This is a genomic window from Brevibacterium casei CIP 102111, assembly GCF_900169275.1.
GTDB lineage: Bacteria > Actinomycetota > Actinomycetes > Actinomycetales > Brevibacteriaceae > Brevibacterium > Brevibacterium casei.
This window is the reverse complement of sequence record NZ_FXZC01000005.1, coordinates 228,290-284,702: the sequence shown is the minus strand read 5'-3', so window position 1 is coordinate 284,702 and position 56,413 is coordinate 228,290. Positions and strand designations below refer to the sequence as shown.

The 56,413-nt window shown below is 68.0% G+C and carries 50 protein-coding genes (2 of these 50 cut by a window edge); 22 read left to right on the top strand and 28 right to left on the bottom strand.

Annotated elements, in window-relative coordinates; genetic code table 11:
• The 6 genes from BC102111_RS13485 to ychF all read right to left on the bottom strand — a co-directional run.
• Positions 1-825: the 5' portion of a hypothetical protein gene (locus BC102111_RS13485; RefSeq protein ID WP_101624588.1), read on the bottom strand. It extends 396 nt beyond the left edge of the window; the window shows 825 of its 1,221 coding nt (coding positions 1-825); its start codon is at positions 823-825; the stop codon falls past the left edge of the window.
• Positions 822-1,631: a TIGR02391 family protein gene (locus BC102111_RS13480; RefSeq protein ID WP_101624587.1), complete on the bottom strand. Its 810-nt coding sequence runs from the start codon at positions 1,629-1,631 to the stop codon at positions 822-824. The genes BC102111_RS13485 and BC102111_RS13480 overlap by 4 nt, the downstream gene beginning before the upstream one ends.
• Before the next feature lie 52 nt (positions 1,632-1,683).
• Complete coding sequence (locus tag BC102111_RS13475) at positions 1,684-4,272, bottom strand: DEAD/DEAH box helicase (protein WP_101624586.1); 2,589 nt, start codon at positions 4,270-4,272, stop codon at positions 1,684-1,686.
• Positions 4,273-6,426 (bottom strand): site-specific DNA-methyltransferase, encoded by a 2,154-nt coding sequence (locus BC102111_RS13470; protein WP_101624585.1) that lies wholly within the window; start codon positions 6,424-6,426, stop codon positions 4,273-4,275.
• Between the two features lie 52 nt (positions 6,427-6,478).
• Positions 6,479-6,694: a hypothetical protein gene (locus BC102111_RS18045; protein WP_223289847.1), complete on the bottom strand. Its 216-nt coding sequence runs from the start codon at positions 6,692-6,694 to the stop codon at positions 6,479-6,481.
• 299 nt (positions 6,695-6,993) lie between these two features.
• Entirely contained in the window at positions 6,994-8,097 is a 1,104-nt protein-coding gene (gene ychF / locus BC102111_RS13460; RefSeq protein ID WP_101624584.1) for a redox-regulated ATPase YchF, read from the bottom strand.
• Between the two features lie 73 nt (positions 8,098-8,170).
• Here ychF and BC102111_RS13455 point away from each other — a divergent pair, with 73 nt between their 5' ends.
• Entirely contained in the window at positions 8,171-9,343 is a 1,173-nt protein-coding gene (locus BC102111_RS13455; RefSeq protein WP_063249399.1) for a DNA recombination protein RmuC, read from the top strand.
• 102 nt (positions 9,344-9,445) lie between these two features.
• Here BC102111_RS13455 and BC102111_RS13450 read toward each other — a convergent pair whose 3' ends face one another.
• Positions 9,446-10,504: a 4-hydroxy-3-methylbut-2-enyl diphosphate reductase gene (locus BC102111_RS13450; RefSeq protein ID WP_063249401.1), complete on the bottom strand. Its 1,059-nt coding sequence runs from the start codon at positions 10,502-10,504 to the stop codon at positions 9,446-9,448.
• Between the two features lie 154 nt (positions 10,505-10,658).
• Between BC102111_RS13450 and xseA the strand changes: the two genes are divergently transcribed.
• Positions 10,659-11,960 (top strand): exodeoxyribonuclease VII large subunit, encoded by a 1,302-nt coding sequence (gene xseA, locus BC102111_RS13445; protein WP_101624583.1) that lies wholly within the window; start codon positions 10,659-10,661, stop codon positions 11,958-11,960.
• A 2-nt stretch (positions 11,961-11,962) separates the two neighbouring features.
• Positions 11,963-12,199: an exodeoxyribonuclease VII small subunit gene (locus BC102111_RS13440; RefSeq protein WP_063249403.1), complete on the top strand. Its 237-nt coding sequence runs from the start codon at positions 11,963-11,965 to the stop codon at positions 12,197-12,199.
• A gap of 7 nt (positions 12,200-12,206) precedes the next feature.
• On the opposite strand, the gene BC102111_RS13435 is transcribed toward BC102111_RS13440, so the two are convergent.
• Positions 12,207-12,776, bottom strand: coding sequence for a DUF4245 domain-containing protein (locus BC102111_RS13435; RefSeq protein WP_063249404.1), 570 nt, complete (start codon positions 12,774-12,776; stop codon positions 12,207-12,209).
• A 201-nt stretch (positions 12,777-12,977) separates the two neighbouring features.
• Here BC102111_RS13435 and glpX point away from each other — a divergent pair, with 201 nt between their 5' ends.
• The 3 genes from glpX (at position 12,978) to BC102111_RS13420 (ending at position 16,249) form a co-directional block, all read left to right on the top strand.
• On the top strand, positions 12,978-14,102 hold the full coding sequence (gene glpX, locus BC102111_RS13430; RefSeq protein WP_063249405.1) for a class II fructose-bisphosphatase: 1,125 nt from the start codon (positions 12,978-12,980) through the stop codon (positions 14,100-14,102).
• A 41-nt stretch (positions 14,103-14,143) separates the two neighbouring features.
• Positions 14,144-14,770 (top strand): carbonic anhydrase, encoded by a 627-nt coding sequence (locus BC102111_RS13425; protein WP_095375732.1) that lies wholly within the window; start codon positions 14,144-14,146, stop codon positions 14,768-14,770.
• A gap of 75 nt (positions 14,771-14,845) precedes the next feature.
• Positions 14,846-16,249, top strand: coding sequence for a class II fumarate hydratase (locus tag BC102111_RS13420; protein ID WP_095375731.1), 1,404 nt, complete (start codon positions 14,846-14,848; stop codon positions 16,247-16,249).
• 197 nt (positions 16,250-16,446) lie between these two features.
• Here the strand turns inward: BC102111_RS13420 and phoH2 are convergent, their stop codons facing one another.
• Positions 16,447-17,754 carry an RNA 5'-3' helicase PhoH2 gene (phoH2, locus tag BC102111_RS13415; RefSeq protein WP_063249410.1) on the bottom strand — a complete coding sequence of 436 codons (1,308 nt, stop codon included), beginning with the start codon at positions 17,752-17,754 and terminating at the stop codon, positions 16,447-16,449.
• A gap of 201 nt (positions 17,755-17,955) precedes the next feature.
• Here phoH2 and BC102111_RS13410 point away from each other — a divergent pair, with 201 nt between their 5' ends.
• Entirely contained in the window at positions 17,956-18,684 is a 729-nt protein-coding gene (locus tag BC102111_RS13410) for a class I SAM-dependent methyltransferase (RefSeq protein WP_101624582.1), read from the top strand.
• A 73-nt stretch (positions 18,685-18,757) separates the two neighbouring features.
• Here the strand turns inward: BC102111_RS13410 and BC102111_RS13405 are convergent, their stop codons facing one another.
• Complete coding sequence (locus BC102111_RS13405; protein WP_009374889.1) at positions 18,758-19,519, bottom strand: isoprenyl transferase; 762 nt, start codon at positions 19,517-19,519, stop codon at positions 18,758-18,760.
• A 163-nt stretch (positions 19,520-19,682) separates the two neighbouring features.
• On the opposite strand from BC102111_RS13405, the gene trhA reads away from it, so the two are divergent.
• Entirely contained in the window at positions 19,683-20,444 is a 762-nt protein-coding gene (gene trhA, locus BC102111_RS13400; protein WP_009374888.1) for a PAQR family membrane homeostasis protein TrhA, read from the top strand.
• Between the two features lie 107 nt (positions 20,445-20,551).
• Here trhA and BC102111_RS13395 read toward each other — a convergent pair whose 3' ends face one another.
• Together BC102111_RS13395 and mca are read right to left on the bottom strand one after the other, a co-directional pair.
• Positions 20,552-20,977 (bottom strand): hypothetical protein, encoded by a 426-nt coding sequence (locus tag BC102111_RS13395; RefSeq protein ID WP_101624581.1) that lies wholly within the window; start codon positions 20,975-20,977, stop codon positions 20,552-20,554.
• Entirely contained in the window at positions 20,974-21,957 is a 984-nt protein-coding gene (gene mca / locus BC102111_RS13390) for a mycothiol conjugate amidase Mca (protein WP_095375728.1), read from the bottom strand. Before mca ends, BC102111_RS13395 begins: the two co-directional genes overlap by 4 nt.
• 125 nt (positions 21,958-22,082) lie before the next feature.
• Between mca and BC102111_RS13385 the strand changes: the two genes are divergently transcribed.
• Both BC102111_RS13385 and greA read left to right on the top strand, forming a co-directional pair.
• On the top strand, positions 22,083-22,505 hold the full coding sequence (locus BC102111_RS13385; protein WP_095375727.1) for a DUF4307 domain-containing protein: 423 nt from the start codon (positions 22,083-22,085) through the stop codon (positions 22,503-22,505).
• Between the two features lie 326 nt (positions 22,506-22,831).
• Positions 22,832-23,326: a transcription elongation factor GreA gene (gene greA, locus BC102111_RS13380; protein WP_009374884.1), complete on the top strand. Its 495-nt coding sequence runs from the start codon at positions 22,832-22,834 to the stop codon at positions 23,324-23,326.
• 222 nt (positions 23,327-23,548) lie between these two features.
• On the opposite strand, the gene BC102111_RS13375 is transcribed toward greA, so the two are convergent.
• On the bottom strand, positions 23,549-24,982 hold the full coding sequence (locus BC102111_RS13375; RefSeq protein WP_101624580.1) for an AI-2E family transporter: 1,434 nt from the start codon (positions 24,980-24,982) through the stop codon (positions 23,549-23,551).
• Positions 24,983-25,049: 67 nt separating this feature from the next.
• On the opposite strand from BC102111_RS13375, the gene BC102111_RS13370 reads away from it, so the two are divergent.
• The 3 genes from BC102111_RS13370 (at position 25,050) to BC102111_RS13360 (ending at position 28,652) form a co-directional block, all read left to right on the top strand.
• Positions 25,050-26,045: an SGNH/GDSL hydrolase family protein gene (locus BC102111_RS13370; protein ID WP_101624579.1), complete on the top strand. Its 996-nt coding sequence runs from the start codon at positions 25,050-25,052 to the stop codon at positions 26,043-26,045.
• Positions 26,042-26,719, top strand: a complete 678-nt coding sequence (locus BC102111_RS13365) for a Maf family protein (RefSeq protein ID WP_009374881.1) — start codon at positions 26,042-26,044, stop codon at positions 26,717-26,719. Before BC102111_RS13370 ends, BC102111_RS13365 begins: the two co-directional genes overlap by 4 nt.
• A 124-nt stretch (positions 26,720-26,843) precedes the next feature.
• Positions 26,844-28,652, top strand: a complete 1,809-nt coding sequence (locus BC102111_RS13360) for an acetyl/propionyl/methylcrotonyl-CoA carboxylase subunit alpha (RefSeq protein WP_009374880.1) — start codon at positions 26,844-26,846, stop codon at positions 28,650-28,652.
• Positions 28,653-28,679: 27 nt separating this feature from the next.
• On the opposite strand, the gene BC102111_RS13355 is transcribed toward BC102111_RS13360, so the two are convergent.
• The 4 genes from BC102111_RS13355 to BC102111_RS13340 form a co-directional block, all read right to left on the bottom strand.
• On the bottom strand, positions 28,680-29,957 hold the full coding sequence (locus BC102111_RS13355; RefSeq protein WP_009374879.1) for an RNA polymerase sigma factor: 1,278 nt from the start codon (positions 29,955-29,957) through the stop codon (positions 28,680-28,682).
• Positions 29,957-30,286, bottom strand: coding sequence for a YciI family protein (locus BC102111_RS13350; RefSeq protein ID WP_009374878.1), 330 nt, complete (start codon positions 30,284-30,286; stop codon positions 29,957-29,959). The genes BC102111_RS13355 and BC102111_RS13350 overlap by 1 nt, the downstream gene beginning before the upstream one ends.
• Positions 30,287-30,404: 118 nt before the next feature.
• Positions 30,405-31,838, bottom strand: coding sequence for an NAD(P)H-quinone dehydrogenase (locus BC102111_RS13345; protein WP_009374877.1), 1,434 nt, complete (start codon positions 31,836-31,838; stop codon positions 30,405-30,407).
• An 89-nt stretch (positions 31,839-31,927) separates the two neighbouring features.
• Positions 31,928-32,536 (bottom strand): gamma carbonic anhydrase family protein, encoded by a 609-nt coding sequence (locus tag BC102111_RS13340; protein WP_063249416.1) that lies wholly within the window; start codon positions 32,534-32,536, stop codon positions 31,928-31,930.
• Between the two features lie 471 nt (positions 32,537-33,007).
• Here BC102111_RS13340 and BC102111_RS13335 point away from each other — a divergent pair, with 471 nt between their 5' ends.
• A complete protein-coding gene (locus BC102111_RS13335; protein ID WP_009374875.1) occupies positions 33,008-33,256 on the top strand; it encodes a WhiB family transcriptional regulator in 249 nt (82 codons plus the stop codon).
• Between the two features lie 345 nt (positions 33,257-33,601).
• Here the strand turns inward: BC102111_RS13335 and BC102111_RS13330 are convergent, their stop codons facing one another.
• Both BC102111_RS13330 and BC102111_RS13325 read right to left on the bottom strand, forming a co-directional pair.
• Positions 33,602-35,116 carry a sensor histidine kinase gene (locus tag BC102111_RS13330; RefSeq protein ID WP_009374874.1) on the bottom strand — a complete coding sequence of 505 codons (1,515 nt, stop codon included), beginning with the start codon at positions 35,114-35,116 and terminating at the stop codon, positions 33,602-33,604.
• A 91-nt stretch (positions 35,117-35,207) separates the two neighbouring features.
• Entirely contained in the window at positions 35,208-40,094 is a 4,887-nt protein-coding gene (locus BC102111_RS13325) for an NAD-glutamate dehydrogenase (protein WP_101624578.1), read from the bottom strand.
• 143 nt (positions 40,095-40,237) lie between these two features.
• Here BC102111_RS13325 and BC102111_RS13320 point away from each other — a divergent pair, with 143 nt between their 5' ends.
• Complete coding sequence (locus tag BC102111_RS13320) at positions 40,238-40,702, top strand: DUF2505 domain-containing protein (RefSeq protein ID WP_009374872.1); 465 nt, start codon at positions 40,238-40,240, stop codon at positions 40,700-40,702.
• A gap of 26 nt (positions 40,703-40,728) precedes the next feature.
• Here the strand turns inward: BC102111_RS13320 and BC102111_RS13315 are convergent, their stop codons facing one another.
• From BC102111_RS13315 to BC102111_RS13305, 3 genes are read right to left on the bottom strand one after another with little or no spacing between them, the layout of a single operon-like run.
• Positions 40,729-41,172, bottom strand: coding sequence for a DUF6912 family protein (locus tag BC102111_RS13315; protein ID WP_101624577.1), 444 nt, complete (start codon positions 41,170-41,172; stop codon positions 40,729-40,731).
• A 10-nt stretch (positions 41,173-41,182) separates the two neighbouring features.
• Positions 41,183-42,394, bottom strand: coding sequence for a CpaE/TadZ family protein (locus BC102111_RS13310; protein WP_101624576.1), 1,212 nt, complete (start codon positions 42,392-42,394; stop codon positions 41,183-41,185).
• Positions 42,391-43,029 carry a hypothetical protein gene (locus BC102111_RS13305; RefSeq protein WP_009374869.1) on the bottom strand — a complete coding sequence of 213 codons (639 nt, stop codon included), beginning with the start codon at positions 43,027-43,029 and terminating at the stop codon, positions 42,391-42,393. The genes BC102111_RS13310 and BC102111_RS13305 overlap by 4 nt, the downstream gene beginning before the upstream one ends.
• A 128-nt stretch (positions 43,030-43,157) precedes the next feature.
• On the opposite strand from BC102111_RS13305, the gene BC102111_RS13300 reads away from it, so the two are divergent.
• Positions 43,158-43,379 (top strand): helix-turn-helix domain-containing protein, encoded by a 222-nt coding sequence (locus tag BC102111_RS13300; protein WP_009374868.1) that lies wholly within the window; start codon positions 43,158-43,160, stop codon positions 43,377-43,379.
• Positions 43,380-43,500: 121 nt separating this feature from the next.
• Here the strand turns inward: BC102111_RS13300 and BC102111_RS13295 are convergent, their stop codons facing one another.
• Positions 43,501-44,016 carry a hypothetical protein gene (locus BC102111_RS13295; protein WP_009374867.1) on the bottom strand — a complete coding sequence of 172 codons (516 nt, stop codon included), beginning with the start codon at positions 44,014-44,016 and terminating at the stop codon, positions 43,501-43,503.
• Between the two features lie 140 nt (positions 44,017-44,156).
• Between BC102111_RS13295 and BC102111_RS13290 the strand changes: the two genes are divergently transcribed.
• Both BC102111_RS13290 and BC102111_RS13285 read left to right on the top strand, forming a co-directional pair.
• Positions 44,157-44,903 carry a LysM peptidoglycan-binding domain-containing protein gene (locus BC102111_RS13290; RefSeq protein WP_180960648.1) on the top strand — a complete coding sequence of 249 codons (747 nt, stop codon included), beginning with the start codon at positions 44,157-44,159 and terminating at the stop codon, positions 44,901-44,903.
• Positions 44,900-45,343: an Rv3235 family protein gene (locus BC102111_RS13285; RefSeq protein ID WP_009374865.1), complete on the top strand. Its 444-nt coding sequence runs from the start codon at positions 44,900-44,902 to the stop codon at positions 45,341-45,343. Before BC102111_RS13290 ends, BC102111_RS13285 begins: the two co-directional genes overlap by 4 nt.
• Positions 45,344-45,392: 49 nt before the next feature.
• Here the strand turns inward: BC102111_RS13285 and secA are convergent, their stop codons facing one another.
• A complete protein-coding gene (secA, locus tag BC102111_RS13280) occupies positions 45,393-48,089 on the bottom strand; it encodes a preprotein translocase subunit SecA (protein ID WP_101624574.1) in 2,697 nt (898 codons plus the stop codon).
• A 55-nt stretch (positions 48,090-48,144) separates the two neighbouring features.
• Positions 48,145-49,389, bottom strand: coding sequence for a winged helix-turn-helix domain-containing protein (locus tag BC102111_RS13275; protein WP_257957741.1), 1,245 nt, complete (start codon positions 49,387-49,389; stop codon positions 48,145-48,147).
• 198 nt (positions 49,390-49,587) lie between these two features.
• Between BC102111_RS13275 and BC102111_RS13270 the strand changes: the two genes are divergently transcribed.
• The 4 genes from BC102111_RS13270 to BC102111_RS13255 are packed head-to-tail and all read left to right on the top strand — an operon-like array spanning position 49,588 to position 53,101.
• Positions 49,588-50,145 (top strand): hypothetical protein, encoded by a 558-nt coding sequence (locus BC102111_RS13270; protein ID WP_009374862.1) that lies wholly within the window; start codon positions 49,588-49,590, stop codon positions 50,143-50,145.
• Between the two features lie 29 nt (positions 50,146-50,174).
• A complete protein-coding gene (locus tag BC102111_RS13265; RefSeq protein ID WP_180960647.1) occupies positions 50,175-51,356 on the top strand; it encodes a sensor histidine kinase in 1,182 nt (393 codons plus the stop codon).
• The gene (locus tag BC102111_RS13260) at positions 51,353-51,994 is read left to right on the top strand and encodes a response regulator (protein ID WP_101624571.1); all 642 of its coding nucleotides are present in this window, start codon (positions 51,353-51,355) and stop codon (positions 51,992-51,994) included. Before BC102111_RS13265 ends, BC102111_RS13260 begins: the two co-directional genes overlap by 4 nt.
• A gap of 57 nt (positions 51,995-52,051) precedes the next feature.
• Positions 52,052-53,101: a DUF418 domain-containing protein gene (locus BC102111_RS13255; protein ID WP_101624599.1), complete on the top strand. Its 1,050-nt coding sequence runs from the start codon at positions 52,052-52,054 to the stop codon at positions 53,099-53,101.
• Between the two features lie 152 nt (positions 53,102-53,253).
• Here BC102111_RS13255 and hpf read toward each other — a convergent pair whose 3' ends face one another.
• The 3 genes from hpf to BC102111_RS13240 form a co-directional block, all read right to left on the bottom strand.
• Positions 53,254-53,928 carry a ribosome hibernation-promoting factor, HPF/YfiA family gene (hpf, locus tag BC102111_RS13250; RefSeq protein ID WP_009374858.1) on the bottom strand — a complete coding sequence of 225 codons (675 nt, stop codon included), beginning with the start codon at positions 53,926-53,928 and terminating at the stop codon, positions 53,254-53,256.
• 66 nt (positions 53,929-53,994) lie between these two features.
• Positions 53,995-54,693 carry a ComF family protein gene (locus BC102111_RS13245; RefSeq protein WP_101624570.1) on the bottom strand — a complete coding sequence of 233 codons (699 nt, stop codon included), beginning with the start codon at positions 54,691-54,693 and terminating at the stop codon, positions 53,995-53,997.
• Positions 54,694-54,701: 8 nt separating this feature from the next.
• Positions 54,702-56,413, bottom strand: the 3' portion of a protein-coding gene (locus BC102111_RS13240; protein WP_009374856.1) for an LpqB family beta-propeller domain-containing protein. Its footprint extends 13 nt past the window's final position; 1,712 of the gene's 1,725 nt are visible here — the last part of the coding sequence; the start codon falls outside the window, past its right edge — the gene reads right to left on this strand; the stop codon is at positions 54,702-54,704.

Sequence of the window (56,413 nt, the reverse complement as noted above, 5' to 3'; positions counted from 1 at the left end):
CGCGAACTTCACCTCGCTGCCAATCGCTCCCTGGTCGGCATTCTCCAGCACTGATGCACAGTCCTCTATGAGCGATTCATAGCAGTCACCGAGCACCCGCCTCCTGGCTGCCCGATCCTTCGCCCGAAGCAACCGTAAGGCCGTACGTCCGCGAGGCACGAGGTAGAGAGGGATACCTTCCTGCTCCACGAACTCGTGCACATCGTGGGCATGAACCTCGTCTGCATGCTCCCGCAGGTTCGGAGGCAGGAGAGCGCGGTTGATGCCTCGGAGCGCGTCTGTGTCGAAGAGCGGGCCGAGGGACGACCGGAAGTCCTCCAGTATGCGTGCATGCTGTTCGGTGATCTGCTGGATGAGCGCGTCCATCCCAGGGCTCGCAGCAAGGTCGCGGATCGCGGAGAGATCAGTCGATGGGATCGAGAACGAGGGCAAGTTCGCCGTGATAGACGCCATCTGCTCGTGGACTCGTTCGTTGAAGGGACCGAGCACCTGGAGAGCAATCTCATCCATGTCAGGAAGCGCCGACGTGATCTGCTCTTGTAGGCGTTGATTCAGCGGTTCAAGGATGCCGCGGACATAGGTCGATGGCTCAGGAAGCATCGATCTCACACGTTCCTGCATTTGCTTCTGCCATGGCGCGATGATGCGGGACGCAAAGTCGGCAGTGGGAAGCAGCGACTGGGAGAAGCCAACGGGCATGCGGAAGCCGATAGGGGGTGCGTCCGTCGCACCATCATCCGAACCCATCGAGCCGCTCTCGGAGGAACGTTGCCCCTGCTCATCGCCGGAGTCGGCGTCCTTGTCAGGGTCTTCGTGTTCGCTCATCGCCGCACCCCGTCGAGCCGCCGATGGACCATGGACACCATCGTCAGGACCTCCAGCAGTTCTTCATCGCTGACTGACCGATTGAGGCGAGGATCGTGAGCGGTGGGGTTGCGGTAGAGCCCACCGAGTCCCTTGACCAGGTTCGCGAGGCCCGTCTGTTCGTCCTTCTCGGTCTGTGTGCTCAGCGAGTTGATCGCCAGCGCTGGTGTGCCGCTCTTGCCCAACGAGAGCGCAGCATCCACCAGCGTCGCGCCGTCGCCCGACACGCCCGTCATCGTTCGGAGTCTGTCGAAGATGCTCTTCGTCGCCTCTAGGCAGGCGTGGAAGTGCGCGCGCTTCAGAACTTCCACCGAGCAATACCGCAGCACCTCTGAGTGGGTCTTGCGTCGCTGGAGTTCATCACGGATCGAGGTTGCGATCCGTGTCGCCTCATCGAGTGTCTGCGCGCGAGTCCCTCGCGCTACCTGGCCTTTGTCGTTGACGTGCAGCCCCACGAACGCCAATCGCTCGTTGAGACGGTCCTGACGCAGGGTGAACAGTTCAGGTCGGTCACGGTAGCGGACGGGTTCCATCGCGTGCACGATGAAGGTGATGATGCGCCGAGGGTTGCTGTCCTTGTTCTGTCGAGCGACGAACGCTTCAGTCAACCGATCACGCTTCGTCGCGGTAGGTAGCGGGTCCGCCATGCCGAGGCGCAGAAGGAGATTACCGATCTCCTTCCCGGTCAGACCATCGGCGGTGTCCGCCAGAACGGCGGCGACTTCCTTCAGAGTCGCGTAGGACCATGCTGGCTGTGGTGCGGCCATTCCTCAGACCACCGCATGATCGTGGGAAATGGGCGCGGGTTGGGTGAGCAGGTCAGTAGTCACTGGCCAACTCCGACTCGTACAGTGCCTTGGCGCTCTGGGCATCGCGGATCGCCTCCCGCACGCGAGGCTTGGTGAGGTCGAGGACGCGTAGCACGCCGCCAGTCTCGGCCACGGACTCGACGCGGCGGAAGTCGTTCGCGAACCGCTCTGCGAAGTCAGCCAGTCCTCGGAGTTTTGGCAGGGCGTCGGAGAGATGGTGCCCGTGCGGGTCTACAAGGTCCACGGCGACGCTGCCGTCATGGTTGGTGCCGAAGAAGAGAAAGTCCGGGCGCAACGCCTTCCAGTCACCCATCTCGTCCTTGTAGGCCACGGCGAGGGATTCCTTTGCGGCCCGGTCGGGGTTGCGGTACCAGCCTTGGAAGCCGGGCTGCGCGGATTCGGAGTCGAGGACCTTGCGCTCCCACTCGTTCAAGGTGATCGGGACCGTCCCGTCCGCGGATGCGAGCAGATGCATCTCGCGGGTGGGCAAGTCCTCCTCGGTGCCGTCCGGGTGGCGCACTTTGGTGTCGGCCTGGCCGTTCTTCGGCGTAGTGAGGCTGATCGGCTCCGGGATGGTGGACATCGACTCCAGACCGTCGTACTCGGCCTGGCGCTCGTCGGTCAGTCCCTTGCGTGCGACGCGGGTCTGCGTGAGCCAGTCACGGGCCAGCGCATCTGCCTCGGCTTCGACGGCCTGCGCGATCTCGGGAACTCGCCCGAGCGAGGCGAGGGCGATGTGGGCTTCGAGGAGATCGTCCTCGTCCCCGTCCGGCCCGACCAGATGATCGACGTAGGAGGCGCACAATGCGGGGCTCAGCACGCGGGTGGACGTGCGGTAGTAGTCCTCGATGGCGCGCGGGTCAGCACTGACAGAGAACGCACGGTAGGAGAACCCGCCGCCGACTCGGCCTCGGACTTCCTCGCCTTCCATCGTAAGCACGTCCTCGCGGGCCTTCGCGATCTTCTCCTTGTACTGCACCGCGCGCCCGTCAAGGACGGCGTGGAGGTGCTTGTGCGCTTGTTCCACGGCCTCATCTATGAGGTGGTCCTTCGACAGCGCCGTAGCCAGTGCGGTGAGCCTGCGGATGGGCTTGACGTTCTTCTTCGGGATCGTCACCGAGGGGATGGCTGAGAACCGCTCCCACACCGCCTGAGCGATGGCCGGGTTCGGATGCAGCGGGATCGGGTCGAACAGCACCCTGCGACCCAGACCGCCGCCACAGTCCTCTCCTTCGTCAGCGTCCTTGCTCGTCGCGCCCTTCATCAACAATTCCGCGACCCCGGTCGCGGTCTTCCGGTCGAAGAGCGGCAGCAGGCAGTCCACCGAGTTCAGCAGTTCGTTGCCGGGGATGCGCCGAGCCAGCGGTGTGCGCATCATCCGCCCGAGCAACTGGGTGATGTGGGTGCGATCCTTGGCCGGACGGAAGGAGACGAGGACCTCGGCTCGCGGGCAGTCCCAGCCGGTGGAGATCGCGCTCTTGGCCAGCAGTACCCGTACATGTGTGTCGTCCTGCACCCGCTGCGGCTCGATGTAGGGCACCTTCTGCTGCCCGATGGTCAGGTCGGTGTGCTCCCCGAAGACGTTCGCCACCGCGTCATAGCCCAACTCCGGCCACGCCTCATAGATCGTGTCCAGAGTCCGTGCGAGCGTCTCCTGCGAGGGCTTGTCCCCGACCTGGACCACCAGCAGCGGACGAACAGCCTCGGCTTCTCCCTGCTCGCGGGCGTAGTCCTCCCACGCCGCCTGGGAGGCCTTGAGCTTCTCCACGGCCTTGGTCAGCAGCACCGTTTCGAACGCGCCGTCCTCGGCGGGGATCGACAACGCGATGTCGTCCTTCAGCAGCCCGGATGCCTGCACGAGCGCGGAGTCCACCTGCACCGAAGGCAGCGCGTCCCGGCCCTTGGCGTCCTTCATCGCGGCCTCGAAGCGTTCCACGGTGGCCGAGATGCCGAACACCACCGGCAGCGGCGGCACACTGCCCTGGCCGTTGATGAGCCGCTGCACGATCGTGGACCGTTCACTCGCCCTCGTCCCCATACCCCGGTGTGCTTCGTCCAGAACAAGGTAGAGGGTCAGGTCTTCGTTGGCGATGGTGTTGGTGATCGTGTCGTAGATCGAGGACTGTGCGTTGTCAGGGCGGCTCAAAGGCTCGAACAAGCCTGCTTCAGACGACTGGATTCGACCCGTGGCGCCGCGGACCAATTTTGAGTTCTTGCTCAACTTCTGCGTATTGAGGAAGTAAACGATTCGCGGGCGGAAGTGGATGTCGTTAAAGTCCACAGACACAGGCTGAAGTCGATAATCCAGTTCACTCGCGGCCGCCTGGATGCGGGCGCGCGACTGCTCGTTCAGCGCTGGGTCATCTGAGAACCAGAGGACTACAGCACCTGGGTCGGGCTCGAAATCAAACTCGTCGTTCCCGAAAAATAGAGCCTCGATCACCGCCGCGGCCATGACGGTCTTGCCCGCACCCGTCGTCGCCGAGAGCGAGAACTGCGAGAGCGCGCCGTAACGACGGTAGGAGTCGCGGGCACGGTCCAAGTTCCGCAGCACGTTACGGACGGCTTCGGCCTGGTAGTCCTTCAGCGTGTAACGCATCTACAGGCTCCGTCCCGTGTTGATCTCGAAGTTCTGGAGGTAAGACTCGTACAGCCGCACCGGGACGACCTCGCCGGGCAGTTCCCGGCACACCATCTGGAAGGCGCTGTCGTCGTCCGTGACGACGTACGCGATCTCGATGCCCTGACGAGCGGACACCGCGACCACGAACTCATCCGCCTGATCCAGGTTCTCCAGCACGCCATAGGACTCGGACACGTCCCAGCCGTCCTCGCCCAGGTCGTAGATGATCCGACCGCACGAGCCCGCCCGCAGCCACAGCATCGGAGCGACGCGCTCGAACGCCCGGTTGTGCCGTACCGACAACGGTGCCTCGTAAGTCAGCGTGAAGAACGCCGCGTTCTCCTCCAAGCCCTCCGACATAGGGAACTCGTCGGTGAACTTGTAGTCGCCCTTGATCGGCTCACCCTGCGGAGTCTGGCCGGTGATCGCCGCCGTGAGCCGGGGCTTCGTGATGTAGTCACAGATGCCCAGTGCCTCCCACTCGGCATCACTAGGACGCAGCCCCTTCCTCCGGAGCCCAGCGTGCTCGTCAGCCGAGACCTCGTTGTTCGTCACCGAGATGCACTGACGACGACCTCCGTCCTGCCGGTTCAACCGCATCACCGCATGCGCAGTCGTCCCACTCCCGCTGAAGAAGTCCAGCACGACCGCCTCGGGCTTGTCCTTCACGAAGAAGCGCAGGGTGTCCTCGACGGCGTACAGCGACTTCGGGAACGGAAACTTGCGCCCAGGGAGAAAGGACGTAAGTAGCGTCGATCCGTGTTCAGAAGCGTTGTGGGATGGAACGTGCCACTGAGTAAACGGTATCTGCGCACGCGACTCGACGCCCACGCTTCGCGCGATGAGCGACTTATCCGGCGCACGACCGAAAACCTCGAATCGGTCAGAGAGCACGTCAGCATACGCACCATCGGGAAGGTAGTTGATTACGTACCCGTATGCGGTCCTGCGCCCGATGCGCACACGGCCCTGAGCGATCCGAGAGCGCAACTCCTCCGGCCCAATCTGCCAACGGCCTTCCGAACCATTCCGACGCAGAGGAAGCGTCGCCACCAGCCCTTCAATCTCGGGGGCTTCGTGAACATCAGACGGGAGCGGCGGACCCACGTGGTCAATGCGGCCAGCATCTGGATCGACATAGATCGGATAAAAGAGCCCCGGCCTATCCGCACGAGCAGCATTCGAGCCACGGCGCATCATTGAGGTCCATCCGGGTTCTCCGCCTTCTCCTCCCGCACTGGACTCGTTGCTGTCGACGCTCCCTGCCACCCATTCGCTACCGAGTTCCAACCGCTGAGGTGCAGCGGAGCCGAACATCACGAAGAAGAGGTATTCGTCAGATCGGCGGAAAGAGTCCCCACGGGACACACCCTTCGGGTTAATGACACTGGAGACCATCTGGCTTCGAGCCTCCGGGAAGGTCTGCTCCAGCAGCAACCCCAGCCGCAGGTACTCCTTCTCGTCAATCGTGACGATGAGCACCGAGTCCTCGGGGTTGAGTAACTCGCGGGCGATCTTCAGTCGTCGCTCCATGAACGCCAGCCACTTCGAGTGCCGGTAGTCGTCATCCGCTTCGACGTAGTTGTTGTTGTACTTCCAGTCACGCGCTCCACTGTTGTAGGGCGGATCGATGTAGATGGCGTCGATGGAGTGACGGTGCGTGTAGGTCAACATCTCCAGCGCGTGGTAGTTCTCGGCGTTGATGACCGTGTGGAACGGCTTGTCGCCGCCCCTCTCGGCCCTGCCCGTCTCCACCAGGCCTGGGAAGATGCGATCCCGGAACTCCGCGACGATCACCACGTGGTCAACGAGCACAGCCTGCGTCTCGGGCTCCTCGGCGTCCAACTCCGCGAGGTGAGCCACCCGCTGCCCATCGACGCGTTCGATCCGCGTGACGCGCCATAGCCGCTGGTCACCGGCCTTCGTCTCCCCTCGGGGAGGGAGCACCCGTACCTTGTCACCATGTCGTACCGGCCTGCCGGGCAACTCGACGGCCTCGGGCTGGTGCTGCTCGAAGACGAGCCCGAACGTGCGACGCTTAGTGAGCGCGGCGATCTCGGCTTCCAGGTCAGCACCGAGTTGCGGGTCCGCCTTGCGCGCCTGCCGCAGCAGTTCCGTCAGTCTCGACAATGGTGTGCCTTCCTCGCCCGCACCAATGACCTCCCTGGTCTACTTCTTCGCATCAGATGCTACGGACCTTCAATGCGCCCACATCCAGTGCCTCATACGCTGCCCGCATCTCATCTGTCACATCAACTCCCAGATCCTCTACCTGCCGGAGCGTGGGCTGACGACCGTTGGTGTGAGGGCTGTAGCGAGCGAAAGCCTCGACAGCATCCGCAGGGACCTCCCGTGCAAGCGTCAGTTCGAACTTCCCAGCCGCGAAGATCAGGAACACAGCGGCATCGAAGTCGAAACTCCGAAAGGGGCTGAACTTCCCCGAGCGCCCGACGGCACGGCCACCCATGGCTTTGACCTGGAGCCTGCGACCCCGCTGATCGGTAACATCGTGCGACTTCGTTGGAGTTGGGTTCGAGGACACCACCGCGTGCAGCCAAAACCACCTGCTCCGCGATGTCGCCCAGCGGCTTGTTGTTGGTGCGCACCAAGCTGCGACGTCGTAGTTCGGAGATGACGCCCGCCTCCAACTGGAGCAGGTCCCTCACCCGAGACTCGAAAGGTCAGGCAGCACGTCCACTACTTCTTACCCCCAGAGGTTAGTCCGCTACGGAACTCCACGACATCCCCGTCGACCATGACGTAATCCTTGCCCTCCATCCGGACCTTGCCGGCCGACTTCGCGGCAGCCATCGATCCGTTGGCGTCGAGATCATCGAAGGACACGACCTCGGCCTTGATGAAGCCCTTCTGGAAGTCGGTGTGGATGACTCCGGCCGCCTCGGGGGCGGTGGCACCCTTCGGAATTGTCCACGCCCGCGATTCCTTCGGCCCCGCGGTCAGGTAGGTCTGCAGGCCGAGCGTGTCGAAGCCGACGCGAGCGAGCTGATCGAGGCCGCTCTCCTCCTGGCCGGTCGATTCGAGCATCTCGCGTGCCTCGTCCTCATCGAGCTCGGCAAGCTCGGATTCGAACTTCGCATCGAGGAAGATCGCCTCGACCGGAGCGACGAGCGCGCGCATCTCCTCCTTCTTCGCCTCATCGCCGAGCACCTCGTCGTCGACGTTGAAGACATAGAGGAACGGCTTCGTCGTCATCAGCTGCAGCTCCCGCAACGGAGTGACATCGAATTTGTCCGCCTGCATCGCCTGGTAGAGCGTCCGCCCGGCCTCGAGGATCTCGGTCGCGGCGTCCATCGCGGTGAGCAGCTCGGCAGGGGCGCGCTTGCCCTTGACGTCCTTCTCGATGCGCGGACGCGCCTTCTCCAGAGTCTGCAGATCGGCGAGGATGAGCTCGGTGTTGATCGTGTCGATGTCATCGGCAGGGCTGATCTTGCCGTCGACGTGGACGACGTCGTCATCGACGAAACCACGGATGACCTGGCAGATCGCATCCGCCTCACGGATGTTTGCGAGGAACTGGTTGCCCAGACCCTCCCCCTCCGAGGCACCGCGGACGATGCCGGCGATGTCGACGAAGTCGACGGTGGCGTTGAGGATCCGCTCCGAGCCGAAGATCTCCGCCAGACGGGTCAGCCGCGCATCCGGCAGAGGGACGACGCCCACATTCGGCTCGATCGTCGCGAACGGGTAGTTCGCCGCGAGGACCTGGTTCTTGGTCAGTGCATTAAACATGGTCGACTTGCCGACATTGGGCAGTCCCACGATTCCGATTGTCAGTGCCACGGTAGCCAAGTCTATCCCGGCACCGAGGCGGTCCCCGAATTCCCGTGTCCGTGCCGTCTGTCACGCTGAACCCATGAACGCAATCCCTGCCGCCGGCGTCACCGCCGCCTTCTTCCTGGCAATCGTCCTCGCAGCCGCGCTCGGCTTCCTCCTCGGCCGTGCCCTCACCCGAGCCCGCTATGTCGAACGGCTCACGAGGGCCGAGACGACCTCGCAGATCCTGACGAATCGGACCGAGGACCTCGAAGCCGATGCCCAGATGGCCGGTGAGCTCACCGCCGCCATCGGCCCGCTCGCAGCCAGCGTGAGGCACCTCCATGAGAGCGTGCAGACGCAGGACCGGGCGCAGCTCGAGCAGATCACCCGCCTCAACGCGCAGATCTCCCACCTGAGCCAGCAGAACCTCCGCCTTCAGGAGTCGACCGGCTCGCTGGCCACCGCGCTCAACTCGACGACGCAGCGAGGCGACTGGGGCGAGGTGCAGCTGCGTCGCATCGTCGAATACTCAGGCCTCCTCCCCCACGTCGACTTCGACACCCAGGTGAGCACCCAGCGCGACGGTCAGCGCCACCGACCGGACATGATCGTCCATCTGCCCGGCGGGGGCACGATCGTCATCGACGCGAAGACGCCGCTCTCGGCGCGCATCGGAGAGGACGCCGAGGCCGACGCCGACGGCAGCCATGCCCGCGCCCTGCTCCGCCATATTGACTCGCTCGCGTCCAAGGAGTATTGGAGGGCCTTCGATTCCGCGCCGGACTTCGTCGTCTGTTTCGTCCCCACCGACGGGCTGCTCTCCGCCGCGGCGGCGACGTACCCGAAGATGATCGACCATGCGCTCGGCAAGAACGTCGTCCTCGCCTCCCCGGCTACCCTCCTCGTCCTCCTCAAGACCGTCGCCCTCAACTGGCGACAGGCGGACATGAGCACCTCGGCCGCGGAGGTGCTCAAACTCGGCACCGAACTCTACGAACGGGTCGGCACCCTTGTCTCGCACCTGTCGAAGATGGGATCGAGTCTCGATCGCTCGGTCGAGGACTACAACCGGTTCGTCTCGTCGTTCGAATCGCGATTCCTCGTCACCGCGCGCAAATTCCCAGCGACCGGAATCGTCAGCGACGAGCTGAGCGCCGTTGCCGAACTGGATTCCCGCAGCCGCGGGATCAGTGCCGAAGAGCTCTCACGGCCGCGCTTCGGCGACCAGGATCCGACTGCTCTGAGGAGGCGGCATACCGGCACGGAATGACGACGATGTCCGGGTCGTCACAGATCAGCCCGGACCCTGGAGTCCGAACGAGCCCGGAGGAGTTCCAGACAAGCGACCGGGTGCACTGCCCCGGTCGGGGTCTCAGATGATGTCGTGCTGACGATCGGCGCCGTCGCGCTTGTTCGACGTCTTCTGACCGGCCGCTTTGAGGTCCTTGCGCAGCTCACGCGGCAGGGAGAACATGAGGTCTTCCTCCGCGGTGACGACTTCCTCGACCGAGGCGAAGCCGTAGTCGGCGAGAAGCCCGAGCAGATCCTGCACGAGCCCGTCGGGCACGCTCGCACCCGAGGTGACGCCGACGGTGGCGACGTCGTGGAACCAGGTCTCGTCGACCTCGCGGGCGAAGTCGATGCGGTGAGCGGCCTTCGCCCCGTGTTCGAGGGCGACCTCGACGAGACGCACGGAGTTCGAGGAGTTCGCGGAACCGACGACGAGGACGAGGTCGGCCTGCGGAGCGATCTTCTTCACCGCGACCTGACGGTTCTGGGTCGCGTAGCAGATGTCATCGCTCGGCGGATCCTGGAGCTGGGGGAAGCGCTGCCGGAGGATGTCGACGGTCGCCATCGTCTCGTCGACGCTCAGCGTCGTCTGCGAGATCCATACGAGCTTGTCCGTGTTCTCGACCTCGACGGTCTTCGCTTCCTCAGGGTTCTGGATGAGCGTGATGTGCTCGGGAGCCTCGCCCATCGTGCCCTCGACCTCTTCGTGGCCGGCATGGCCGACGAGGAGGATCTGGTACCCGTCACGGGCGAAGCGCACGGCCTCCCGGTGGACCTTCGTCACCAGCGGACAGGTCGCGTCGATCGTCGCAAGATCACGGGCGGCCGCCTCGGCGTGGACAGCTGGGGAGACGCCATGGGCGGAGAACACGACACGGGCACCCTTGGGCACCTCGTCGGTCTCGTTGACGAACACGGCACCGCGCTCGGACAGCGTCTCGACGACATGGCGGTTGTGGACGATCTCCTTGCGCACGTAGACGGGTGCGCCGTAGTGCTCGAGGGCTCGCTCAACCGCGATGACAGCGCGGTCGACTCCGGCGCAGTACCCGCGCGGAGCGGCGAGCAGCACCTTCTGGTCGCTGCCGGCAGGCGTCCGGATGTCCTCCGGGGCGATGCGCTTGCGCGGGATCGTGGGCATGGGAACAGATACGGCAGTCACGGTCCCAGTCTAGGTCTCCTGTCTGAACGTCGGCCACAAAGGTGAACCATTCCACACGCAGGCCACACGCACAGGCGGGCAGTCCCCTCATGTCCGCACCGTTCGCTAGGCTGGGCCGGGACAAGGAGAAGTGATGGCGCAACGCATATCGGGAACACCCGGGACGCTCGGCGAGTCGGTCGACCCGCAGGAGCTGCCGGCCACCGCCGCCGAGACCACGGCGGAGAATCCGTGGCCGCTCAGCCTGCTCTCGAACAAGATGAAGACCTACATCGACCGGATGTCGAGCGTGTGGGTCGAGGGCCAGGTCGTCGAACTCAACCATCGCGGCAAGGCGAGCTACCTCACCCTGCGCGACACCGACGTCGAGATGTCCCTGCCCGTCCAGATCTGGAAGAACGTCCTCGACCGCACGGGTGCCGAACTGTCCGAGGGCAGCCACGTCGTCGCAAATCTCAAGGCGGACTTCTGGACGAAGACCGGACGTCTGACGATGCGGGCCAACCACATCCGCGCCGTCGGCCTCGGTGAACTCCTCGCCCGGCTCGAGAGGCTGAAGAAGCAGCTCGCCGCCGAGGGCCTCTTCGACCCGGCCAGGAAGAAGCGCCTGCCGTTCCTGCCCAACCGGATCGGGCTCATCACCGGCCGGGACTCCGATGCGCAGAAGGACGTCGTCCGCAACGTCCACATCCGCTGGCCCGCCGCTGAGTTCGAGATCCGCAACACCGCCGTCCAGGGCCCCGATGCGGTGCCCGGGGTGATGAAGAACCTCGCCGAACTCGACGCCGACCCGGAGGTCGACGTCATCGTCATCGCCCGCGGCGGCGGCAGCATGGAGGATCTCCTGCCGTTCTCGAACGAAGCACTCGTCCGCGCCGTCTCGAACGCTACGACCCCGGTCGTCTCCGCGATCGGGCACGAGGCCGACCGACCGATCCTCGACGAAGTCGCCGACCTGAGGGCCTCGACACCGACCGATGCCGCGAAGCGCATCGTCCCCGATGTCGCCGAGGAGGCACTCGGCATCCTCAACGCCCGAGCCCTCCTCGACGCCGCCGTCAACCGCATCGTCGACCGCGAGCAGGAGATGCTCACCGCGGTGCGCTCACGGCCGGTGCTCGCCGAACCGCAGACGATGGTCGACGCCCGCGAGGACGAACTCCGCGTCATCCGCCGCCGCAGCCTCCAGGCGACGATCGGCCTCGTGGGCAATGCGCAGAACGAGATCACCCACCTCCGCTCGCAGGCGCGGTCGCTCTCGCCGCTGCGCACTCTCGAACGCGGGTATGCCGTCGTCCAGACGGCGAACGGCACCGCCGTGCGCGACGCCGCCGAGGTCGAGGTCGGCTCCCCCATCCACGTCCGTGTCGCCCGCGGACGCTTCGATGCCGACGTGACGAAGATCGACGACCAGACCGAAGAAACGAGGAACTGACCATGACCGAACCGGTGACCGGACAGGACGAAGCCGACATCAGCACGCTCAGCTACGAACAGGCCCGTGAAGAGCTCGTGGCCACCGTGCGCAGGCTGGAAGCGGGCAACCTCCCTCTCGAGGAGTCCCTGCGACTGTGGGAGCGCGGCGAATCACTCGCCGATCGGTGCCAGGCCTGGCTCGACGGGGCTCGCGAACGACTCGAGAAGGCTCGCGAGGACGCAGGCGACGAGGACTGAGGTCGGCTCAACCGAGCTGAGCGGCGACCTGGTCGGCGAAGGAGTTGATCGTGTCCGGTGCGGCGATGGCCTTGAGGACGACGAACATGTCGCCCTGCGACGTCACCCAGTACTCCTTGGCATCCTCCGTGCGATAGACCTGGAAGGTGCTGCCGCTGACCTCGACTGTCTCTGCGGCCGTGGCGCCCTCGACCTTGCCTTCAGCCCACTTCTCCGAGGCACGAGCCTGCTCGAGGCTCACCCACTGGTCGTCGGGGCCAAGGAACGAGAGGTACCAGGACGACGAGTCCGAGCCCTTGATCGCATCGAGGTTCGCCTCGTTCGACGTCCACCCCGTGGGGACGTCGGGGACGATGAGATCGAAGTCGCTGTTCTCCTGTGACTGCTCGGCGATCGCCTTGTAGTCGACGACCCGCTCGGAATCGACTTCCGGCTGCGGCGCCATGAGAAGGACGACGACGACGAGGGCCATGCACGCCGCGATCGCCACGGTCATGTTCACCCAGTTCGACTTCTTCCGCAGCAGGCGCATCTCCTCCCGGGACCCGGGAAGGACGACTCCGGACTGGTCGGACATGGAAACTCCCTTGACAGCGGCTGGCGCCGCTTCGTCGATGCTGCGGACATTCACTCCCCCATTGTCCCCGCGCGAGCGCCCGTGAGCCAATCCGCACACAACTCCCGTGCCCACGATCACAGCAGGAGCGCCTGCTCCTGCAGTTCCGCTCACCCGCTCCGCTGTCCCTCCGGCGTCAGAGAGGGTGGCACAATTGGAGGCATGAGTGACTCCCAGGACGCAGTTGACGTGAAATCGCATCATGACCGGGGCCGAGTGGACGCCGATGCGCCACCGGTCGCAGTGACCGACGAATGGTCCCAGCAGGCCCAGGTGGGAGCCGGCGCACCGGACCGCAACCTCGCCCTCGAACTCGTGCGCGTCACCGAAGCCGCAGCCATCGCCGCCGCCCCCTGGGTCGGTCGCGGTGACAAGAACGCCGCCGACGGCGCAGCCGTGGCCGCGATGCGCAATGTCATCTCCTCTGTCCGCATGGCCGGCACCGTCGTCATCGGCGAAGGCGAGAAGGACGAAGCGCCGATGCTCTTCAACGGCGAACAGGTCGGCGACGGCGGCGGCGCCCGCTGCGACGTCGCCGTCGACCCCATCGACGGCACCCGCCTCACCGCCCTCGGCATGCCCAACGCAATCTCCGTCATGGCCGTCACCGAAGACGGCGCAATGTACGATCCGTCCGCCGTGTTCTACATGGAGAAGCTCGTCACCGGCCCCGATGCCGCCGACGCCGTCGACCTGCGCCTGCCGATCGCCGAGAACATCCGCCGCGTCGCCAAGGCCAAGGGAACGAAGGATCCCGCCTCGGTGACCGTGATGATCCTCGACCGCCCCCGCCACGAGGAGACGATCGCCGCGATCCGCGCCGCCGGAGCCCGCATCCGCCTCATCACCGACGGCGACGTCGCCGGCGCGATCGCCGCCTGCCGCCCCGACACCGGGGTCGACATGCTCATGGGCATCGGCGGTACCCCCGAGGGCATCATCACCGCCTGTGCGATCAAGGCGCTCGGCGGAGTCATCCAGGGCCGGCTGTGGCCCCAGGACGACAGCGAACGCGACGCCGCGGCCAAGGCCGGACTCGACGTCGACCAGGTGCTCGGCACCGACGACCTCGTCACCGGCGACAACTGCTACTTCGTCGCCACCGGCATCACGCAGGGCGACCTGCTCAACGGCGTGAAGTTCCAGGGCGGGCACGTGACCACGCATTCGCTGGTCATGCGCTCGAAGTCCGGCACGGTCCGTTCGGTCTTCGCCGAGCACCAGGCCGCGAAGACCCACTCCTACGTCGAGGCCGCCGAAGAGGCGGCCCGCCGCGGACTCGTCTGAGCACGACGCCCCATCCACCACCGGAAGCAGGTCAGGACGCAATGCCCAACCAGGCTTGGAAGCGCTTGCAGGAGGGCAATCGCCGCTTCGTAAGCGATGAGCCCCAACACCCCAACCAGGACACTGCCCGCCGTGAGGCGGTCAGTGCCGACCAGACTCCGTTCGTCTCCCTCTTCGGCTGCGCCGACTCCCGCGTCGCCGCCGAGATGATCTTCGACGTCGGCCTCGGCGACATGTTCGTCGTCCGCAACGCCGGACAGGTCGTCGACCCCGTCACCCTGGGTTCGCTCGAGTACGGTGTCGAGGTCCTCGGCACCCCTCTGCTCGTCGTCCTCGGCCACGACAGCTGCGGTGCGGTCACGGCGGCCTACAACGCCTATGACACCGGCGACACCCCGCCCGGGTTCATCTCCGACGTCGTCGCCCGCATCCTGCCCACGGTCGCCCGTGCCAGGAAGAACAACCGCACCACCGTCAACGAGACCGTCGTCCAGAACACCATCGACACGGTGGAGAAGATCATGCAGCTCTCGACGCTGATCTCCCGCGCCGTCGAGGAGGGCCGACTCATCATCGTCGGCATGACCTACCAGCTCCACGACGGTCATACGACCGTCGTCGCCCAGTACGGAGGCGACGAGGCCGCGGTCTCGCCTTTTGCCTCCTGACCCGTTCCGCGCATCCGGCGGGAGGACTCGCCGGAAGACGCGGGCACACTCATCACCGAAAGGACTGTTCAACGCATGAGCGAAGAGTTTCGCATCGAACACGACACGATGGGAGAGGTGAAGGTCCCCAAGGACGCCCTCTACAGCGCGCAGACGCAGCGTGCCGTCGAGAACTTCCCGATCTCCGGCAAGACCCTCGAACCGGCCCACATTCACGCCCTCGCGCAGGTGAAGAAGGCCGCGGCGAAGGCCAACCTCGAACTCGGCGTCCTCGACGCCGACCGTGCCGAAGCGATCCAGAACGCCGCCGACGAGGTCATCGCCGGCAAGTACGATGCCGACTTCCCGATCGACGTCTTCCAGACCGGGTCGGGCACCTCGTCGAACATGAACACCAACGAGGTCCTCGCCTCGCTCGCGACGAAGGCCCTCGCCGACAAGGGCATCAGCGTCCACCCCAACGACCACGTCAACGCCTCGCAGTCGTCGAACGACGTCTTCCCCACCTCGGTCCACGTCGCGGTGACGAAGGCACTCGTGGACACGCTCATTCCGGCCATGGGCACCCTGGCGACCTCGCTGGAGAAGAAGGCCGAGGAGTTCGCCTCGGTCGTCAAGTCCGGTCGCACGCACCTCATGGACGCCACTCCGGTCACACTCGGCCAGGAGTTCGGCGGATACGCCGCGCAGGTCCGCTACGGCATCGAGCGCATCGAGTCGGCACTCCCCCGCGTCGCCGAGGTTCCGCAGGGCGGCACCGCCGTCGGCACGGGCATCAACACCCCTGACGGCTTCTCCGCCCGCGTCGTCGAACTCCTCGCCGAGGAGACCGGCCTGCCGATCACCGAGGCCCGCAACCACTTCGAGGCGCAGGCCAACCGCGACGGCCTCATCGAGGCCTCGGGCCAGCTGCGGACGATCGCCTACGGCTACATGAAGATCTGCAACGACCTGCGGTGGATGGGGTCGGGACCGAACACCGGCCTCGGCGAGATCGCCATCCCCGACCTCCAGCCCGGCTCCTCGATCATGCCCGGCAAGGTCAACCCGGTCATCTGCGAGGCGACGATCCAGGTCGCAGCCCAGGTCATCGGCAACGACACCACGGTCGCGCTGTCGTCGACGAACGGCGCGTTCGAACTCAACGTCGGCATCCCCGTCATGGCCTCGAACCTCCTCGAGTCGATCCGCCTGCTCGCCAACGCCTCGACGGTGATGGCAGAGAAGATGATCGACGGACTCACCGCGAACGTCGAGCGCGCCCGCTTCCTCGCCGAGGCGAGCCCCTCAATCGTCACGCCTCTGAACAAGGTCATCGGCTACGAAGCGGCGGCGAAGATCGCCAAGCACGCGGTCGCAAACAAGATGACGGTCAAGGAGGCGACGATCGACCTCGGCTTCGTCGAGAACGGCTCGATCACCGAGGCCGACCTCGACAAGGCCCTCGACGTCACGACGATGATCGGCTCCTACAAGTAGGACCCGCGCCCGGGAGCTCCCTCCGCCTCGGCGGGGCTCCTCCGCCTCTGCGGCGTCGGCGCATACAGATGTGGTCACAGAACCGAGGGATTTCGCCCGTTTCGGCGAGATCTCCTCGGTTCTGTGACCACTTTCTGCGTCTGGAGTGGGCTGGGCCGGCTGGCCCCAGGACCGCCCAGCCCTGGGGCCGCCGGGCCTTACGACCGGAAGGGGTCGAACTCCTCGAGCACGTCGGTGACCAGCGCCGCGATCTCCGAGCGCTCCGAGCGGGTCAGGGTCACATGCGAGAAGAGGTCGTGGCCCTTGAGCTTCTCGATCACCGCGGCGATCCCGTCGTGGCGTCCCACGCGGAGGTTGTCGCGCTGGGCGACGTCGTGGGTGAGGACGACCTTCGAGTTCATGCCGATGCGCGAGAGCACCGTGAGCAGGACGTTGCGCTCGAGCGACTGCGCCTCGTCGACGATGACGAAGGCATCGTGGAGGGAGCGGCCGCGGATGTGCGTGAGCGGCAGCACCTCGAGGAGGCCGCGGTTGGTCACTTCGTCGATGACGTTCTTGCTCACGAGCGCGCTGAGCGTGTCGAACACCGCCTCCGCCCACGGGTTCATCTTCTCGCCCTCGCTGCCGGGCAGGTAGCCGAGGTTCTGGCCGCCGACGGCGTAGAGCGGGCGGAAGACCATGATCTTCGAGTGCTTGTTCTCCTCGAGGACCTTCTGCAGTCCCGCCATGAGAGCGAGCGCGGACTTCCCCGTTCCGGCTCGACCTCCCAGCGAGACGATGCCGAGATCGTCGTCGAGGAGCATGTCGATGGCGACGCGCTGTTCGGCCGAGCGACCGTGGACTCCGAAGATGTCGCGATCCCCCCGCACGAGCGTGACCTGGTTGTTCGCCCGCACCCGCCCGAGGGCCGACCCGCGCGGCGAGGTGATGACGACCCCGGTGTTGACGACCTCGTCGGCGACGGCATCGGTGGTGATCCGCCCGGAGTCGTAGAACTCCGACATCTCCTCGTCCCCGAGCGCGAGTTCGCTCATCCCCGTGAACCCCGAATCAGTCGCGAGCTCGGCGAGGTACTCCTCGGCCTGGAGGCCGAGCGCCGAGGCCTTGACGCGCATCGGCACGTCCTTCGTCACGACGACGACGTCGTGGCCCTCGGCCGCGAGGTTGCGGGCGACGGCGAGGATGCGGGTGTCGTTCTCCGACCGGTCGAACCCGACGGGCATCGTCGACGCGTCGACGTGGTTGAGTTCGACCCGCAGCGTGCCCCCTGACTCGCCGACGGGGATCGGTTCGTCGAGGCGGTCGAAGTCGGATCGGAAATCGTCGAGGATGTGCAGTGCCTTGCGGGCGGTGAAGCCGAGCTCAGGATGGTGCCGTTTGGCCTCCAGCTCGGAGACCACGACGAGAGGGATGACGATGTTGTGCTCGGCGAATCTCAGCAGTGCTCCCGGATCCGAGAGAAGCACCGAGGTGTCGAGGACGTATGTGTGGACCTTTTCGGCCATGGGGACCCCTGTGGCGTACGTAGCGCCAAGGTCCGAGTCCTGACATCACCCGGACCCCGGGTTGGTGTCGACCAACTACTGCCAACCTATCCCCGATCACACCGTGAGCACGCAGCGGCACGCGCATTCGGGCAAGTCGCGTCGTGAACTTCGCATGAATGGCCGCGGTCCGAACGTGACCGCGTGTGTTAGCTTCGCGTTATGCCGGATGCGATCTTCGACAACCCCCAGCTCGTCGCGGTCTACGATGCCTTCGACGGCCCCCGTGACGACCTCGACCTTTATGAGGCGATCGCCGCGGAACTCGGTGCCGGCACGGTCATCGACCTCGGGTGCGGAACCGGGGTCTTCGCCCGCAGGCTGGCCCGGACCGGGATCCGAGTAGTCGGGATCGATCCTGCCCAGGCCTCGATCGACCTCGCCGAGGCGGCCGCCGCGAAGGAGTCCCTGTCCGTCGACTTCCGGCCGGGCACCTCGGCCGACATCCCCGCGATCGACGCCGACCTCGTGACGATGACGGGCAACGTCGCCCAGGTCTTTCTCGAGCTCGACGAGCTGCGCGGCGTGTTCGCCGACTGCGCCCGCGGGCTGCGACGGGGCGGCCACCTCGCCTTCGAGTCCCGGATTCCCGAGGTGAAGCCGTGGACGGACTGGTCGAACCGGCAGCCGAAGACCCTGGAGGTCGACGGCATCGGCGAGGTCACCGAGACCTTCGTCCTCGGACAGGTCGACCTGCCCTTCGTCTCCTTCACCCACCTCTACCGCTTCGCCGCCACCGGCGACACCATCGGATCCCGCTCCCGACTGCGGTTCCGCGGGAAGGCGGAGATCGCCTCGGCGCTGGAGAAGGCGGGCTTCGCCGTACGCGAGATCAGGGACGCACCGGACCGGATCGGGCGGGAATGGGTCTTCCTCGCCGAGAGACTGTGACGATCCCACCGCCGCGCATGAGCATCGGACTCACAGACGCAGCGCGGATCCACCGCCTCGCGAGAATGCGCGGCTACCGTCCGAAACGGCGCTGGCGCAGGCCGTAGTCGCGCACTGCCCGGAGGAAGTCCGTGCGTCGGAAGTCGGGCCAGTACGTTTCGCAGAAGTAGAACTCCGAGTACGCCGACTGCCACATGAGGAACCCGGAGAGTCGCTGCTCGCCTGAGGAGCGGATGATGAGGTCGGGATCCGGCTGGCCCTTCGTGTAGAGGTGGGCGCCGATCTGCTCTGGTGAGAGTTCGGCGATGATCGTCTCGAGGTCCGTGCCCTCGTCCTGCCGGGTGCGCAGCAGCGATTTGACCGCGTTGACGATCTCCTGTCGCCCCCCGTAGCCGACGGCGACGTTGACGCGCATTCCGCCCTCCCCCGAACAGCTCGCCGCTTCCAGGCGCTGCCGCAGGTCGGGTGGGAGGATCTCGAGGTCCCCGACGAGCTGGACCCACACGCCGTCGAGCTTCGCGATCCGCTCGACCATGTCGGAGATGATCTCGATGAGCACGGCGACCTCGTCGGCGGAGCGGGCGAGGTTCTCCTTCGAGAGGACATAGAGGGTGACGATCTCGACGTCGACCTCCTGGCACCAGCCGAGGAACTCGACGATCTTGTCCGCTCCCGCACGGTGCCCGTCGGCGGTGGTCGCTCCGAACTCCTTCGCCCACCGCCGGTTGCCGTCGGTGATGACACCGACATGCCTGGGGACGGGCACCGAGGTCTCGAGCTCGCGCAGCAGTCTCCGCTCGTAGAGACGGTAGAGCAGGCTCACCGGTCGTGCCACGACGTCCTCATTCCCATTCCTCGCCGGTCGGTCGAACACCATACAGAGTACTATCCCCGAGCGCGCTGACCTGCGGCTGCCGCGAAGGCGCGGACACGGAACGCACATGACCACCACATGAGCCGTTGGCCCGGCTGCCAGGAGACCCGGATAGATTGGGGTCATGAATGCTCCCGTCACGGACCCGCCCGCGCTCGATCAGCCTGCGAATCCGCCGCGGGAGCCCCGCTATCCCCTCCGCGTCGCCCGCCGCCGCTCGGCGCTGCGCAGCGAGCTCGGCAAGCTCGCCGGCCAGGTCAAACCCAAGCTGCGGGGATGGTTCCATGCCGGTGCGTTCCCGCTGGCGATGATCGGCGGCTTCGCCCTCGTCATCATCTCCCCGACGATCGAATCGCGGCTGGCAGCCTCGATCTTCGCGGTCACCGGCATGCTCCTCTTCGGCACCTCGGCGGTCTACCACCGCGGCCGCTGGCGGACCAAGGCTCGCCTCATCCTCCGCCGTCTCGACCACGCGAACATCTTCCTCATCACCGCGGGCACGTACACTCCGCTGGCCGTGCTCATGCTCGACACGCAGCAGGCGATCGTGCTCCTGTCCGTCCTCTGGGGTGCCGCCGCCCTCGGGGTGGCGTTCCGGACGATCTTCACCACCGCGCCGAGGTGGCTCTTCGTCCCCATCTACGTCGGCTTCGGCATCGCCGGAGTCGGCTACATCCCGCAGATCTGGGCGACTCTGCCCGCGGTCGGCATCCTCGTCGTCGCCGGCGGAGTCTGCTACATCGCCGGAGCCGTCATCTACGGCATCAAACGGCCGAACCCGTCACCGAAATGGCTCGGCTTCCACGAGATCTTCCACATCCTCACGATCGCCGGCTACGGCTGCCATCTCGCGGCCCTGCTCGTCGCGGCGGTCGCCGCGTACTGAGACGGCGCACCCCGGACAGGGCGCGACCTGAGACGAGACGAAGCGGACTGTCCCGGCTGCGGCTCTGAGAGCGCCGCCGAGCTCACTCGCTCGGGGCTTCGGCGGACTCAGCTGCGGTCGGTGCCCTCAGGACGTGGGGTCTCCCCCGCCGGCCTCTCACCATCGTCGGCGCTGTCACGGTCGGCCACCTCGGCGGGCGATCGCCCATCATCGACAGCCGTGCCCGGCTCGTCATCGCGCACGGCCTCCGGCGCGTTAGCCCCGGAGAGCGTCGACTGGTTGGGCACGGCGTACTTGCGCAGCGGAATCGGGTAGGCGTCGCTGGCGCGCGAGCGCGCACGCACCCGCCGCACCCGCTTGAGCGCGTCGCGGATGAGGAAGATCGCCACGACGACGATCGCGAACGTCGTGAGGAAGCCGATCGTTCCCGGGGTGACGAGGTCGGGATCAGGTCCCCCGCTCGGCGTCTCCGTCGCGGCGAGGACCGAGAGGGGGGCCGGCAGGGTCGTCACGGATACGGCAGAGAGGCTCATGCGCTCTCCTCCTCACGGTCGTCGGCGTCCGAGGCGGACGGCAGCATCCCCTCGGCGGGAACCTGGCGACCGTCGTCGAAGCGGACGCCGGCGAAGAGATCGGACTCTTGGAAGTCCTCCCCCGGTCTCAGCGGCTCACGGTCGGTGTCGTCGACCGCGAGTTCGAACTCCTCGGTCGGCCAGTACGTGCGCGCCGCCTGCCGGGACGCGGAGAAGAACCCGCCTTCGGGATCGATCTGCGTCGCATGCGAGAGGAGCGCGCGATCGCGGGCGTCGAAGTACCCGCGGCAGTCGATGCGGGTCGAGAGCCAGTTGGGGCGTTCGGCGGCGCGCTTGCGGAAGTCGTCGATGTGCTCGGCGAACGGAGACTCGAGGCCGGCCTCGAGCATCTTCTCGTGGATCGTGATCCACTTCTTCGCCGACAGATCCTGGTTGTAGTAGACCTTCTGCACCGACCACGGGGCGCCGAGTTCGGGATGCGCGTCGGGATCGGCGGCTGCGGCGACGGCTGCCATGGTCACGGCGTGGTTCTTGATGTGATCGGGGTGAGGGTAACCGCCGAGTTCGTCGTAGGTGGTCACGACCTGCGGACGGAACTGGCGGATGATGTGGACGAGTGGGAGCATCGCGATCTCGGTCGGCACCCGGTAGAAGCATCCGGCGGGGATCTCCTCGTCGAAGTCGCCTTCCGGCAGACCCGAGTCGACGTGACCGACCCAGACGTGCTCGGCCCCGAGCGCCGAGGCCGCCGCAGCCATCTCCTCACGGCGGAGGCCGGCGATGTCCCGGGAGGCCTTCGGAGACTGGAGGAGAGCCGGGTTGAGGATGTCTCCGGCTTCGCCGCCGGTCATCGTGGCGATGAGGACCCGCGCGCCGAGGTCAGCGTACTTCGCACTCGTGGCCGCGCCCTTCGACGACTCGTCGTCAGGGTGCGCGTGGACGGCCAGCAGTCGCAGCCCATCGTATGGAAGCGCAGACATGTCTCGATGGTCCCCTCTCGGTTCGGCTGTGAGCCGTTCCTCACTCTGTCCGTGCCTGAGCAGGATCGCCGCACACGGATCGACTACTCTAGATTAGTGCGCGAAGGCGACAGATGAGGAATTCAATGACTGAGGTTACAGCCGCAGAACCGCAGGGCGACCGATACGGGCGCGCCCGCACCCCGCGACGCCGCCTCAGCCGCAGGGCGACTTACCTCGCCGCAGCCGTCATCGCCGTCACCGTCGTCGTCATCGGCATCTTCGCGTTCCAGCCGTCGACGACTCCGACCGACCCCAAGACGCTCGGCTACACGGTCAACGACTCGGCGAGCACGACGGTGAGCGTGGGGATCTACCCCGACCGTGAGCGCAGCGTCCACTGCATCGTCCAGGCCACCAACAGCAACGAGGCGATCGTCGGCTTCACGGAGGTCAGCCTCCCCGCCGACCCACAGGCCGACCCCACTTCGGCCCAGGGACTCACCGTCGAGGTCGCGACCACACAACTCGCCGCCTCGGGGCACGCCGACGCCTGCTGGTTCGAGTGAGGCGGGCGCCCTCACCTGCGTGAGGCACACCCCGCCCGAGGCACACCCCGGCAGAATGCAAGTCCGCTTGCCTGCTCGGCACCCGACCGACTGCCGCGTCCGCGCAAGGTGCCTTTTCGAGCCCCTGGCGCGGACGGCGCGCGTCCTCCCAGACGGCGACAGGTGTGTGCAGAACAGCGAACCGCTGTCCGAATCGTGACCCAGATCATCGAAATCCTGCCCAGATGGGTTAGAATGTAGTTTCATTCACCACCCGGGCGTACCCCCCGCCCGGTTTTTCGTTGCCTGACATGCCGTCAGTGCACCGAACCGAAGAAGGAGAAGTCATGACCGAGGATGTCACCCAGGAAGAGACATGGTTGACCCAGGAAGCCTTCGACCGCCTGTCGAAGGAACTTGAACACCTCTCCGGACCGGGACGTGCAGAGATTGCTGAGAAAATCGAAGCCGCCCGCGACGAGGGTGACTTGAAGGAGAACGGCGGCTACCACGCGGCACGCGAGGAGCAGGGCAAGCAGGAGGTTCGCATCCGCCAGCTCGAACAGCTCCTGCGCTCGGCGAAGGTCGGATCGAGCGAGAGCGACGGCAAGACCGTCTCCCCCGGATCCGTCGTCACGGCGAAGGTCGCGGGCAACGAGATGCGCTTCCTGCTCGGCAGCCGTGAGATCGCCGGCGACTCCGACATCGACGTGTTCTCGGAGAAGTCGCCGCTCGGCGCCGCCGTGCTCGGCACCTCCGTCGGGGACAAGACGAGCTACGAAGCTCCCAACGGCAAGGAGATCGCCGTCGAGGTGACGAAGATCGAGGCGTTCTCGGGCTGAGTCGACCTCAGCAGTCGGGGGCCGACCCCGACGCACACAGACCGGAGGGCGGGTGCACACTGCACCCGCCCTCCGGTCTTCTCTCTGCGCGCAGTGGTCGCAGTGCGCGGTCTCTGTTCCTGCCCGCAGAACTGAACGACACCCGCTCGGTCTGAGACCGCACGCGCTGGTCCGATCCAGCGCGCACGGATCAGAACCGAGCGGTTGCCTCGTCGAGGTCGGTCAGGACCGCCGCGGGCGCGGCTGGTCGCCCGAATCGCGGCCGCCATCGACCGCGCCACCTGAGGGGTCACTGTCAGCGGCGCTCTCTCCGGGGCCCGACGCGGAACCGCGCTCCTGCGCGGAGTCGTGGATCGCCTCGGCGAGCCTGTCCTCCGCTTCGTCGAGGACCGCTCCCGCCTCCGTGTCCGCCTCCGTGGCCTCCGGCGGCGCGGATCCGCCGCGAGGGCCGTTCGCGTGGACGATGTAGGTGACGACCGTGTTGAGCACCGCGATCGCCGGAACCGCGAAGAGCGCACCGACGATGCCGAAGAGGAAGCCGCCGGCCGCGACGGCGAGGACGACGGCGAGCGGGTGGACGGAGACGGCCTTGCCCATGAGAAACGGCTGGAGGACGTGGCCTTCGAGCTGCTGGACGCCGATGACGACGGCGAGCATGATGATCGCGGCGACCGGTCCGTTGGAGACGAGCGCGACGACGACGGCGACGACACCCGAGGCGATCGCACCGACGATCGGGATGAACGAGGAGAGGAAGACGAGCAGGGTGAGCGGGAGGACCAGCGGGATCCCGAGGATCGCCGCACCGATGCCGATGCCGATCGCGTCGACGCCGGCGACGAGGATCTGCACCCGCACGTACTGCGTGAGCGTCGTCCAACCGCGCTGAGCGGCGCCGATCGCCACGGGCTGGGCGGGCAGCGGGAGGAGGTTCATCACCCAGCGGAAGATCCGCTTGCCGTCGTAGAGGAAGAAGAACGTCGTGAACAGGCACAGGAGCAGGCCGGCGAGGAAGGATCCGACCGAGGAGGTCGCCTGCAGCGCACCGCCGAGCAGCTCCGAGCTGTTGGACTGGAGGAACTGCGTCGCCGATTCGATGCCGTCGTTGATGTAGCCCGAGATCGTCCGCGAGTCGATGCCGAACGGGTTCTGCGAGAGCCAGTCGCTGATGCTCGAGAAGCCGGCCATGACCTGCGTGACGAGGTCGGGCATCCCCGAGTAGATCTGCTGGCCGACGAGGGTGAAGAGCCCGGCGACGAGGATGATGAACCCGAAGAAGGCGATGATCGTCGCGAGCACCCGCGGCATCCCCTTCTTCACGAACCATCCGGTCAGCGGGCCGAGGAGGGCGGCGAGGAGAAGGGCGATGAGGACGGGCAGGAGGACATGCCAGACCTTCGAGAGCAGCCAGAATCCGACGCCGATCCCGATGAGGACGACGATCGAACGCCACGACCAGGCTGCGGCGACGCGCAGTCCCGGGGAGACGTAGGGCTCGGATCCGGCCTCGACGCGGGAATGGGCGATCGCCTCGGGGCTGATCTCTCCCGCGTGGCCTTCATCGCGGTCGGGTCGGCCTGCGCTCTCGCCCCGTCGCTTCGACGTCCAGGCGCCGCGCAGCCGGTACTGTGATGGCGTGTTCTCGTTCTCTGACATGCTCCAACAATAGTTGGTCTCCACGCACCGCAGGTGGAATGATGACCGGAGAGGGAGGGTGATTCTTGTGGGAAAGCGCATGCTCTACGCCGTCGCCACCATGACAGGCACAGCTGTCGGAATCGGAGCGTCGGCGGCAGGCCTGCTCCGGCACCAGGCCTCGTCCCTGCGACGGGGGTTCGACGACGACGCCGACCGTCCCTTCCCCTCCATCGCCGAGGTGGTGCCCCCACCCGCCGGCACCGCAGCCGATGCCGGTCCGGCCACCGGTGACGATGATCCGGCGACCCTGGCCGTCATCGGCGATTCGTGGGTGTGCGGGATCGGCATCGACGATCCCCACGACGCCCCGGCCATGCTCATCGCCCGCGGGCTCGCGCGCCTGCTCGGCACCTCGGTGCGGGTCGAGTCGACGGCGCGGCCGTCGGCGCTCTCCGACGATCTCGCGGCACAGGTCGACGAGATCCTGCGCTCGACTCGTCTCTCCCGCCAGGGGTCCGACTCGCCACGGTCCGATCGGCGTCGGTTCGCGATCATCTCGATCGGCACCGGCGACGTCATCCACCCCATCCACGGACCCATCGGCATCCCGGCCCTCAACCAGGCGATCAACCGCCTCCAGCGCGAAGGTCGGTACACAGTCTTCGTCCTCGTCTGCCCCAACCTCGGCGGGCTGCCGGGTCTGCGCGACCCGCTGAAAACGGTGCTCCGCCGGTCTTCCCGGGTCCTCGCAGGATCGCAGTGGCTCGCCGCGCTCGCGGCGCGGGCGGTGCCGCTGCAGGCGACCGGGTCACTGACCGGAACGACCCGGAAATCGCTGCTCAACGAATCCGGGCGCTTCCCCAGCGCACTCGGATATGCGCAGCTCGCCTCGACCGTGCTCGCGGCCATCGCCGAACGCATCGACGCCCGCATCGCCGTCGACCGCACCCATGACATCCCCGATGACACGCGCGAGGCGCCCACGGACGCCGAGGCTGCAGAGTCCGCGGACGCCGAGGCTGCCGACGCCGCGACACCCGCCCAAGCGAGCCCCGCCGAGGCGGGAGGGACCGACCGGTGATCCCCGTCGTCCTCGCCTCGCAGTCACCGTCGAGGCGCGAGATCCTCACGGCCTCGGGCATCGATCCCACCGTCATCGTCTCCGAGGTCGATGAGCACGCGATCGAGGAGACGTTCACCGGGTCCGTCGGCGACCTCACCACCGCGCTCTCCGCGGCCAAGGCGCAGGCCGTTCTCGACCGCATCGAAGGCATGGAGCCCGACGATCTCCCCGAGTCCCTGCGCGAGGCGGCCACGGCCGTCGTCATCGCCGGCGATTCACTCCTCGAGCACAACGGCCAGGCGATCGGGAAGCCGGGCACTGCCGAACGCACCCGCGAGATCTGGGCGGACATGGCGGGGGCGTGGACGACGCTGCACTCCGGGCACACGCTCGCCCTGCTCGAGCGGGCAACGACCGCTGAGCGCTTCGCGGCCCGCGACCTGCGCTCGCGCCGCTCGTCGACCGCCGTGCTCATCGGCACCCCCACCCCTGCCGAGCTCGAGGCCTACATCGCCACCGAAGAGCCGTTCCACGTCGCCGGGGCACTGACGATCGACGGGTACGGCGGAGCGTTCGTCGAGCGGCTCGACGGCGACCATCTCACCGTGCTCGGGCTCAGCCTGCCCGTTGTGAGGGAACTCGCGCAGGACATGGGCCTCTTCTGGCCCGATCTCTGGTCCTCCCGGGGTTAGACTCGGACAGGTCGAGCGGACACGCCCGAACACCTTGAAGTTTTGCGCTCAGGTTTTTATCGGTGGCCTACAAAGAGTTGGCGGCAATCCCTAAATTGATCTGTGATCATACAAAAGGAGCGCCATGACCACAGTCCTCCCCGACGAGACGACCGCATCGCTGTCCACGCACGTCCCCACGGCCCCAGTGCGCCGCATCCTCATCGCCAATCGCGGTGAGATCGCCCTGCGCATCATCCGGGCGGCCCACGATCTGGGACTCAAGGCGATCGCCGTCTACACCCGAGCCGATGCGGACGCCGAGTTCGTCTCGCTCGCCGATGACGCCTGGCTGCTCGAGGGCACCGGCGCTGGGGAGACCTACCTCGACATCGACAAGATCCTCGCCCTTGCCAAGCGCTCCGGGGCCGACGCCATCCACCCCGGCTACGGCTACCTCGCCGAGAACGCCCTCTTCGCCCAGGCCGTCATCGACGCCGGGCTCACCTGGGTCGGGCCTCCCCCGGCTGCCATCGAACTCCTCGGCGACAAGTCCGGTGCCCGTGAGGTCGCCGAGGCGGTCTCCGCCCCGGTCGCACCCGGCTCCGACGGCGCCGTCGCCGATCTCGCCGAAGCCGCCGAGGTCGCCGAGCGCATCGGCTACCCCGTCGTCATCAAGGCCGTCCACGGCGGCGGCGGCCGCGGCTTCCGCGCCTGCGCAAGCGCTGACGACCTCGAGACCGCCTACGCGGCCGCGACCCGGGAGGCACTCGCCGCCTTCGGTCGCGGCGAATGCCTCATCGAGAAGCAGATCGTCCACCCGCGCCACATCGAGACCCAGTGCCTGGCCGACTCGTTCGGCAATGTCCGCGTCCTCTCGACCCGTGACTGCACGCTCCAGCGCCGCAACCAGAAGATCGTCGAAGAGGCGCCGGCCCCGTTCCTCACCGAGGAGCAGGAGCGCATCGTCACCGAGGCCTCGATCCGCGTCCTCGCCCACGTCGGCTACGTGGGTGCCGCCACCTGCGAGTTCCTCCTCGGCACCGACGGCACGATCATCTTCATGGAGGCCAACGCCCGCATCCAGGTCGAGCACACCGTCACCGAGGAGGTCACGGGAGTCGATCTCGTCGGCTGGCAGCTACGCATCGCCTCGGGCGAACGCCTGCCCGATGCCTTCCCCGCCGTCCGCGGACACTCCATCCAGTTCCGCATCAACGCCGAGGATCCCACGACCTTCTTCCCCGCCACCGGCACCGTGAAGAACTACCGGGCACCGGCCGGACCCGGTGTGCGGCTCGATTCGGGCATCGGCGAGGGCAGCGTCGTCGGCACCGACTTCGACCCGATGCTCGCGAAGCTCATCATCACCGGCGCCGATCGCGATCAGGCACTGGCCCGGTCCCGGCGGGCGCTTGCCGAATACCGCATCGACGGCGTCTCGACGCTGCTGCCGCTGCACCGCGTCCTCGTCTCCGAACCGGCCTTCGCCGGGGACTTCGACGTGTGGACCAACTGGCTCGAAACCGCGTTCGTCAACCCGCTCGCCACACCGAACACAGGAGATCACATGAGCACCTCTGCTGACAGCTTCAGTGTCGTCGTCGAGGTCGACGGTCGACGGATGACGGTCTCGGTTCCCAAGGACGTCATCTCCGACCTCGGACATGTGCCGAGCCCGAGCGTGCCGCGCCGCAAGCGCAACCTCCGCCGCAAGGGCGCTCAGCTCGCCGACGAGTCGAATGCGCTCAACGCCCCGATGCAGGGCACGATCGTCTCGGTCGCCGTGTCCGCCGGCGACGTCGTCGAAGCCGGTGACACGCTCGCCGTCATCGAGGCGATGAAGATGGAACAGCCCCTCAAGGCCGGCCACTCGGGCACGGTCTCCGAGGTCCTCGTCGACGCGGGCACCGCTGTGAAGTCGGGTGAGCCGATCATCCGCTTCGCCGCCTGAGACCCGGTCTCTGCCCCGCTGCCCGGATCACCGACGCAGGTCGGTGATCCGGGCACCGATGTATTCGGACTCGGCGTCGTTGCCCGGGCACTCGAGGGCCTCGTTGAATGCCTCTTCGGCGTCGGCGTCGCGACCGAGCTCGCGCAGGGTGATCGCCCGTGCGATGTGGAACGGCCGGTGACGGCGCAGCCGGGGTTCTGAGGCGAGGGCGTCGAGGGCGGTCAGCGCCGCGCCGGGACCGTCGACCCGCCCGCGGACCACGGCGAGGTTGAGGGCGACGACCGGGGAGGGGTCGAGCCTGACAAGCATCCGGTAGAGGACGAGGATCTGGGCCCAGTCGGTGTCTTCGTAGGTGGCAGCCTCTGCGTGGAGGGCGGCGATCGCCGCCTGCACCGTGTACGGCCCGGCGCCCGGGCGACCGGCCGCGGTCCGCGCGAGACCGAGCCCCTCGGCGATGAGGGTGGAGTTCCAGTCGGCCCGATCCTGCTCGGACAGCGGGATCGGCGAACCGTCGGCGGCGATCCGCGCCGCCGCCCGCGCTCGGGTGAGCAGTAGCAGAGCGAGGAGACCGAGCGCCTCCGTCGATTCGGGCAGGAGCCGCACGAGGAGGCGGCTGAGCCCGATCGCCTCCTCCTGGACGTCGACGCGGGCATGGGACGGACCGGTCGAGGCGGTGAATCCCTGGGTGAAGACGAGGTAGACGGCGCGGAGCACCCCCGGCAGGCGCTCCTCGAGCTCGGTGGGTCCGGGTCGGCCGAAGGGGATGCCGGTGGCTGTGATCCGCTTCTTCGCGCGCACGATCCGCTGCTGCATCGCCGTCGTGTCGACGAGGAAGGCCGCCGCCACCTCGGCGGTGGTCCAGCCGGCGAGGAAGCGAAGGATGAGCACGATCCTCTCGCCCTCGCGCAGAGTGGGATGGGCGCACGTGAAGAAGAGCCCCAGCCGTTCGTCGGGGATGTCGACTGAGCTCAGGGCCTCGCCGAGGCGGTCGGCGTGGTCCTCGTGGTCCCCCGGCTGGGTCTCGTCCTCGATCCGGAGGCGGGCAAGGCTGCGTGCGCGGGTCGCATCGGTGCGGATGAGGTCGATCGCGCGGTTCTTCGCCGTCGTCATCAGCCACGCCTGTGGACGCTGTGGGACGCCGCGGGCCGGCCAGGACTCGACGGCACGGACCATGGCATCGGCCAGAGCCTCCTCTGCGAGGTCGAGGTCGTGGAACTTCGTCGCGAGAGCGGCGAGCAGCCGCCCGTGGTCCTCGCGCCCGATGGCGGTGAGCACCAGGGCGGCGTCCGTCCCGGCGGTGTCCATCAGTAGTCGGCGACCGGTCCGATCTCGATGTGCCCGGCGCGCGATCCGGGGCTCCGCTTCGCCCAGGCGATCGCGTCGTCGATCGTCGGGACCTCGATGACGTAGCTGCCGCCGACGAATTCGCCGGATTCGGCGAACGGCCCGGAGGTGACGACGGAGTCGCTGACCCGCACCCCGTGTTCGGGTCCGTCGAGGGCGAAGCCGCCGACGACGATGCCCGCGTCGGTGATCTCCTTGTCGAAGGCCATGAACTCGGCCGGGTCGGGACCGCCGTCCTCGCCGCAGTCGGCGTCGGTGACGTTGCCCATGAGCAGCAGTGCGTACTTCATGTCTCTCTCCCTTGGTCCGAGGCTCCTGGCGGGAGCCTATCGATGTCGGGCGGAGGTGCCTGACACCACTCTGACGTATCGGGGAGGGCGAAATCGACAGCTGCGGGAGGGAAATTCCCTAGAGGTGCCGGTGGAGTCGGCGCGATGCCTCGGTCAGCGAGCCGCTGAGCGAGGGATAGACGACGAAGGAGGCCGAGAGCTGGTCGACAGTGAGGCGGTTCTCCACGGCTATGGTGATGGGGAGGATGAGTTCACTGGCGCGCGGGCCGACGACGACGCCGCCGAGGATCGATCCGGAGCCGCGCCGGGCGAAGATCTTGACGAAGCCGTCCTCGATGCCGAGCATCTTCGCCCTCGGGTTCGTGTCGAGCGGGAGCATGACGGTGTCGATGTCCGTGGGGTTCTCGCGGTAGTTCTGCTGTGTGAAGCCGACGGTCGCGATCTCTGGAGCGGTGAAGACGTTCGAGGCGACATTGCGCAGCTTGAGCGGCTGCACGGCATCGCCGAGAGCGTGCGACATCGCGATCCGGCCCTGCATCGCCGCGACCGAGGCGAGCGGGAGGACGCCGGTGCAGTCGCCCGCGGCATAGATGCCCGGACGCGAGGTGCGGGAGACGCCGTCGACGACGATGTGTCCCGACTCGCTGACCTTGACCCCGGCGGCTTCGAGTCCGAGGTCGGCGGTATTGGGGATCGAGCCGACGGCCATGAGGCAGTGCGAACCTTCGACCCGGCGGCCGTCGGCGAGAGTGACTTCGACCCCGTTCTCGGTGCGCTTGACCGATTCGGCACGGGAGCGGGAGAGAACGTTCATGCCCTTGGCGCGGAAGACGGACTCGAGGACGTCTGCGGCGTCCTCGTCCTGCCCTGGCAGGACCTTCTCGCGCGAGGAGACGAGGGTGACGTTCGCTCCGAGCGCGCGATACGCCGAGGCGAACTCGGCACCCGTGACACCGGAGCCGACGACGATGAGGTGTTCGGGCAGCTCTTCGAGTTCGTAGAGCTGCGTCCACGAGAGGATCCGCTCGCCGTCGGGCTTCGCGGTGTCGAGTTCGCGGGGGTGGGCGCCGACGGCGAGCAGGATCGTCGAGGCGCGCAGCGTGTACTCGGTCCCGTTCTTCTCGACGACTTCCACCCGGTCGCGGTCGACGAGCTTCGCGCTGCCCTTGATGACCTTGACGCCGGCGCGGATGAGCCCGTCGTGGATGTCGTCGGCCTGAGCGTCGGCGAGGGAGAGGATGCGCTCATTGACGGCTTTGAGGTCCGCGACCACCCGGTCGTGGTCGGGGGTCTCCTCGTGGTCGTCGTCGGCGGCGGTGATCCGGATGCCGAGGCTCGCCGAGCGCGTGATCTCATCCATCATCTCCGCCGTGGCGATGAGGGACTTCGAGGGCACGACGTCGGTGACGACGGCGGCACCGCCGCAGCGATTGCGTTCGATGAGCATGACGTCGGCGCCGAGCTGGGCGGCGGCGAGAGCGGCTTCGTAGCCGCCGGGGCCTCCGCCGATGACGACGACGCGATCTGCTGCGGATTCAAATTCTTCGTTCACGGCTCAATCCTCTCAAATCGCCGGGGCCTGGGCGAATGAGCACTCCGGGTGCTCCTGGGCGGTGCCGACGAGCACCCTCGCGGTGAGGCTCAGGCCTCGGTCCCCTCGGCGGCGTCGGACCCGGCGGCCGATCCCGCACCGGCGGCGGTCGCCTCGGCGAAATCGACAACCTCGGCGGTGTCGCGGTGGAGGGCGGAGAGGGTGACGTAGGACTGTGCGTTCGCCCGGACCTTCTCGACCGCGTCGTCGCTCATCGCCCGGCGCACCTTGCCGGGGACGCCGGCGACGAGCGAGCGAGGTGGGATGTCGGTGCCCTCGAGCACGACGGTGCCGGCGGCGATGAGGGATTCGGTTCCGATGTGGGCGTCGTTGAGGACGGTCGCGTGCATGCCGATGAGGACGTCGTCGTCGACTCTCGCGCCGTGGACGAGGGCCTGGTGGCCGATCGACACCCGCTTGCCGATGACGACGGGTTTGCCCTCGTCGGTGTGCATGACGGTGTTGTCCTGGACGTTCGAGTCCTCGCCGATCGTGATCGGCGCCTTCTCGGCCCGGAGCACGCAGCCGTAGAAGATGCCGGCGCCCCGCTTCACGTGGACGTCGCCGACAAGGGTGGCTCCGGCTGCGACGAATGCTCCGGGATCGATCTGCGGGGTGTGCCCTCCGACCGAGATGATGCGTGCCTGCGAATCCGTCATGAGTCCTCCATCGGTTCTCTCGTCCTCGTGTGAGTGTTCTGTGCTCGCGCTCTCGGGTGCCGGGCCTCGTCGGCGAGAGCGCACGACGTCGTGCGCACCGGCTCACTCGGCGCGGTGCCGGACCACGGGATGGGACCGTCACCGCTGTCAGTCTACCCACCCCGTCGGCGGCGTCCCGGCGGTCGGATTCCCGGCCGCACCGCGCGCGTCACGCGGGTCCTCGACTTCATGTCTGCGGCGGGTGCCATTCACTTCGAGGACACCCGGCTTCTGCAGAGTGAGACGCGCGATGGACGGATTTGCGTCGAGGACCCCATAGCAGGAGAATGGGCAGAATATTTGTCAGAAACTTCACACTGCCAGACTCTTGTGTGCCCAAAACGGTTATGTGAACCTTGACTGTGAGAGTGAGCGCGCCTCTGTTGACGTGCGCGCACACCAGGTTTCACCCATCTCCGTCGAAAGGTCACCATGGATTGGCGACACCGTGCAGCGTGCCTCAATGAGGATCCGGAACTGTTCTTCCCCATCGGGAACACGGGACCAGCCCTGCTTCAGATCGAAGAGGCCAAGACTGTGTGCCGTCGCTGCGAAGTGGCCGAGACCTGCCTCCAGTGGGCACTCGAATCCGGACAGGATGCGGGCGTCTGGGGCGGACTGAGTGAAGACGAGCGCCGCGCGCTCAAGCGCCGGGCCGCCCGGGCACGTCGCGCAGGCTGACCGCGCGGAACCCGCACCCCCATTCTTCGTCAGAGTCCCCTGCTTCGACCGCGATCACCGTGATCGGAGCTGGGGACTCTGTCATGTCCGCACGCCTGCCGCGACGGCACAACCGCCCGAGCACACCGCACTCTTCGCGCCACACCGCACGCGCGTCTGCACATCGCACGCGTGGCGCCACGACATACCCGCAGCGCCACACCGCACGCGCAGCCCAGCACCTCAGCGGCGCAGCGACACAACCTCCCCGTGCACGTGGATGATTCTGCGCTACGGGTGCGGGATGGCGCAGCGGGCGCTCGGTGCAGGACGGCCCATGAGTGGATGATTCGGTGCTGCGCGTGCTCAGTCGTACGAGTCGGGACGCAGCGGCACGTCGAGGATCGCCTCGGTGCCGCCGCCGTCGCGCTCCCGCCACTGGATCGAACCGGCGAGGTCCGCGGAGACGAGAGTCCGCACGATCTGCGTGCCCAGACCGTTGCCCGGGCTCTGCGCGTCACCGAGTCCGACCCCGTCGTCGGCGATCGTGACATGGAGGTGGTCCCCGTCGCGTTCGGGGATGACCCACACGTGCCCTTCGAGGGTCTCCCCCGGTCCGAGGCTCTCCTGCTTCTCGAGCGGGAAGCCGTGCTCGATGGCGTTGGTGATGAGCTCGGTGATGGCAAGGGCCAGAGAGGTCGCATCGGCTGAGGAGATCGTCCCGAAGCTGCCGCGTCGCTGAAGGCTGACCTGGACGAGCGGACTCGTCAACTCCGGGGTGAGCCGAAGGCCCTTGTCGACGACCTCGTCGAAGTCGACCTCCGATTCCACTCCCTGACTGAGCACATCGTGGACGACGGCGATGATCGAGACCCTCCGCATCGCCTCCGACAGCGCGGCCTTCGCGGCAGGGTTGTCGATGCGCCTCGTCTGCAGGCGCAGCAGCGCGGAGACCGTCTGCAGGTTGTTCTTCACCCGATGGTGCATCTCCTTGATCATCGCGTCGCGGGAGAGCAGCTCGCGCTTGCGCCGCCTGATCTCCGAGACGTCGCGGGCGAGCACGATCGCCCCGGTCCGCTGCCCGTCGTCGGTGAGCGGGATCGCCCGAAGCGACACGCTTGTGCGCCCGACCTCGAGCTCGGTGCGCCAGGGCGCCCGGCCGGTGAGCACGAGCGGCAGCGTCTCGTCGACCTGTCGGAGCTCCGTGCTCAGAGTCGAGACCACCTCGGCGAGGTAAGCGCCCTCGATCTCGCCCCCGTGTCCGAGACGGTGCATGAGCGAGACCGCGTTCGGGGAGGCGTACTGGACGCGTGAGTCACGGTCGAGGACGAAGATGCCGTCACCGACCCGCGGTTCGCCGTGGCGGACTCCGCTCGGCGCCTCACGGTCGGGGAACGCCCCCTGCGCGATCATCGTGAGCAGAGCCATCGCTGCCTCACGGTAGTGCTTCTCCAGCCGCGACGAACCCCTCCGGCGCAGGTCTTCCGAGTAGCGGACGAGGATCGCGATCGTCTCCCCGTGGCGGACCAGCGGCACCGCCTCCGCACACACCTCGGTCTCCTCGGTGCCCACGCCCACGCCGAGGCACTTCGCCGGTGCGACCTCGGTCACGAGCTCCCCCGACCGCACCGCGGCGCCGAGGAGGTCCTTCTCCAGACCCGTCGCCCGAGCACCGAGGAGGTCCCGGTTGAACAGCGTCGGGCCCGTGGTCGGCCGCGCATGCGCGACGACCGTGTAAGCCCCGGATGCCGAGGGCACCCAGAGCACGAGGTCGGCGAAGGAGAGATCGGCGATGAGCTGCCAGTCCCCCACGAGGAGGTGGAGGTACTCGACATCGGCCTCGTCGGTGATGCCTTCGGCGGCGAGCTGTTCGTTGAGCACGGTGTCCCTCTCGGTGGTCCTCGTCAGCGGTCCGGCGAGTCGTCAGCGGGCTCGGGGTCCGACCCCGAGCCCGCTGAGACGAACGCTATCATCAGGCGCTGTGCTCGGACTCCCAGGCCGAGGACCGCACCACACCGCGCATCATGCGCAGGAGCACCGACAGGGGCGCCTGCGTGACGGTCTCCAGCGCGAGGACGGTCTCGATGGTCTCGAGCACGCGGGCGGCGACCGTCTCGTTGCGTTCGAGCCATTCGCTCAGCCGCTGCTTCGCACGTTCATCGGGGCTGCCCGAGATCGGCGAGTCCGTGGCCGCGATGACGGAGCCGGCGACCGAGAGGATCGCGGAGTAGAAGTCGTCGCGCAGGGAACCGCGGGCCAGCGCCGACCAGCGGTCGGAGCGGTCGAGGTCTCCGATGAGCGCGAGCACCTGCGAACCCGAGAACATGTCGTTGACGGCGTAGTACACCTCGGCGACATCCTCGGCGGACTCGTTGGTCCGCGCTGCGAGCTGGGTGATGTCGAGGAGGGCGAACTCGTCGAGCAGAGCAGCCGCGCGCCATGCGAGCTCCTCGGGCACACCGTCGTCGATGTAGCCCTGTGCCTTGGCCTGCATCGCCTCGGCGTCGAAGCCGTCGACGAGGTCGGGCACGCGCGAGCGCAGGGCGGCGACGACCTTGCCGTAGTTCTCGATGCCCGAATCGACGTCGAGGGTGTCCGGGGCCTGCTGGACGAGCCAGCGCGAGGACCGGTCGAGCAGCCGCACATAGTCGTGCTGGAGCCGGACCTGGACCTCGGTCGGCACCTGGTTGTCGAGCGCGGTGATCGCGTCGAAGAAGTCGTCGAGGCCGAAGATCTCGGAGACGACGACGAAGACGCGTGCGATCTGCGGCACCGAGGCAGGAGTCTCCTCGAGCATCCGGTAGACGTAGGTGAGTCCGCCGCGGTCGACCATGCGATTGACGAGCTTCGCCGTGGCGATCTCCCGATGCAGCGGGTGCTCGGGGATGAGCTCCCCGTACTGCTCGACGAGAGCGTCGGGGAAGTAGCCTGCGAGCTCCCGCTGCATCCAGGCCTCATCGGGCACGACGCTGTCGAGGATCTCATCGGCGGCGTGCATCTTCGCGTACGCGAGCAGCACCGCGAGCTCCGGGGAGACGTACGAGCTGAACTCGCGCTTCGCAAGCTCCTCGGCGTTGGGCAGGAACTCGACCTGGCGATCGAGGTCGGCGTGCTTCTCGAGGTAGGCGAGCATGCGGCCGTAGGTGCCCGACATCGCCTCCGTCTGCGACCTGGCCTCGCCGAGGAGGACGTTCTGCGAGTAGTTGTTCGCGAGCACCCGTTCGGCGACGTCGTCGGTGAAGGAGAGCAGCACCTTCTCGCGGTCCTCGGCGGCGAACGCCCCCTTCTGCAGGAGGGTGCGCAGCAGCAGCTTGATGTTGACCTCGTGGTCGGAGCTGTCGACGCCGGCGGAGTTGTCGACGGCGTCGGTGTTGATCGCGACCCCGTTCAGTGCCGCTTCGACGCGTCCGAGCTGGGTCACGCCGAGGTTGCCGCCCTCGCCGATGACCCGTGCCCTGACCTCGTCGCCGTTGATCCGGATGGCGTCGTTCGACTTGTCGCCGACGTCGGCGTGGCTCTCGTCCGAGGACTTGATGTACGTGCCGATGCCGCCGTTGTAGAGCAGGTCGACCGGCGCGGCGAGGATCTCGGACATGAGCTCGGCAGGGCTCCGCTTGCCGGGCTCGACGCCGATGGCGGCGGCTGCCTCGGGGCTGAGGTCGATCGACTTCGCCGACCGCGGGTAGACCCCGCCGCCTGCGGAGATGAGCTCGCGGTCGTAGTCCTGCCAGCTCGACCGCGGGAGGTCGAAGAGGCGGCGGCGCTCGACGAAGCTCGCTGCGGCGTCCGGGTTCGGGTCGATGAAGATGTCGCGGTGGTCGAAGGCGGCGACGAGGCGGATGTGCTCGCTGCGGAGCATGCCGTTGCCGAAGACGTCACCGCTCATATCGCCGATGCCGACGACGGTGAAGTCGTCGACGTCGGTGTTGACGCCGATCTCGCGGAAGTGGCGTTCGACGGACTTCCACGCACCGCGGGAGGTGATCGCCATCTTCTTGTGGTCGTAGCCGACCGAACCGCCGGAGGCGAAGGCATCGCCGAGCCAGAAGCCGCGGCGCTCGGCGATCGCATTGGCGACGTCGGAGAAGCGGGCGGTGCCCTTATCGGCGGCGACGACGAGGTAGTAGTCATCACCGTCATGGCGCACGACGCGGTCGGGATGGACGACCTGCTGGGTGCCGTCGGAGGCGTAGACGAGGTTGTCGGCGACTTCGAGGAGGCTTTCGATGAAGACCTCGTACGCGGCCTGGCCGGCGGCCATCCACGCATCCCTGTCGCTCATCGGAGGCAGCTGCTTGGGGAAGAATCCGCCCTTGGCTCCCGTGGGCACGATGAGGGCGTTCTTGACCATCTGCGCCTTGACGAGGCCGAGGACCTCGGTGCGGAAGTCGTCTCGCCGGTCCGACCAGCGCAGGCCGCCGCGGGCGACGGTGCCGAAGCGCAGGTGCACGCCCTCGACCTGCGGGGAGTACACCCACATCTCCAGCGCCGGCTTCGGCTTCGGGACGAAGCTGAGCTCGGTCGGACGGATCTTGAGCACGAGCGCCGTCGGCAGCTCGCCCGAGGCGTTCTGGAAGTAGTTCGTCCGCAGGGTGGCCCGCAGGAGCTCGAGCGAGGACCGCAGCACACGGTCGGCGTCGAGGCTCGCGACGTCGCCGAGAGCGGTCTCGATCGCTTCGTCGAGCCTCGCCATCTCCGCGTCGCGCCCGGCGTCGTCGGCGTCCGGATCGAACTTCGCGAAGAAGTAGTCGACGAGGAGGCGGGAGATCTCCGGGTTGTCGCTGTAGACCTCGCCGACGTAGGCGTCGGAGTAGGTGAACCCGGCCTGGCGCAGGTACTTCCCCAGCGCCCGGATGATCGTCACGTGCTGCCAGTCGAGTCCCGCAACGACGAGGCGGTCGAAGACTCCGGCCTCCTTGCGGCCCTCCCATCCGGCGATGAAGGCCTCGGCGACTCGGTCGAAGTCGGCGTCGTCGAGGTCGCGGTCGAACCGCAGACCGAAGTCGTAGATGTAGCGATGGGTGCCGTCGGCGAGGTCGAGCTCGTAGGGCCGCTCGTCGAGCACGGTCGCGCCGAAGGCCGTGAGGTAGGGCAGCACCTCGGACAGGCCCACGCGTCCGTTGCGATAGAGGGCGAGGCGGATCGGCGCGTCGTCGACGTCGTTGGGGCGGTAGAGGCGCACCGCCGGACCCTCACCGGATTCGATCGCCTCGAAGCGGGCGACGTCGGCGACGGCGTCGGCGGGTGTGTGGTACTCCCCGTATCCGGGCGGGAAGGAGCGCGACCACAGGTCGGCACGGGCCAGGGCCGTCCCGCTGTCCCCGCGTTCGGCGGGAGCGAGGAACGCGTGGACGTCCTCGGACCACGAGCGCACTGCGGCGACGATGCGCTTCTCGACGGTCTCCCGATCGATCTGGGGCAGTTCGGCGTCGCGGGCGACGCGGGCGACGAAGTGGATGCGGGCCAGCGCCGACTCGGTGAGGAGGACGTCGAAGTCGACGCTCTCGGCGTTGTAGAACTGGCGCAGGACCTCCTGGACGCGCACGCGTGCCGCGGTGTCGTAGAGGTCGCGGGGCATGTAGAGGATGACGGAGACGAAGCGCTGGTAGGGGTCGGTGCGGACGAAGACGCGCGACTGGCGGCGCTCCTGCATGTCGACGATCTGCATGACGACGTCGAAGATGTCCTGCGTGTCCTCGTGCATGAGGTCATCGCGCGGGTAGGTCTCGAGGATGCCGAGGAGCTCGTTGGCCGAGTGCGAGCCGGTGGGGAACCCGCTCGCGGAGAGGATCTTGCGCACCTTGCGGTTGATGACCGGGATGTTGAGGACGCTGTCGTTGTAGAACTCGGGCTTGAAGACACCGACGAAGCGGCGTTCGCCGACGATCTCGCCGGTCTCGTCGAAGGTCTTCACCCCGATGTAGTCCATGAACGATCCGCGGATGACGCGGGAGCGCGAGTTCGCCTTCGTGAGCACGAGGACGTGCGGTTCGAGCGCCTTCTCGGCCACGGCGTTCGACAGCGGGGACTTCGCGAGCGGACGCAGGGCCGAGATCCCCAGCGACGTGTGCTCGATCGGTTCGAGGCTGCTTGCCTCCGCGTCGTGGCGGTAGTCGTACTCGCGGTAGCCGAGGAACGTGAAGTGGCCGTCGAGCCAGGTGAGCAGCTCGGCGGCGGCTTCGGCCTCGGAGGCGAGCTCCGGACGCGGCGGCTTGGCATGGAGTTCGGCGGCGATCGACTTCGCCTTCTCGGCCATCGCGGTGGCGTCCTGCGCGGCGGCGGCGACGTAGTCGAGGACGCTGCGCAGCTGATCCTCGAGGGCCGCGAAGTCCTCCTCGGGGAGACGGTCGATCTCGAGCCGGATCCACGACTGCTGTTCGGGGTGGTCGGCGTCCGCCTCGGCGGCGTCCTCGCTGATGACCGGCAGGCCTGCGGTGTCCGCGGAGACGGCGGGCGCCTCGGCGGGTGAGAGCACGGTGAGGTCGCCTCCGCGGCCGTCGACGGCGATGATCGGGTGGTGGACGAGGCGGATGGCACGCCCGCTCGCGGCGAGGTCGGAGACGATCGACGAGACGAGGTGCGGCATGTCGGGCAGCACCATGGCGATCACGGTGTGGTTGTCGAGGAACTCCGGCGAGTCGACCGACGGGTTGTAGATCCGAATGGCGGGGGTGGTGCCGTCATAGTCGATGCCGAGTGCGTAGTGGGTCGCTGCCGCCGCCGCGAGAGCCTCCGCCCCCGCCTCGGCGGTGCCCGGCTCGAACCGGGGGTAGTACGCTTCGATGAAATTCTCGGGGGCGCCCTGCCCCTTCTGCTTCCTCCACTCTCCAGCAATGTCCGAATATGAGACCTGAGACACCTTTACACCTCTACGATCAGCGCACAATTATTGTCGCCGGCTCGTCTGCGGGCCGGCATCCCCAACACTATGCCCAATCGGCGACAAAGGCACGCCGGTCAGCGTGCCGTGATGGGAGCCTGACCTGCTGGCAGACTGGGACCATGCGAACTCTCACACTCAGCCACGACTACACGATCGGACTCACCGATTTCCTCGCCCTCCTCGCCGATGCCGCGACGTGGGAGGCGCTCGGTTCGGAGGCGAGCACCAAGCGGGTCGATCCCGACACCGAGGTGACGGTGCGGACTGCGGTTCCGGCAGGGGAGCTGCCGCCGACGCTGGCCGCACAGCTGCCCTCGGGAGCGGAGCTCGTCGAGATCTACATGGTCCCCGGCGACGTCATCGGGGACGCGGCTGAGGTGAGGATGACCGCCCGGGCGGCCGGCGTGCCCGTCGAGATCGACGCGCTCATCTCCCTGACCGCGCAGGGCACGGGGACGGCGCTGACGATCCGGGCGGAGATCAGCTCCTCGGTTCCGCTCTTCGGTCCGATGATCGAGCAGGCCCTCGTCCCCATCCTCGAGGCCCGGCTCAGGGAGCGGCTCGAGCGGCTCGCCGAGCGCTGAGGCGCCCCGCCCGCAGCCGTGTGGGCTCAGCCGCGGGCGCGCAGGAGGTCGTCGAGTTCGCTGCGGTCGTACCAGAGGAGATCGGACTCGCCGAGGCGGTCCTCGGCTGACCCGATGTCACCGGCACTCAGTGCCTCGTCCCAGACCTCTGCCTCGTCGAGGTGGAAGCTCGCCACCGCATCCATGTCGACTCCCTCGAGGGTGAGGAGGTCGAAGCCCTCGGCGAGCGGCTGACGAGCCGCCGCGGCGGGCGCGTCGTAGGCGACGACGACGCGCGGCGATGGCGGCTGGGCGCCGAGTGCGTCGACGGCAGCCAGGGCGGCGGCGATGCCCATCGCGGCGAACTCGCGTTCCTCGATGTCGTCGGCGCGCAACCCGGAGACCGACGCATCCGGGGCGACGGCGATCGTCGCCGTGAGGCCCGCGCCGAGTGCGGCCAGGGTCGTGGGAATGTAGCAGCGTACGGCCATGCCCCCCATCCTAGGGTGTGCGCAGACGCTCGCGCCTACGCACCCGCCTGCGGGCCGGCAGCAGGAGTGCGGCGGCCTCCCCGATCTCCCGGGAGAGCACCGACCGCGGATTCGCCTCGTGCAGCGTCCGCCCCGCCAGCAGGGCGGCGTCGACCGTCGCCCGGTCGTCGCTGAGGACGAAGTCGGGAGCCCGCCCGGCGAACCGTTCGAGTGCTTCGCTGATCCGCCGCTGGGCGGGCGCCCCGACTGCCGAGGCGCGCACCTTCGTGATTCCGATCCGCATCCGCTCCCGCGCCTCCTCGGCCCGGTCGGTGCCGAGGAGGCGCACGAGCTTCTGCAGACCGATGGGGTCTCCTGCGGCGAGGACGACGACGGTGTCGGCGGCCTCGAGGGCGGCCCGGGTCGCGCAGTGGCGGTCGTAGAAGGGATCGGCGAACTCGTCGTCGGGGTCGATCCGATCGGAGACGTCGACGATGACGAGGTCGTAGAGTCCCGCGAGGTCGGTGAGGACGGACCGGAGCACGGCACCGCGCACCTCCGGCCAGCGCTCGGGTCGCGTGAGTCCCGTGACGACGTGGAGGTCATCGCGGACGACGGCGTGCGGCACCGCTGCGACCTCGGTGGGCGGCGACTTCTCCGCGGTGAGTCGGCACAGGCTCGCCAGGTGGGAGGACTCCTCGGTCAGGCCCAGCGTCGTCGCCACCATCGCGCCCACCGTGTCGGCATCGACGATGACGCATCGGTGCCCGCGTCGGGCCGCATGGTCGCCGAGGTTGACGGCCGTGAGGGTGCGTCCGGGAGACGATCCGGTCCCCCACACGGTGACGATCCGACCGGCAGCCCGGGCCCGACCCGGCGGAGTCGTCGGCCGGGGAGGGACGATGGCGCTGCGGGTGACGTCGTCGAGGGCGCGGGCGACGGTGGCCTCATCGGCGGTCGCCGGCACGGAGGCGGTGATGCCGAGACGCCCGAGCGCTGCCGTGTCCGCGCCGACGCCGAGCACCTTCGTGCCCGTCGCAGCGATCTGGGCGACGACCTCGGCGTCGAGACCCGGGAAGTACTCCCCGACGATCGCGATGTCGGCGGCACCGGTGCGGCACAGGGCGAGGAGTTCGATCTCGTCGGCGGGTCGGGCGACGACGTCGACGTCGTCGAGGTCGCTGAGGAGTTCGAAGAGGATGAGGTCGAATTCGAAGTCGACGGCGAGGAGCACCTGGGTCATGGCGCTCCCACCGCTCCGGGCGCCCCGACCACGGAGAGGACGCTGCCGCCGTCGAGTGCGGCCAGCACCTGCGCCAGCGCCTCGGTGGGGACGAACACCTCGATCCGCGCCCCGTCGCCGACTCCGAAGCTGCCGACGTCTCGGGTGATGTGGGCGACCGGGGCCGCGCTGACGAGCTGTTCCGGTTCGGCCTCGGCCTCATCGAGCCCTGAGGAGTCGGGCTGTGCCCACACATCGACGAGGCTGCCGGTGTCGACGACGGAGGGCACCGAGCCGGGCACGTCGATCGCGACGATCCGACCCTCGAGTTCGGCCATCGGCGCCACCGCCGAGGCCGGGACGAGTTCGCCGGGGGCGATGACCGTGCGCACGCTCGTATCCGCAGGCAGCGCGGTCTCTGCTGAGAGGTACTTCTCCCCGACGTCGGCGAGGTTGACCTCGGCGACGACGAGGTCGTCGGCGCTCACCGCCTGACCGGGGACGAGTGCCGCCGCACTCGCCCAGACCCTGGTCGTCGCCGTCGCAGCCCCGACGAGGAGATAGGTCGCGACGATCGCCGCGATGACGAGGACGGCACCGACGAGCAGGCGCGCATCGGTCCAGCGGGGAGGGCGAAAGCGTCTCGAGAGCTCCATTGCATCTCCGATTCGGCAGAATTTTCCATGACAGGAACTGCTTGTGAGTGATAGTATCGAACACCAAACGAGGTCAAAGCAATGATTTCGGTAAAATCAGTCGTCGCGTGGAACTTGGGAGAACCCTCATGGTCGTCGAAAACCGCTTCCTGCCGCTCACCGATGTGGCCGAGCTGCTCAATGTCTCGATCGCTCAGGCCCGTGCCCTCGTGCGCACCGGCGATCTCCGCGCCATCAAGGTCGGCGGCCGCGGGCAGTGGCGCGTCGAGAAGGCCGAGATCGAGGCCTACATCCAGCGGATGTACGAGAGGACCGAGCACGAGATCAAGGCCGGCCTCATCGACGACTGACCGTCGGTCGGCTCCGAGTGACCGTGCGGTCAGACGGCCCACCGGGCTCCGCTGCGCCTCTGCCGCACGCGCGTCGCGCAGACCGCTCGGCCGCCTGCTCATCGATCCCGTCCGCCGCGCGCTAGGCAAAGGGGTTCACCTTCGTCTGCACCGCCGCGATGCGCGCGAGCGGGACGATCCGCCCGGCGATCTCGGCGTAGTCGGCGGCGACCATCTCGAGGTGCCCGCGGACCGTCCCGCGGGAGGCCCTGAGTTCGATGGCGATCTCCTCGTGCATCGCCGCGAGCCGACGCAGAGCCGAGGCCATGCCGAGGCGCTCGAGGACGTCCTCGTCCCGACGATGCCTGCGGGTGCCGACTCGGAGCTCGAACACGCCGGCCAGGGAGACGATCGTCGTCTCAGCGGCGGTGAGGACGATGATCCCCGCCCCGAGGGACGTCAGCCTCCCCGTGATCTCGCGGCTGTCGGTCGAGACCCGGATCTCGTGTCCGAGCGCTCCGCGCAGACGCTCGAGGAGCGTGCGCTCGGCGGCATGGGAGGCGAGCTCATCGGCGAGTTCGCCCCGACGGGCGTGACGCTGCTGCCATGCGTGCATGGCTTCGAGGTCGTCGAGGAAGGCATCGATGCGCTCATCCATACGGTGAAGCTTGCCCGAGGCGGTCGCACCGCGCAAGAGCCGACGACGAAACTACAGCGGAGTAGTTATCCCGGGACTGTTGACATCAAACTTCATCAAACGTCAATATAGTCGTACATCAACTATCGAGGATGTTCGACATGTTTCTTCTTGCGCTCTGTGCCATCACCTGGCTCGCTCTGCTCGGGTCGTCGGTGTCCCTGTGGGTCCTGCTCGAGCGGCCGCTCGGAGCGAGCGACCTCGTCATCCTCGTGCTCGTCACCACGGCCGCCGCAGCGTTCGCCCGGCTCGGCCTCATCTCCCTGCTCGGTCTCGCGCTGCGGATCCTCCCGCACGGCCGAGTGCGCTCGTGGGTCTCGGCGCTCGCACTGCGCTGGGCGCCGCGCCTGCTCGGATCGACCATCCTCGCCGCCGTCGCAGTCACCGGCACCGCGGTGACCGGCTCCGCTTCCGACCGGGTCCGTGATCCGAGCGCCGAGGCGGTGTCTGCGACCGCAGCCCTCGACCCCGACCGAGCACCCGATCCGGGGTGGCCGACGATCCCCGCGGACCCGCGGGATCCGGGATGGCCGACGACTGGCCCGGACGATGACGACCGCCTCGGCGATCCCCCACCCCCGACGGACCCACCCGACGGCGCCGAGGCCTCCGACGGCGACGGGACCGCTGACGATGCGGACGAGGCCGATGACCGCGATGGATCCGATTCCCCGCGCACGCACGTCGTCACTGCCGGTGAGAGCCTGTGGTCGATCGCGGGCGAGCTCATCGGGGCGGGCGACTCGCAGGCCGAACTCGTCGCTGACATCTACGCGGACAACCGGGACGCGATCGGGCCCGACCCCGATCTCATCATGCCCGGACAGCGATTGGTCATCCGCTCATGACCGCCCCTCTCGTCCTCAGCCGTCCTCGCCGCGCCGCGCACAGGGCATCCGTCCCGCGACCGCCGACGACACCCGTCGAACCGATCGCCGACGACGCCGACCGCATCGCCGCAACGGCGACGTCGCTGGCCGTCGCCTGTCTCGAGATCTTCGCCGGAGTGCGGAGGAGCGAGTCGATCGGCCGCTGGGTCGATGCGGAACTGCTCGCGAAGATCGACCGGCGCGCGCGGCTGCGTGCGGAGATCGCCCCGGTCTCCACGGTCCGCGACCACGGCGCCGCACGCACACTGCAGGCGGGACGGGTGCGGGTCTGCCGCGTCCACGCGACCGTCGCCGAAGCGACGGTCATGGTCCGCACCCAGTCTCGATTCCGGGCTGTCGCGGTCCGCCTCGAGCTCATCGCGAACCGGTGGACGATGACGGCTCTGGAGACGATGTGACGATCGCCCCGAGACGGCTCTCGGGGCGATCATCGGACTCAGCGCAGTCTCAGCGCTTGGCCTTCTTCTTCGCCCGGCGCTGCGCGCGGTTGGCCGGCTGCGGTGTTTCGTCGGACTCGGAGGAGTCCTCGGAGACCGCGGTGCCGCCGTCCTCGGAAGGCGCCGAGAGCTGCATCTTCGGGGTCGTGTGGCGCAGCTCCGCCGCATCGACCTCGACCTCGTCGTCCTCCCCGCCGCTGCCTTCCTGGCGGTTGACGGTCACCTGCAGGGTGTCGGTGAGGCGGACGACGTCCTCCTTGATCCCGTCCTGCATGGTCGTGAACATCTCGAAGCCCTCGCGCTGGTATTCGACGAGGGGATCGCGCTGGGCCATCGCCCGCAGCCCGATGCCGTTCTTGAGGTAGTCCATCTCGTAGAGGTGCTCGCGCCAGCGACGGTCGATGACCGAGAGGACGACGCGGCGCTCGAGTTCACGGGTCGCCTCCTCGCCGAGCTCCTCCTCCCGCTGGGCGTAGAAGACCTCGATGTCGGACTGGATCTCCGCATTCAGGCGGTTCTTCGTGAGGTTGCCCAGTCCTCCGACCTCCTCGGCGAGGTCCTCCTCGGTGATCGAGGGGGTGTAGATCTTGCCGAGGGCCTCGAAGAGCTCGTCGACCTTCCACTCCTCGACGGGTCCGGTCGTCGCCGCCTGGACGTAGGCGTCGATGACCTGCTCGCGGAAGCTCGCGACCTGGTCGGCGAGATCCTCACCGTCGAGCACCTTCCGCCGCTCGTCGTAGATGACGGTGCGCTGCCGGTTGAGGACGTCGTCGTACTTGAGCACGTTCTTGCGCTGTTCGGCGTTGCGCTGCTCGATCTGCGTCTGGGCCGAGAGGATGGCGCGGGTGACCATCTTCGATTCGAGCGGAACGTCATCGGGGACATTGGCCGTGGCCATGATCCGCTCCGCCGCTCCCGACCCGAACAGGCGCATGAGGTCGTCGGTGAGCGAGAGGTAGAACCGGCTCTCGCCCGGATCCCCCTGGCGTCCCGAACGGCCGCGCAGCTGGTTGTCGATGCGCCGCGACTCGTGGCGTTCGGTGCCGAGGACGTAGAGTCCGCCGAGTTCGACGACCTCTGCGGCCTCCGCCTCGACCTTCTCCTCCGCCTCGGCGAGGACCTCCTGCCACTGCGCCTCGTACTCCTCGGCGTCGTCGACGGGGTCGAGCCCGCGCTTCTCCATCTCGGACACGGCGATGAACTCGGCGTTGCCGCCGAGCATGATGTCGGTGCCGCGGCCGGCCATGTTCGTCGCCACAGTGACCGCGCCCTTCCGGCCGGCCAGCGCGACGATCGCCGCCTCACGCGCGTGGTTCTTGGCGTTGAGGACCTCGTGGCGCACCCCGCGCTTGGCGAGGTGCTTCGAGAGGTACTCGCTCTTCTCGACGCTCGTCGTGCCCACGAGCACCGGCTGACCGGTCTCATGGCGTTGGACGATGTCGTCGACGACGGCGTCGAACTTCGCGACTTCGTTCTTGTAGACGAAGTCCGGCTGGTCGACGCGCTGCATCGGCTTGTTCGTCGGGATGGGGACGACGCCGAGCTTGTAGGTCGACATGAACTCCGCGGCCTCGGTCTCGGCGGTGCCGGTCATGCCCGAGAGCTTGTCGTAGAGCCGGAAGTAGTTCTGCAGCGTGATCGTCGCCAGGGTCTGGTTCTCGGCCTGGACCTTGACCTTCTCCTTGGCCTCGATCGCCTGGTGCAGGCCCTCGTTGTAGCGCCGCCCCTTGAGCACACGTCCGGTGTGCTCGTCGACGATGAGGACCTCGCCGTCGAGGAGGACGTAGTCCTTGTCCTTCTTGAACAGCTCCTTGGCGCGGATGGCGTTGTTGAGGAAGCTGATGAGCGGAGTGTTCTCCGCGTCGTAGAGGTTGCCGATGCCGAGGTAGTCCTCGACGCGCTCGATGCCGGGTTCGAGGACGCCGACGGTGCGCTTCTTCTCGTCGACCTCGTAGTCCCGGTCGGCCTTGAGGCGGCCGACGACCTTGGCGAACTCCTCGTACCATCGGTTCGCGTCGCCCTCGGCGGGGCCGGAGATGATGAGCGGGGTGCGGGCCTCGTCGATGAGGATCGAGTCGACCTCATCGACGATGGCGAAGGAATGGCCGCGCTGGACGAGCTCCTCGGCCGACCACGCCATGTTGTCGCGGAGGTAGTCGAAGCCGAACTCGTTGTTCGTGCCGTAGGTGATGTCCGCGGCGTACTGCTTCCGTCGCTCGTCGGCGGGCATGTTCGCCTGGATGCAGCCCGTCTCCATCCCGAGGAAGCGGAAGACGCGGCCCATGAGCTCCGACTGGTAGGTCGCGAGGTAGTCGTTGACGGTGATGATGTGGACGCCGCCGCCGGTGAGCGCGTTGAGGTAGGCGGGGGCCGTGGCCACGAGCGTCTTGCCCTCACCGGTCTTCATCTCGGCGATGTTGCCGAGGTGGAGTGCGGCTCCGCCCATGAGCTGGACGTCGAAGTGCCGCATGCCGAGTGTCCGGCCCGAGGTCTCGCGCACCGCGGCGAAGGCCTCCGGCAGCAGCGAGTCGAGTGATTCGCCGTCCTCAACGCGCTTGCGGAAGCGGTCGGTCTCCTCGCGCAGCTCGGCGTCGGACATCTCGCCGAACTCGTCGGACAGCGCATTGATCGCGTCCGTGTACCGGCGGAGCTTCTTGAGCGTGCGGCCCTCACCGGTGCGCAGAAGCTTCTCGAGGATATTAGCCACTTCTCTCCTAAACGGCGCTGGACGCCTGACGACAACTCGAACGACTGTATAGTCCCTAGCTTAATGGCACGTGAGTGCCCGCCACATCCAGTGCGTCCGCCCCGAGCCACCTCCCCATCGCCGAAAGCTCCGCCACGAGCTCGTCGCAGTGCTCCTCGCCGGGCTCCCAGGTCACCCGGTGGGCGCGGAGGACCCCGGCCGCCCGATCGCGGTGGAGGTCGACGCGTCCGACGAGCCGATCGCCGAGGAGGAAGGGCAGGACGTAGTATCCGTGGACCCGCTTCGCGGCCGGGGTGTAGATCTCGATCCGGTAGTGGAAGCCGAAGAGCCATTCGATGCGCCGTCGGTAGAAGACGAGGGGGTCGAAGGGGGCGAGCAGCGCCCGAGCCGCGACGGTGCGCGGAGTCCTCGCCGCGTGCCACTTGAGCGCCGGAGTGCCCTCGATGTCGACCTCGCCGAGCTCCCCCGTGGCGAGGAGGACCTCGATGGCCGCATCGGTCGGGGCCTGCAGCTGGCGGAAGTAGTCGGCCAGACAGTCTGGTCGGGCGACCCCGAGGGCGCGGGCGGCGATCCGGGTGAGCGCGAGGACGTCGTTGTCCTTGCCCGAGATCCCCCGTCGGCGCGCCGCGTCCGATGTGCGCAGACCGAGCTCGGGGTCGGCGTCCGTGCCGTAGGACAGCGGAGTCTCCCCGAGCAGGGGGCTGACGTCGCGCGGCAGGGCGTAGAGGCGTTCGAAGTGGTCGTTGCGTCCGGCCGCGCTCACTGCTCCCGCCGCGAACAGGGCCTCGAGCGCCATCTTCACCTGACTCGGATTCCAGCCCCAGTGGCCGCGGTGGCGTTCGGGGATCTCGTGGTCGACGAGCTCGGCGGCGGTGCGCGCGGTCTGCGGACCCGCTGCCAGTGCGTCGAGGAGTGCTGACTGCAGGCGGCGGAACTCCTCTCCGGTCTGCGGGTCGCGCTGCCCGTAGTCGTTGCGCCACCATTCGGCGCGGCTGCGGTCGAAGTGCCGCCAGGTCTCCGGGGGGACGAACGCCGCGGCGTGCGCCCAATACTCCACGCCCATCCGCGGCGCACAGTAGAGCAGACGGTCGAGACGGGCGCGCTCGTAGGGTCCGAGCCGGGAGTAGAAGGGAAGGTAGTGGGAGCGCACGACCCGGGCGACGGAGTCGATCTGCGCCAGCCCCATCCGGGCGAACGTCGCCTTGAGATGACGAGCGGTGACCTGCTCCGGTCGCGGGCGGTCGAGGCCGGTGGCGGCGATCGCGGTCCTCCGCGCCGCTGCGAGAGACATTCGCTGCATGGGCCCACCCTAGGCCACGGCACCGACACGGCGGTCTCGGCACTCTTGTGAGCGCGCCGGTCCGGCGGGCATCGAGAGCCGGGGACGAGCGATGACCGAACGGCTGAGGCGGATCGGCCGAACGGCCGAGGTGGGAGGGCTTCCTGCCGGGAAGGATGGGAGACCCAAGCGGACAACTGCACAGAACAGGACATCACCATGAAGAAGGTCGTCATCGCCCTCACCGCCACCCTCTCCGTCTTCGCCGTCGGCATCGGCGCGCTCTTCCTCTGGGAGTACCGGTCGAAGGCCCAGCTCGAGGCACAGGTCGAGGACTACCTCGGCGCCTGCGATCTCTCCCCGACGGCGATGGACGTCCGCGGCCGCCCCTACATCCTCTCCGCGATGTCGGACCGGGCGGAGCTCACCTACGTCGACATCGCCCCGCAGCCGGGCATGACGAAGGACCAGCTGCTCATCCAGGAGCTCAAGGACGGCAGCGCCGAGCGCGTCCGCCGCTTCGTCACCTTCGCCTACCCCTCGCAGGATGCCGCCCCGATCACCGAATCGGACGGGTCCTTCTCGGATCGCGCGCGCATCGACGGCACCCCGGTGACGTTCTCGGGAACCGCCGCCGACGGCACGCTCACGGTCTTCGCCGACGGCCGACCCATGGGTGAGCTCAGGCTCCCGCGCGACGTCGCACTCCGGGGCGTGTTCGCCAACGAGGCCGGGGTCGCCGCCGAGCTCGAATACGCCGCGAACCTCTGCGGATGAGTCAGCCGCGGCGACTAGACTGGGACGCGATGAAGACCGTCCTGCCCTGGCTGTGGATCGCGCCGCTGCCGCTCACCCTCCTCCTCGATGTCACATCGGACGGAGGCTGGCCGATCCTCGTCGGCAACCTCGCCGCCGTCACGGTCGCGCTGCCCGCGCTCTGGCTCGGGCAGCGCGCCGCCGCACCGCGTCCCGCCTTCCTCCGCCTCGCTGCCGCAGCACTCATCGTCGCAGCCGGCGTCGTCGCCGTCTCCCAGCTGCTCAGCCTCACAGTGCTCTGGCTCTCGCTCGTCGCCCTCGCACACCTCTCCCGCCGCTTCACCGACCCGCTGTCGGTGGGCCTCCTCACCGTCCTCGCCCTCACCGCGGTCGTCGTTCCCGGTCTCATCCCCGGCGACGGCCTCACCTTCGCCTTCGGTGCCTCGACGCTCGTCGTCGCGGCACTGGCTCTGGGTCTGCTCATGCGGATGTTCGACCGTTCCCTCCATCAGCGCCAGGCCACCGCCGCCGAGGCGGAGCGCCGTCGCATGGCCACCGACCTCCACGACCTCGTCGCCCACGAGGTCACCGGGATCGTCGTCCTCGCCCAGGCCGCCTCGCGCGCCGAGGATCCGTCCGTGCTGCGGGCAGCGCTCGGGCGCATCGAGGAATCGGGGTCGCGTGCCCTCGAGGAGATCCGCTCCCTTGTCGCCTCCCCGGCCGGCACCGCCGCCGCGGCACCGACGGCGCCGACCGCTCCGACCGCTGCGGGACCCGAGGCGCTCGAGCGGCGCCTCGAGGAGTTCGGCGCCAGCGACGACGCCTCGACGCAGAGCGGCATCGACCTCCCCGCGCCCGTGCCGACCTCCGTGTGGGCGACGCTCGACCGCGTCCTCGTCGAGGCTCTGACGAACGTCCGTCGGCACGCGGGCCCGGGGGCGCACGTGTCCATGACGATCGCGAGCTCTCCCGACTCCGTCGCCCTCACCGTTGAGAGCACCGGAGGCCGCGGCGGCATCGGCCGCGGCGGCGGGACCGGTCTGCACGGTCTGCGGACCCGGGTCGAGGACCTCGGCGGGGACCTCACTGCCGGGCCGATCGACGGTGCCTGGCGGCTGCGCGCCCGACTCCCGCTCGCCGCAGGCCCTCCGTCCGGCGGCACCCTCTCGCCCGGCGGCGCCCCGTCCGCACATGCCCGCCCCCACACCCCCGAGAGCGGAGACCGACCATGATCAGAGTCCTCGTCGTCGACGACCAGGAGATGGTGCGGATGGGCTTCACGCTCATCCTCGATGCCGATCCGGAGATGACCGTCGTCGGCCAGGCCGCCGACGGGGTCGAGGCGATCGGTCTGGCGAAGTCCGAGGATCCCGATGTCATCCTCCTCGACATCCGCATGCCCCGCCTCGACGGACTCGCAGCCCTGCCCCGGCTCACCCCGCTGGCGAAGGTCATCATGGTGACGACCTTCGACGACGAGGACTACGTCGACTCCGCACTCGCCGGCGGCGCCAGCGGCTTCCTCCTCAAGGACGCCGGTCCCGACCTGCTGCTCGCCGGGGTCCGTGCCGCGGCCGCCGGCGACGCCCTCATCTCCCCCTCGCTCACCCTCGACCTGCTCAGCCGTCGCACGGGGGCGGCCCCTGCCCACGACGACCGGGTCGCGCGGCTGAGCGACCGCGAGGCCGAGGTCGCCCGCCTCGTCGCGACCGGACGGACGAATCAGGAGATCGGGGCCGAGCTCTTCATCTCCCTCGGCACGGTCAAGACGCATCTGGCGAACATCCAGGCGCAGCTGGGGGCGCGCAACCGGGTCGAGATCGCCGCTGCGATGTGGGAGTCGGGAGCGATGAATCAGCCGAACGGCTGAGTGCCTCCGGCCACGCGGCCGATCGAATCCGCCTCGGCGCCGACGAGGATGGATCCCATGAACTCAGAACCGATGACACTCTCATCCCACGACGTCACTGCCGCCCCGACGCGGCGCCCCCGCCGCATCGCCGCCCTCGATGTCCTGCGCGGCTTCGCCCTGTGCGGGATCATCCTCGTCAACCTGCCGCCGCTCTTCGGGCTCAGCTCCGTCACCGCCGACGGCGAGGTCCTCCCCCTCTACGCACTCAGTCAGGACCTCGTCCAGAACCGCTTCTTCCCGATCTTCTCGTTCCTCTTCGGCATCGGCTTCGGCATCATGTGGCTCTCGGCCAGCCGTCGCAGCCCCCGCCCTCGCCTCGCGCTGCTGCGCCGATTCCTCTTCCTCGGCGTCCTCGGCGCCCTCCACATGCTCCTGCAGCCCGGCGAAGCGCTCCTGCCCTATGCGATCGCCGCGCTCGTCGTCCTCCTGCCCTCGACGTGGATCCCCTCCCGCCTGCTCGCGCCGGTGACGGCCTCCGTCGGTGCGCTCCTCCTTCTCGCCGGCGTCGCGACCGGCGGCGGTATGGCCATCATCCCGGGACTCTTCCTCGTCGGCTTCGCCACCGGCTACACCGACCTCGTCCGCCGCAGCCTGGCGCGCCCCGGTCTCCTCGCCCTCACCGGGGGCCTGGCCGCCGCCGTCACGGTCGCAGGCTTCCTCCTCACGGACTTCCAGACCCGGCAGATCGACCAGTGGATCAACGCCTCACTCGGCATGACGATGGCTCTGAGCTTCGTCACCGGCATCATGCTCCTCATGCGCACCCCCGCCGAGGCGGTGCTCACCCCCGTGCTCGCCCCGCTGGGTCGGATGGCGCTGAGCAACTACATCGGCGCAACCCTCCTCCTCGTCGGCGTCCGCTTCCTCGTCCCCGACCTCGCCGCGTTCGACGACCAGGGCGGCTACCTCGCCGGACTCGTCGTCTGCGCCGGGATCCTCGCCCTCCAGATCGTCGTCTCCGCGCTGTGGCTGCGCGTCTTCTCGCAGGGCCCGCTCGAGCGCCTCTGGCGCCTCGTCACGTGGGGTCGCGGCAGGACCGAGAGCGCTCCCGCGTCCGCGCACTGAACCGGCAGTGAGCCTCTGCGGCGGCTGATTCCCGCGCCGAGGCGGCGCTCAGCGCACAGCCGAAGGGCGGCCATCCCCGTGGGGACGGCCGACCTGTCCGTGCGCCGACTCGCAGTCGGTGCCGGCGCGCCCGAGCGCGCAGGCTCGGCGTCTCAGTCCGTCAGCGCCTCTTCCGGGGCGAGCTCCTCATCGAGGGCGATGACGCCGTAGCTCCAGCCCTTGCGGCGGTAGACGACCGAGGGCTTCTGCGAGGCCTCGTCGATGAAGAGGTAGAAGTCGTGTCCGACGAGCTCCATCCGGTTGAGCGCCTCCTCGATGCCGATCGGGGCGGCAGCGAACGACTTCTCACGAAGGACGACCGGGGAGTCGCCCTCGGCCTTGATCCGTCCGTTCGTCCGATCGGGGCCTGCGGCCGCGTCGGTCTCGGCGGACTCCGTCCCACCGTCCGTGGGGACGATCGGGTCGGCCACGGGCATCTTCGCGAGCGCCTCAGCGGTCGACTCCTTGCGGTGATGGCCGGCACGGGACACCTTGTTCCGGTCTCTGGCCCGTCGGAGTCGTTCGACGAGCTTCGCCCAGGCGAGGTCGAGGGCGGCGTACTTGTCACTGGCCATCGCCTCGGCGCGGATCACCGGACCCTTCGCCACGACGGTGAGCTCGACCCGCTCACTCGTCTCCGGCTGCCGCGTGTTCTTGTCGTGAGCGACGTGGACCTCGACACGCTGCGCCCTCGGTGCGAGCTGCTCGACCTTGGCGATCTTGTCTTCGATGTGCGCGCGAAAGCTGTCGGAGATGGTCAGTTGGCGTCCGGTGACAACAATGTCCATGATGGGTCCTTAGCGACTCGTTCTTCGGAGGAATCCGATCCCATTCCCTTGGATGGGTAAACACCGTTATACAGTAAAGGGAGAGACAAATCGAGTGCCCCCACGGCCGAGCCCGATGACCGCGGCTGCAGTGGGCCTGACCTGCACCGATGTCAAGACTCGTGTGCTTTCGGCCAAGGTTGCGCCGGTGGTCGAGAAATCGTCGACGAGCAGCGTCGTCGGCATTTCTCGGCCGATCTCGGCGGCGTAGTCGGGAATGAGGAATTGCGATTGCCGGGCATTCTTCGCCCGGGCGTGGGCGCCGAGTCCGACCTGATCGTGTCGTCGCCTCGCGACGAGGACGTCGGCGACGACGAGCGAGAGCTCCGGTGAGAGCGCTGCCGCGCGGCGCGCGAGGACTGCGGTGTGCGACCCGCCGCGACGCCGCTTCGCCTGCTCCGAGCTCGGGGCGGGCACGACGCGCACCGGGCCGCCGGAGTGGCCGACGAGGTCGAGGGCCGCGACGATCGAACGGGCGAGGCCGAGCGCGAGGGGGTCGAGGATGTCGCGCCGCCCATTGTCCTTGAAATTGACCACCATGTGGGACAGGCGCGAATTGTATTCCGAGACCCCGACGACGGGCAGCGTGGCGTACCGCGTCTCCATCGCCCGCGGGATCCCGCCGAGGAGCTGGAGGCACGTCGTGCACAGCGAGACGGTCTCCCGCCCGCATCCCGCGCAGCGCCGCGGCAGGAAGAGTTCGGAGAGCTCGCTGAGCAGACCCATGTCCGTCCTCAGCCGGGGTAGGCGGGATCCTTGGCGGTGACGTCGATGAGCTTCTGCCACGCGTTGGAGTTGTACGAGTAGATCTCCCCCGCGCTGCTCGTGACGAGGATCGATCGACCGTCCTCCCCGGCGGCGATGCGGTCCCCGCCGCCGGGCAGCTGTCCGAGCTGCTCGGGTGGTCCGGAGACGCCGACGCGGTAGGGCTGGACGGTCTCCCCCGGCAGCTGGGCGAGCGCGGCGAGCGAGGTCGAGCCCGCCCAGGAGATGTCCCTGATCTCCGTGAAGTACGAGCCGACCTGGAGCGGGGCGTCGGCGAGCGCGGACGACGGGTTGCCCGCCCGGTCGCGGGGAATGCCGACGACGTCGATGCGCGCGGGCTCGCTGCCCTGCCGGCTGAGCACCGCGAGCCGTGTGCCGTCGCGGGAGACCTCGAGGTCGAGCAGGTCCCGACCGGAGAGGAAGTCCGCGGACACCCGGTAGACCTCGTCGTCGCGGCCGACGGCGATGATCTCGCCCTTGTTCTTCCGCTCCCCCGTCCAGATCGTGTTGAAGCGGTCGATGCTCGGGCCCTCGAGCGACTCACCGCTGAGCACGGTGCGCGCTTCGGACGAATCGGCTTTGAGACGGCGGAGGTTCTTCCCGCCCTCGGAGAGGTAGGAGTAGATCGAGTCGTCGAAGGACACGGCCGGGTCGCTCGCCTCGGCGCCCTTGAGGTCCGGACTGTTCTCCACCCTCGCCACGGTCGTGCCCGAGATCCGGGAGATCCGGTTCTCGGCGATGACGACCGGCGGTCCGTCGACCTGGACCGAGGAGTCGGTCTTCGGCTGCAGGCTCTCCGAGACGACCTGACCGCCGATGCTCAGCTCGACGCTCGAGATCGAGGGGATCGCTTTGAGGGTGGACGAGATCTGCTGGCGGATGAGCCCCTTCTCCCTGTCCGTCGGTGCCGGGGTGAGGTTGCCGAGCGAGACTCGGGCGACTCCGCTCTCGATGGTCACGACGTTCGAGTCGGCGAGCTTCGCCCCGTCGGGAGCCGCTGTGACGACGGCGCCGGCGAGGTAGGGGGCGGGACCGGCGAGGAGTTCGTTGATGATCGCCGTCGGCGTCGACGAGGAGCGGAGGAACCACCGCGAGTCGGGTACGAGATAGGAGAAGTCGGAGGTGAAGAACTCGAGCGAGTAGTTGAGGAAGATCGTGCGGAACGTCGTGCGGGAGACGAGGAGTCCGTTGGGCGCCGAAGAGATCCGCCACTCCCCGTTCTCCTGCCGGAGGGAGAACTCGAGGTTCGACCGCGTGTTCGGCGTCGCCGAGGAGAAGACCCCTGAGGAGTCGACGATGCCGACGACGGGGGCGGACATCGTCAGCGTCTTCTGATCCGAGGTCACCTCGTAGTTGAGGGAGTCGATGTCCGTGTCGCCGGGGAGCACGGAGACGGAGGCGAGCGGATTCCACTCCTGGGCCTCGGCCTCGGTGAGGAACGACTTCGCGACGGCGAAGTTGTTGCCGGTTCCGGCACCCGCGGCGAGGAAGCCGCGGACGATCTCCCCGACGCTGTCGCCGGGTTTCGGCCCGTCGGGGATGCGCGCGCTGTCGGCGCCGGGGTCGTTCGATCGGGCCTCGAGGTGCCCGACGGGTGAGCTCGTCGGGATCGACGAGCACGCCGAGAGCACGAGCCCGAGCAGCACAGCGAGGACGATGGCGGCGAGTCGCCGCAGGTGTC

Excerpts from the sequence above, each read along its gene's own strand:
- BC102111_RS13480 (WP_101624587.1), bottom strand. The coding sequence starts at position 1,631 with ATGGCCGCACCACAGCCAGCATGGTCCTACGCGACTCTGAAGGAAGTC.
- BC102111_RS13475 (WP_101624586.1), bottom strand. The coding sequence starts at position 4,272 with ATGCGTTACACGCTGAAGGACTACCAGGCCGAAGCCGTCCGTAACGTG.
- BC102111_RS13455 (WP_063249399.1), top strand. The coding sequence starts at position 8,171 with ATGAACGCAATCCCTGCCGCCGGCGTCACCGCCGCCTTCTTCCTGGCA.
- BC102111_RS13450 (WP_063249401.1), bottom strand. The coding sequence starts at position 10,504 with ATGCCCACGATCCCGCGCAAGCGCATCGCCCCGGAGGACATCCGGACG.
- xseA (WP_101624583.1), top strand. The coding sequence starts at position 10,659 with ATGGCGCAACGCATATCGGGAACACCCGGGACGCTCGGCGAGTCGGTC.
- BC102111_RS13440 (WP_063249403.1), top strand. The coding sequence starts at position 11,963 with ATGACCGAACCGGTGACCGGACAGGACGAAGCCGACATCAGCACGCTC.
- BC102111_RS13435 (WP_063249404.1), bottom strand. The coding sequence starts at position 12,776 with ATGTCCGACCAGTCCGGAGTCGTCCTTCCCGGGTCCCGGGAGGAGATG.
- glpX (WP_063249405.1), top strand. The coding sequence starts at position 12,978 with ATGAGTGACTCCCAGGACGCAGTTGACGTGAAATCGCATCATGACCGG.
- BC102111_RS13425 (WP_095375732.1), top strand. The coding sequence starts at position 14,144 with ATGCCCAACCAGGCTTGGAAGCGCTTGCAGGAGGGCAATCGCCGCTTC.
- BC102111_RS13420 (WP_095375731.1), top strand. The coding sequence starts at position 14,846 with ATGAGCGAAGAGTTTCGCATCGAACACGACACGATGGGAGAGGTGAAG.
- phoH2 (WP_063249410.1), bottom strand. The coding sequence starts at position 17,754 with ATGGCCGAAAAGGTCCACACATACGTCCTCGACACCTCGGTGCTTCTC.
- BC102111_RS13410 (WP_101624582.1), top strand. The coding sequence starts at position 17,956 with ATGCCGGATGCGATCTTCGACAACCCCCAGCTCGTCGCGGTCTACGAT.
- trhA (WP_009374888.1), top strand. The coding sequence starts at position 19,683 with ATGAATGCTCCCGTCACGGACCCGCCCGCGCTCGATCAGCCTGCGAAT.
- BC102111_RS13395 (WP_101624581.1), bottom strand. The coding sequence starts at position 20,977 with ATGAGCCTCTCTGCCGTATCCGTGACGACCCTGCCGGCCCCCCTCTCG.
- mca (WP_095375728.1), bottom strand. The coding sequence starts at position 21,957 with ATGTCTGCGCTTCCATACGATGGGCTGCGACTGCTGGCCGTCCACGCG.
- BC102111_RS13385 (WP_095375727.1), top strand. The coding sequence starts at position 22,083 with ATGACTGAGGTTACAGCCGCAGAACCGCAGGGCGACCGATACGGGCGC.
- greA (WP_009374884.1), top strand. The coding sequence starts at position 22,832 with ATGACCGAGGATGTCACCCAGGAAGAGACATGGTTGACCCAGGAAGCC.
- BC102111_RS13375 (WP_101624580.1), bottom strand. The coding sequence starts at position 24,982 with ATGTCAGAGAACGAGAACACGCCATCACAGTACCGGCTGCGCGGCGCC.
- BC102111_RS13360 (WP_009374880.1), top strand. The coding sequence starts at position 26,844 with ATGACCACAGTCCTCCCCGACGAGACGACCGCATCGCTGTCCACGCAC.
- BC102111_RS13355 (WP_009374879.1), bottom strand. The coding sequence starts at position 29,957 with ATGGACACCGCCGGGACGGACGCCGCCCTGGTGCTCACCGCCATCGGG.
- BC102111_RS13350 (WP_009374878.1), bottom strand. The coding sequence starts at position 30,286 with ATGAAGTACGCACTGCTGCTCATGGGCAACGTCACCGACGCCGACTGC.
- BC102111_RS13340 (WP_063249416.1), bottom strand. The coding sequence starts at position 32,536 with ATGACGGATTCGCAGGCACGCATCATCTCGGTCGGAGGGCACACCCCG.
- BC102111_RS13335 (WP_009374875.1), top strand. The coding sequence starts at position 33,008 with ATGGATTGGCGACACCGTGCAGCGTGCCTCAATGAGGATCCGGAACTG.
- BC102111_RS13320 (WP_009374872.1), top strand. The coding sequence starts at position 40,238 with ATGCGAACTCTCACACTCAGCCACGACTACACGATCGGACTCACCGAT.
- BC102111_RS13315 (WP_101624577.1), bottom strand. The coding sequence starts at position 41,172 with ATGGCCGTACGCTGCTACATTCCCACGACCCTGGCCGCACTCGGCGCG.
- BC102111_RS13310 (WP_101624576.1), bottom strand. The coding sequence starts at position 42,394 with ATGACCCAGGTGCTCCTCGCCGTCGACTTCGAATTCGACCTCATCCTC.
- BC102111_RS13305 (WP_009374869.1), bottom strand. The coding sequence starts at position 43,029 with ATGGAGCTCTCGAGACGCTTTCGCCCTCCCCGCTGGACCGATGCGCGC.
- BC102111_RS13300 (WP_009374868.1), top strand. The coding sequence starts at position 43,158 with ATGGTCGTCGAAAACCGCTTCCTGCCGCTCACCGATGTGGCCGAGCTG.
- BC102111_RS13295 (WP_009374867.1), bottom strand. The coding sequence starts at position 44,016 with ATGGATGAGCGCATCGATGCCTTCCTCGACGACCTCGAAGCCATGCAC.
- BC102111_RS13290 (WP_180960648.1), top strand. The coding sequence starts at position 44,157 with ATGTTTCTTCTTGCGCTCTGTGCCATCACCTGGCTCGCTCTGCTCGGG.
- BC102111_RS13285 (WP_009374865.1), top strand. The coding sequence starts at position 44,900 with ATGACCGCCCCTCTCGTCCTCAGCCGTCCTCGCCGCGCCGCGCACAGG.
- BC102111_RS13275 (WP_257957741.1), bottom strand. The coding sequence starts at position 49,389 with ATGCAGCGAATGTCTCTCGCAGCGGCGCGGAGGACCGCGATCGCCGCC.
- BC102111_RS13270 (WP_009374862.1), top strand. The coding sequence starts at position 49,588 with ATGAAGAAGGTCGTCATCGCCCTCACCGCCACCCTCTCCGTCTTCGCC.
- BC102111_RS13265 (WP_180960647.1), top strand. The coding sequence starts at position 50,175 with ATGAAGACCGTCCTGCCCTGGCTGTGGATCGCGCCGCTGCCGCTCACC.
- BC102111_RS13260 (WP_101624571.1), top strand. The coding sequence starts at position 51,353 with ATGATCAGAGTCCTCGTCGTCGACGACCAGGAGATGGTGCGGATGGGC.
- BC102111_RS13255 (WP_101624599.1), top strand. The coding sequence starts at position 52,052 with ATGAACTCAGAACCGATGACACTCTCATCCCACGACGTCACTGCCGCC.
- hpf (WP_009374858.1), bottom strand. The coding sequence starts at position 53,928 with ATGGACATTGTTGTCACCGGACGCCAACTGACCATCTCCGACAGCTTT.
- BC102111_RS13245 (WP_101624570.1), bottom strand. The coding sequence starts at position 54,693 with ATGGGTCTGCTCAGCGAGCTCTCCGAACTCTTCCTGCCGCGGCGCTGC.